This is a genomic window from Paenibacillus sp. J22P165 (genome assembly GCF_059692015.1).
In genome coordinates this window covers 461,372-519,042 of the sequence record NZ_JCAUAP010000003.1, presented here as the reverse complement: position 1 = coordinate 519,042, position 57,671 = coordinate 461,372, and the positions used below count along the sequence as shown (strand labels likewise).

The window sequence follows — 57,671 nt, the reverse complement described above, 5'->3', positions numbered from 1 at the left end:
GAATTCGTGGGTTATCTTCTCTAAAGCGAAGAAGGAACAGAAGGATGCAGCGTGGGAGTTCTTGAAATATTTCTTAGGTGATGAAGCGCAAGGATATTTGGCAGCAAGTGGTGCTTCGCTTCCAGTTAAGACTTCGGCTAACAGCAAGCTGGATCTGAACACGAATCCGAAAAACAAAAAAGCATTCACCGAGGGCGTTGCTCAAGCAGGTATGACCACAGATGAAACACCGTTCTGGAATGAAATGAAGACGACGGTTCAACCGGTCTTTATTGAAATGTTCAAAGGAACCAAAACCGTAGAAGTAGGCTTGAAAGAAGCGAATGATAAGTTAAATACGGTTATTAATAACAACAAGTAGCCAGATTGCCAAGTTTAGGAGGAGGTTAACGCCTCCTTCTATATTTATGAAGTTAAGGAGTGTTGCGTCATACAAAGGTACAATTATTGGGGATATATACTCACGTTGCCATTTGTCATCGGTTTTCTCATTTTCCAAGCGTATCCTTTTATTTTCTCCTTGTATCTAACCTTTACGAAATGGGACATGTTCAATGCTCCACAGTGGGTAGGTCTTCAAAACTGGAAGTCGATTTTTCATGAGAAGCAAATGTACTATTCGTTTCGCAATATTTTCTTTTTTGCAGTGATCTTTGTGCCATTGAAAACGGGGATCGCGTTCGTTGCGGCGTATGTATTAAACCAGTCGATTCGCTTAAAAGGATTCTTTCGGGTCATTTTCTTTTTACCCGTCATTACGCCTTGGATCGCAGCAGGTATGGTCTGGTCATGGATTCTAAATTCTAACTTTGGTGTCGTCAATTTGCTGCTCGGTTACGTGAACCTGGGCCCTTACAAATATCTGGATAACCCGAATTGGTGGGTTGTCATTGGATGTGTAGCCATAGCGAATGTTTGGAAGGGTATGGGGAGCTCCATGGTTCTCCTGCTGGCAGGTATGCAAAATATTTCGAAGGAGTTGTATGAAGCTGCAGATTTAGATGGTGCCTCGAAATGGCAAGTGTTCATACGCATTATCGTTCCACTCGTCTCGCCGATGGCCTATATGGTACTTATCCTTTCAACGATTTCTGCATTTCATGCTTTCGATTCCTTCCTTACATTGGTCGGTGCACCTGGCGGAGTCAGGGACCAATTGCTGACCGTGAACATTATGATTTACCGCGATGCTTTTATTTTATTCAAAATGGGACCTGCTTCCGCAATGGCCTGGCTGCTATTCATTGTGATTTTGATCATTACCATCTTCCAACGCAAGATGGAGAAGAGGTGGGTGCACTATGACTAAAGAATCCAAATTAAGCGCAACTTTGCTTTATTCGTTTTTAATCATAGGTGGTTTATGCATGTTCATTCCCTTCTATTGGATGGTCATAACCTCGATCAAAACAGGAGCGAAAGTACTGCAGTTGCCGCCGCAGTGGTTTCCTGATCCCATGACGTGGCAACATTATGCTGCAGCATGGAACAGCCAAAATGTGCATTTTGCCAGGTATACCATGAACAGTACATTTGTAACAGTTCTCGATGTGGCCGGAACGATGATTTCATGTGCCGTGATCGCATTTGGGCTTGCTATGTTTGAATTTAAATTAAAAAAATGGATCTACTTGGCTATGGTGTCGACGTTGATCTTGCCTGGTCAGGTGACGATGGTTCCGCAGTATTTCATTTGGAAAAACTTGAATGCTCTCGACACGTTCTATCCGTTAATTGTGCCAGCCTTCCTGGGTGGGGCATTTGGAATTTTTCTCATGCATCAATTTTATAAAACATTGCCTAGAGAGCTTTTTGAAGCAGCACTTATCGATGGTTACACCCCTTGGGGAGTGCTCTGGCGCATTTATATCCCGTTGTCCAAACCTGCGCTTTCGGCGCTCGCTGTGTTCACCTTCATCGGTGCATGGAGTAATACGATGGGACCACTTTTGTATTTAACGGACAACAAAATGTTCACACTGCCGCTCGGTCTCTTGTTCCTTAAGGCAGTAAATGATCAACCGAATGAAATGCCAATCGTGATGGCTGCTGCGTTCCTTATCACCATCCCGGTTATCGTCTTGTTCCTGTTTGCCCAGAAGCAATTTATTCAGGGGATGGCATCGTCCGGTTTGAAGGGGTAAGCGGGAAGGGGGCTAGAAGTGCCCCTTATTGTGGAAAGCAGGAGGTAGTTGAATGAATTTACCGCTTCAGGATAAGGTCATTGTAGTGACCGGTGCGCTTGGCAAAATTGGCTTCGCCTCGGTACGGATGTTTCTGGCCAGAGGAGCCAAAGTCATCGCGAATGACTGGGTAGCTGCGGAGACATCTTCTCGGATGACTGAGCTTCAAGCGCAGTATGGCCCAGATCGCCTGGTTTTCGTGCAGGCCGATGCGAGCAATGGCGATCAGGTCGCCGGCATGTTCCACCAAATCCGCGAGCAGTTTGGTCGCTTGGATGGGTCCTTCCATAATAGCTATACACAGAATCGAAAGCTGGTTGCGGAGTATACGTTGGAGGACTGGAATCAAGTGATTCAAGGCACGCTCACTTCGACATTTCTCATAAGCAAGCATGCGATTCTACTAATGAAGGACTCCGGAGGCGGGTCCATCGTGAATACTTCTTCTGTTCTTGGCGTACAACCGAGGGCAGGAGAAGGGGCTTACGGCTCGTCAAAGGCCGGGATTAATTTCTTGACACAGGTGATCGCTGCCGAGAATGCCGTTCACGGTATACGAGCTAACGTGATTATACCGGGGGATGTGAAAGAGCCGAAGCCCGTGTCGCCGGAGAAAGCAGAAGAGCTGCGAAAGAGTACCTGGCTTGGACGCAGCGGAACTCCGGACGAGATTTGCGAGCTTGCTTCGTTCCTGCTGTCCGATGCTGCTTCGTATATAACGGGATCGCTGTATACGATTGACGGAGGGATTCGGATATGAAGAAACGAGTCGCAGCGATCATTACACAGTACAAACTCAACTCGCACGCAGATGTGATTGTGAGCAGACTGCTAGGCGAGCTAGGCTATGAACCGCAAGTCGAGGTAGTCGCTATGTATGTTGAGCAAGTAACGGATAAAGACTTGAGTGGCGAGCTGTCCGCCAAACATGGTGTATCCATCTGCGCTACGATTGAGGAGGCTGTTGCCTATGGTGCTCCTGAACGGGGAATTGATGGTGTTGTCATCATCGGGGAACATGGGGATTACCCATGGAATGAGAAACAACAGCATTTGTATCCAAGGCTGCGTTTTATGAGAGAAACGTTGGCTGCCATGGATCGCCATGGCATTCGTGTACCTATCTTCCTTGATAAGCATTTCTCTTACGATAATGAGGATGCGCGTTGGATGTATGAAGAAGTGAAAACACGGGGCATTCCATGTATGGCGGGATCCTCCATACCCTATACAGATTATGTACCGCACTTCGATCGCTCCTTTCTGCAGGGAGGCCGTACTTTCTTTGTCGTCAGTCATGGGGGACACGAATCCTACGGATTTCATGGCATGGAAGTACTGCAGGTACTGGCGGAGCATCGACATGGTGCCGAGACGGGTGTTGCTTCTGTTCATAGCTTAGCTGGCGATGAGATGTGGCAAGCTATGGACCGGGCTGAATGGCCGGAGGCGCTGATGATGCAAGCGCTCGCACTCGAGCCAGAGCTATCTGGCAGACATCCACGCAACGAATGCCCAGATCCTGCGCTGTTTGTTGTCACCTACAAAGATGGCACGAAGGGATATGTGGCGCAGCTTCATAAATTTGCTACAAGATGGAGCTTTGCTGTTCAAGATCAGGCAGAGACTAGTATCGCTGCATACTGCAATACAGGGCGAGAGCGGCCCTATAGTCATTTCACTAAATTGACTGAACTGATTGAAGAGATGGTCCTTTATGGTACGCCCCCGTGCCCAATTGAAAGAAACCTGCTGACAACGTACCTCATCAATACAGCAATGGAATCCTTGTATCTCAAGAGTCCGTTGTCCTTAGACGCATGGAGCGTTGTCTATGATCCAAAGAATAAAGTTGAATAATAGTAATTAAAAGAATGAACTAGTATGAGAGTGTCAACACTGGGCAGCTAATTCTAATCCAATCATGGAGGTCTATATATGCGATCTGAAGTAATGAGTTCAAGCAGCAGCAAACCGATCTCGGCAGCTATTCAAACGGATTCATTGGTATTCGTATCGGGGCAAGGTGGTCTTGATCCGCTGACAGGTGCTGTTGTTGGCAGGGATTTGGAATCACAAACCGTTCAAACGATGGCGAATATTAGTCAGATTCTCGCCGCTGCTGGACTTACTTTTGACGATGTGGTGAAATGTAATATTTATTTAAGCGATAGAAAGCTGTATGAAGAATTCAATGACATTTACAGACGTTTCTTCACAAGCCCGTTTCCTAGCCGCACTGCTGTTTATTGTGATTTGAATTACGATCTTCTCGTTGAAATTGATGTTATTGCTCAGAGGCGGAACTAAGGGAGAGAAGGAGCATATGGAAGCGTACGTATACACTTGCATCTATCAGAGTGGCCCCGAAGTGTGCTGGGAGGAAATAGGGAGTATACCGCTCGTGGATACCGTTACCGGAGAACAAGCGCGTTTACACACAACCGTGAAAATCTGCCGCACGGATAGCTATCTCCATGTGCGCTTCGAATGTGCCGACGATCATATCGTTGCCACCTATGAGAATCGGGATGATCCTATATATAAGCAAGATGTCGTTGAAATCTTCATCGATGAAAGCGGGGCGGGCAGGTTCTACAAAGAATTTGAGCTTAGTCCCCGCAATGTCGTATTCGATGCGCTCATTGATAAAGAAGATGGGCAGAAACAGAAGGTCGATGCCAGCTGGAACCTGGACGGATTGCTGACGCAGGTAACGTGGCCAGAGGAGGGGAAGGCCCTGTACGACATGGCACTTCCTATCGCTTCCTTCGACCCCCCGCCTGCTCCGGGCATGAAATGGAGAATCAATCTTTACCGTATTGACGAAGATTCCACGGGCCAGCGCCATTATTGGGCCTGGTCGCCAACGGGGGAACGAAGGAATTTCCATGTGCCAGCGAAATTTGGCACGCTTGTTTTTAATTGAAATAATTTCCTTTTATGACAATAGACATAAGCAGTGGGTTACACTACAATGAATATAACGCTTTCATATAGATGAAACGATTTCAAAGGGGGATTTATGAATTGGAAAAAAATCAAGCGCATAAAGTCAAATCAGCAGATCGAGTGTTGGACATATTTGAGTTATTTACGGGAGGGACCGATTCCTATAATTTATCGGAAATTGCTAAAAAATTAGAGATGCCTCCGAGCAGCACCTATCTCATTTTACAAAACATGTTGAACCGCGGGTACCTAGAAGTCGATAAGTCAGGCAAGCAATTCCGGATTGGCTATAAATTATTTACCATTCGTAATCGCTACATCCAGAATACAAGTTTGACTGGCGAGTTCTATCAGATTGCCGATAAGATCACGGAGGATTTGAATGAAACGGTTAGTTTATCCGTGAGAAGCGGCAACCAGCTGCTGTATCTTGGGGAGAAAATAAGCAGTCAGGCATTGCGCTTTACGCCTAATCAAAGCGATGTATTTCCTTTACATGCAACAGCATCTGGTAAAATTTTGCTTGCTGACTATTCAGAAGTAGAATTGCATGCGCTTTATCCAGAAGAAAAGCTGGAACAAGTGACAAGTAAAACGATCTCCTCCTTAAAGGAGCTAAAACTTGAATTAGAAAAAGTAAGATCGCAAGGTGTTGGTTACAACTTGGGTGAAACAGTGCTAGGCGTACATTGTGTCGCAGGGGCTGTACTTGATGCTGCTAACCAAACTGTAGCTTCCATAAGTATATCTGTTCCTGAGGTGCGCATTACGGATGAGATCTGGGATAAAGTCCATGTATGGATTAAGCGGGCTTGTGAAGAACTTGGTCGCAAAGTGTATAGATAAATTCGGATGGAAGGGAAGCTTCGCTAAATGAGTGATTCGAATTTTAGGAGTCGGTCTTTTACAGAACCCTTTGGTTTCACGAAGAGTATTGAAGGACCTGCCTGCGATCGGGAAGGTAATTTGTACGCTGTGAATTTTGCCCGTAGACATACGGTTGGTAAGGTAACGCCTGCAGCCGAATGTGCCATCTTTCTTGAATTGGCAGAAGGAAGCACGGGCTGCGGGATGCGTACGAATCGGCATGGCGAATTATTCATTGCTGATCATACCGGCCATAACATTCTCAAGGTCGATATCGCGACGCGCCAAATCTCGGTCTATGTGCATGAACCGACGATGAATCAACCGAATGATTTGGCGATTACTTCCAGCGGCGTTATTTTTGCAAGCGATCCGAATTGGAAGGACTCCACGGGGCAAATCTGGCGCGTGGACGGATATGGGCAGGCAGTTCTACTGGAAGCCAACATGGGAACGACCAACGGGATCGAAGTCAGTCCAGATGAGAAGACGTTGTATGTCAACGAAACAAGGCAACGCCGAATCTGGGCCTACGACCTATCAGCGAATTTCCAAATCAGCCATAAACGACTCCTTATTGAATTTCCTGATTTCGGATTAGATGGGATGCGGTGTGACATCGCCGGCAACCTCTATGTAACCCGCCATGGCAAAGGCACGATTGCCAAAATTTCACCAAGCGGTGAGATCCTTGTCGAAGTTCCATTGTTAGGTAAAGACTGTACCAACTTGACGTTCGGGGGACCCGATGGTCGCAGTTGTTACGTGACAGTAGCGGATACTGGCAATATCCAACTATTCCAAGCGGACCTTCCCGGTAGGTGCTGGCAGTTACTTCAAGAGACTTGAGCTAACTGCCCCAAATTCATCATGCTCGAGACGGAGGGGAAATTTATGAAGCTAGCGATTGTAGGCATTTTTCATGAAACGAACACGTTTGCTCCAGGGAAGACCGAGTTGGAAGATTTCGCACAGGAATGGATACAAGGCAATGAACTTTTTTATCAAAGATATGAGCATACACGAACATCCATGGGTGGAGTTATCGATGGGGCACGAGTGGAGCTCGCAGAAATAAGATGCGGCTTGTACACCGCGGCGCCTCCAAGCGGAATGGTCAGCCGTAGAACAGTGGAGGCACTATTTGATTCCGTGGTTTCCTCCATTGATTTATCAGCTGATGGCATCGTTGCCATTCTGCATGGTGCCATGGTAGCGGAAGGCTTTCCAGACATTGAGGGTGAACTCGTTCGGCGTATACGAGAGAAGGCGGGTCCTTCCAAACCCGTTGCAGTCACCTTAGATCTGCACGCCAATATTAGTAAGCACATGGTGGAACAGGTCGACCTCATTGTTGGTTATGACACTTATCCGCATATCGATGCCTATGAGAGAGGCGTGGAGGCGGTTCAGTTGTTAGCACAGACAATCCGCGGAGCAATTAAGCCTGTGAGTGCTTTCGTTCAACCGCGACTTCTCCTTGTACCGCAAGTGATGTTAACTGATGTAGCCGGTCCAATGCGGGAATTAATGGATTGCGCTTTCGCCATAGAAAGTGACCCGAAGGTAGTTAATGTTACTGTAGCAGGAGGCTTTCCCTATAGCGATGTCCCTGATGCTGGCGTTGCTTTTGTGGTGACGACGAATAACGATCAACCGCTTGCCGATCACTATGCGCAAGAACTTGGCCGAATGGCATGGGAACTCCGAGATAGGTTAAAAAGCAATGGATACCCGGCCGCCGAAGCTGTTGCGATGGCTTTTGCCGAGGAGCAAGGACCTGTCATCCTTGTAGAAGGTGCGGATAATGTAGGCGGAGGCGCCCCAGCGGATGCAACCCATGTGTTGAAGCATCTCATTAACGCACCCAAAAAGTGCCTCATGGTGATTCGTGATATAGAAGCTGCACAATTTGCCCATCGTCTAGGTGTTGGTGCTGTTTGTGATGCGAAAATTGGCGGCAAGAGCGGCAAAATGAGCGGCGAACCGATCCCAATAACAGGTGTCATTCGTTTGCTATTTGATGGTAAATACACTCATATTGGCCCTTATATGACCGGGCAATGGGCAGATATGGGAAAAACAGCTGTCATCGAAGCGGGAAATCTCACTGTTATTTTAACGGAAAAGCGCACAGCACCTTGGGATCTTGGGCATGTCACCTCTGTAGGCTTACGCGCTGAAGACTTCCATGTGATCGTTGTGAAATCCGCCATTGCGTGGAAGACAGCTTTTGGTACCCTATGCCAAAAAATTATACAGGTCGACACGCCAGGCTGTTGTGGAGAAAACCTCTACGACTTTCAATATGAACAATTAACTCGTCCCATTTATCCGCTTGATCCTATTTCGTACATGGAGGAATCCCAATGAGAACCTATGAAAAATCCATTGCTAAGCATCAAGCAGCCAAACAGTATCTTGCAGGCGGGGTAGCCAGCTCTTTGCGTGCGTCGATGAAACCAACCCCCTTGTATGCAGAGTCAGCGAAAGGGGCACGTATCTGGGATGTGGATGGTAATGCGTATATTGACTTTTTGCTTGCCTACGGTCCATTAATACTGGGGCATTCGCATGACGGTCTGACAGAAAGTATTCATCAAGCCTTGCAGAATGGCGCTACTTACGGTCTCCAGCATGATGGTGAAATTCAGCTAGCTCAATTGCTAACAGAGGTTCTTCCTTGTGCGGAGAAAGTATCGTTAAGCGGCTCCGGGACTGAAGCTGTTATGCTGGCACTGCGATTGTCACGTGCTTTCACAAACAAAACAAAGGTCGTACGCTTCCATGGACATTACCATGGCTGGTCGGATTCAATCTTCACATCTTTTCCCAGCTCGGATATGAGTCAAAAAGCTTCTGACGACAAAGCTGCTGCTATTCCCCCTGGTACATTCGGACAAAGCGAAAATAGTCTGGATGATATCATCTTACTTCCTTGGAATGATCCTGAGGCATTAGAATCTACGCTGCGCACCAGAGGACATGAAATCGCGGCTGTTATAACAGAGCCGGTCATGTGCAATTCAGGCTGCATTCAACCGAAAGCAGGATACCTAGCGTTGATGCGTAAGCTGACGCAAGAGCTCGATATCGTCATGATTATGGATGAGGTGATTACCGGGTTCCGACTCAGTTTGGGAGGAGCTCATGGAAGATTTGGCATTCGTCCTGATCTGGTCGTGATCGGCAAAGCAATGGGCGGAGGCATCGCCATCAGTGCTGTGGCTGGTAAAGCTGAGATTATGAAGCTTGTGGATGAGGGGAAAGTAAGCCATCTTGGAACGTTAAATGGAAATTGTGTTTCTACCGCTGCAGCGATTGCAACGATAAGCCACCTCGCCCAAGATAACGGTGCTGCTTACAAGCAAATGGAAACACTCTTTACAGAGCTTGCTGATGGTATACGTGCATTACTGAGCAAACACAGTATAGCTGGTGTAGTCAATCAAATAGGACCTGTGATGCACATGATGTTTATTGACGCGATAGAGGTTAACGATTTCGATACGTTTAATAAGCGCGATGCTGCCCAATATACCCGCTTTGCAGAATTAATGCTGGAAGAAGGCGTCTTACTCCGTCCGAATGGGTTATGGTACATTTCTACCGCACACCAATCGGCTGAAATCGAAGCAACTTTGCATGTAATGGATCGCGTGTTCGTTCAGTTAGCACCTCAAACAACGGAAAAACAAAGAGTCACAGGTTAGAACTAAGATGGAGGTTCACGATATGGATACTTTCTTATTTCACCACTTGACACGGGAAGAGATTACGAAATGCGCAAGCGCCGGTTATGCCGCAGTTGTGCCGCTGGCAGCCACAGAGCAACACGGCAAACACCTGAGTGTCTATACCGACAGCCTCATTTGCGAGCATATTAGTACAGAAGCTGTCCGTAAAGCGACAGCAGGAGGAAAGGCGAAGCTGCTCCTTACACCACAATTGTCGATCGGTTGTTCCAGTCACCATCTTGCCTTTGGCGGTACGCTTTCTTTTTCACCTGAAACGTACTTACGGATGCTCAAAGAAATTGGTGAAAGCTTAATTAAGGATGGATTTCGCAAAATCATTTTTATTAATGCGCATGGCGGCAATGCCAATATGATGAACCAAGCAGCACAGGACTTAGCTGTCCAGCATCCGGTGTGGGTCGCTTCCGCTTCCTACTGGAACGCAGCAGGGGACACGATTGCAGCTGCAAGGGAAGAAAATCGAGGAATGGTGGCAGGGCATGCCGGTCGGTTTGAAACCTCCCTCATGCTGGCGTTGAATGAACGGCTTGTACGTAAGGAGCTCATTCCGAAGGAGCATCCTGAGCTCGATTGGATATTTGGTGCACGGGCGGGTACGTTTATTGGTTGTCATGGCAAGCTAACAGGGGCTGATGGTTTTACCGATAGCAGCGAGGCTGCTTCCGCCGAGCAAGGACTTAAGTATTTAGCTGCCATCGTAGATGGTGTAGCTCAGTGGTTCGTAGATTGCTATACGACAATGGATAAGGAGTGTAAGGGATGACAACATACACGGTAGTCGTAACGGATTATGGGTTTCCAGATTTGAAGCAAGAAGAGGATGTTTTGTTGCCCATGGGCGTGAAGCTCCTTTCGGGACAATGCAAAACGCAAGAAGAAGTGCTGCAATTAGCTAGACATGCAGATGCAATTATATCCGAAAGAGCGCCAATTACTAAAGCAGTCATCGACAGCTTGGAGCGCTGTAAAATCATCGTCAGATATGGCGTCGGTGTAGATAACGTGGATATAGAAGCGGCCAAAGCGAGAAATATTCCTGTCGTCAACGTTCCGGACTATGGAACGGGCGAAGTCGCCGATCATGCGATGTCCTTGCTGCTTGCGAGCGTCCGTAAAATTCCGCAAGTGGTTGCCCAAGTACGCCGAGGCGTATGGCAAATAACGCCATGCCGCCCGCTTATGGGACTTAACGGGAAAACGTTAGGGATCGCCGGGTTCGGCAATATCGGTAAAGATGTGGCCAAGCGAGCGCAAAGCTTCGGCATCAACACGATCGGTTACGATCCTTATGTGCAGCAGGCGGTTTTTGAACAAAATAACACGCAGAAGGTGGATTGGCATCAATTGCTGGAACAAAGCGATATGATCTCCGTTCATCTTCCATTAACAGCGGATACGAAACATATTTTCAATCGAGATGCTTTTGAGCGAATGAAATCAACGGCTTACCTCATCAATACGTCCAGAGGAGCGGTCATTCACACTGAAAGCTTAATAGAAGCTTTATTAAATAACGAAATTGCCGGTGCCGCATTGGATGTGCTAGAGCAGCAGCCTGTTGCGCTGGACAGTCCTCTGTTGAAAATTGAGCAGTGCTTGATTACAAGTCATTGCGCTTGGTATTCGGAAAGTTCATTAAACCGACTGCAGCGACATGCCGCTTTGGAAATTCAACGCATATTTAACGGAGAGCGTCCGAAGCATATCGTGAATGGCGTGGAGGTATACTCAGCATGAATACGCTGGTATATAACGGGCCGAGGCAATTAAGTCTAGAGGACAAAGACGATCCGCATGCGGGTCCTGGAGAGGCTGTCATTAAGGTTGAAGCCGCTGGGATTTGCGGCAGCGAGTTGGAAGGCTATCTGGGCCACAGCAGCGTCCGAATTCCGCCGTTAATTATGGGGCATGAGTTTTGTGGGACGATTGTTGGCATCGATTACAAGTCAGGTGCAACTGCAGGCTTTGCTTTAGGTGACAAAGTCGTAGCCAATCCGCTAATCTCTTGCGGCTCTTGCGACCGCTGCATGATCGGCAAGCGTAACCTGTGCCGTCACCGTGAATTAATTGGCATTCATCGACCAGGCGCTTTTGCGGGTTACGTGACCGTACCTGTAAGCAGCTTGTACCAGGTGCCTAAAGAAATGGATGCCGCTGTCGCCTCATTGGCGGAGCCGCTAGCCGTATGCATTCATGCGATCAAGTTAGGGCTTCCGTATTTGGATGATCTCATTATTTATGGAGCCGGTACAATTGGCTTGCTGACGTTGCAGGCAGCATTAAACATGGGCGCAAATAAAGTGTTGGTCGTGGATCGGCAGGAAGTGCGGCTGCATCATGTCAAGCTTCTAGGTGCTGAGGTGGCGACACCTGAGCAAGTGGAAGAAAAAGCAGCGGAGCTGTTCGCGCAGCGGGGGATCGATACGATCATCGATTGCGTCGGTGCAACCGCCGTGAGACAGCAAGCGTTGCAGCTGATTAATCCTGGCGGGAACATCGTGCTGGTTGGCTTAGGCAGTGATGAATCGCCTTTGAAAATGAACCATCTTGTTCGTCAAGAGGTGAACATACTTGGTTCTTATTCCTATACGGATGCGGATTTTAAACATGCGGTGCAAATGCTGGTCAGTGGGAAAATCAGAACGGAGGGTTGGCTGGCGAAACGCAATCTGTCAGATGGACCCGACACTTTCCGGGCTTTAGTAGACGGTAAAACAGAATTTAGCAAATTTATCTTACAACCTTAAACCGGAGGGCGACACCATGCGATTTGAGAAAAAGGTTTTCATTGTTACCGGCGGCGCTACAGGTATTGGTCGAGCCACTTCCATACGCTTAGCTCAAGAGGGCGCCAACGTTGTGATCGCCAACCGTTCGGAAGCGAACGCCATGGAGACGCTAGAGCAGATGAAAGATTCGGCGGGAAAAGCCATTTTTGTCAAAACCGATGTGGGTCAGTCTACCGATATACAGAGGGTGATTCAGACCGCGGTTGATACGTTTGGCAGGCTGGATGGCATTGTCCATAGTGCTGCGATTGAATCTTTGCTCGGGGTTGTCGATTTGTCCGAGGAGGAGTGGCACAACACGATCAATGTGAATTTAACCTCCGCGTTCTTGTTGGGGAAATACGGCATTCCTCACATGATCAGCAGTGGTGGAGGCGTTATCATTAACGTCGCTTCGGTTCACGCGCAGGCAACGATTAACAACTATGCAGCCTATGCAGCTTCAAAGGGCGGGCTGATGGCTTTGACTAGAAGCATGGCGATTGATTACGCCAAACAAGGGATTCGCGTCAATGCGGTTCTACCCGGTGCGACCGATACGGGCATGTTAAATCGCTATGCGGAGTTAGGTGGATTGCATGGCGCAGATTTGAATGAGGAATGGAAAGACGCCCAGCCGCTTGGCCGCATTGGCCAACCGGAGGAAGTGGCCAACCTGATCTGCTTCATGGCAAGCGACGAGGCGCGATTTATGATTGGCACGGGTGTAGTCATTGACGGAGGGATGTTGGCTGAGCTATGAAACAGTACATCGCGATTTTACCGATGCTAGATGAGGAAAAGAATCGAATGCATCGACCAGCTCACTTGGCTTATTTGGAGGATCTGGAAAAGAAGGGTTCGATTTATCTCAAAGCTCGTTTTGTAGACGGAGCAGGCGGCATGGTGATTTACAATGCGAACTCGTTGGAAGAAGCTGAAAAGCTGGCTACGCAAGACCCGTTCGTTATCCATGGGGCGCGCTCCTGCGAGTTCCACGAACTGCTCATCGTATGATGGAACACATCCGCTTGGAGAATGAGCACTTGTTGATTGACATCATTCCTGCACTCGGTACTAAAATCTGTTCGCTCGTCAATAAAAAGACCGGAAAACAGTGGATGGATCAACCTGAGGGAAGGGGAGAGTTTCGTGAGCCTCGCTATGGCAGCTTGTGGGAGGAATGGGATCGATGCGGATGGGATGAATTATTTCCCAGCATAGATAGCTGTTCCTATCCGGTTGATCCATGGAAACATATCCAAATTCCCGATCACGGAGAAGTATGGGCATTGCCGTGGGTGTGCAACAAAGTCTCCGACCTAGAGATGCATGCTGTTGTTCAAGGACGCAGCCTGCCTTACCAACTGGAGAAAAAGATGGTTTTGAAAGGTAGTCAGGTCCTTTTCTCTTATCGTTTAACGAATTTGAGCGAGCATGAGATGCCTTATTTATGGGCTCCGCATCCGATTATCGCTGCTACGGAATCTATGCGCATCTGTTTGCCTACATCTGTAAGCCAAATCATAACGACCGTTTCGTTAGATCAGCGATTGGGACAATGGGGAACGGTGAAGGAATGGCCAGCTTTTATCGGCGAGGACGGGGCTAAAGTAGACATAGATAAGATGCCCGCACGTCATTCTGGTGTGGCCGATAAATTTTATGTAATGTCACCTCTTCAAGAGGGCTGGTGTTCCGTAGTTGAGGAAGCGACAGGAGAGCGATTTACACTCATTTTTGATGTGAAAACAGTTCCTTATTTGGCCTTCTGGATGAATGGCGGCGGTTGGAATGATCATTATCACCTTGCGTTGGAGCCAGCAACAGGGTATTTGGATAATGTGAGCATCGCTCATGGTTTGAACAGCTGTTCGGTCGTGCCAGGCAGCGGCGTCAATGAGTGGGCGTTAACTTTGGAAATCAGCTAGATCCATAGGAGAGTGGACGCATTGATAGGTAAAGTATATCCATCGGAAAAGAAGTCGTACATCGATGAAAAAACGGGAAAACAAGTGTGGCAGCTGACCGACGGCGCCTCCAACAATGTTCATCTCTATTTTACGGATAATTCATTTACGCTCGGGGATGAGGAAATTTACTTTCTCTCCGATCGCGGGAGTGAGCGAGGGCTGTACAATTTTTTCAAGATGGATCTGGCAACAGAACTTATGACGCAAATGACAGACGAACCCGAAGGTGTCGGCTACACCGGCTTCAGCACGAAGACACCGGACAGCGAGCTGTTAGTCTACATTACAGGCAACAAGATCAAAAAGGTGAATACCCGAACGGGAGAGATCACCGTTGTATACGAAGAAACCGAGGGTATGACGTTATGGTCTCCTTTTATTAGTCCAGATAAAAAGCTAGTGGGCTTCTGCCGCAACGAAGATGTTTCCATTACATATGGCAACAATTACGCGGGCTTCAAGGAGACGATGTATGCGATCAAGCGGGGCTTCGTCACGATTGCTCATCTGGACGGTTCCAAGGTCTATAATGCTTTTGAAGATACCCACTGGCTGGGGCATTTTCAATTTTCGCCGCATAACAGCGATCAGGCTATGTTCTGTCATGAGGGGCCGTGGAATCAGGTTCATCAACGTATCTGGCTGCTGGACATTCCCACCGGCAAAGTAACTCCCTGTTTTAGACAGGAAGAAGACGATTGCGTTGGGCATGAGTTTTGGACGCGAGACGGCTTAATCTTCTTCGATAATCGCAGAAAAGGGCATGACGGCACGATTACCTCGAAGCGCACGCAAGCTACAATCGTGGCGGAGAAAAGCGGGCAAACGCCTTACATCGGCTTGGCTGATGAGAACGGCAAGGTCCTTAACACGATCTCGATGCCACATTATTGCAATCATTATCATGCTAACAACGATAACAGCCTGTTGGTCGGGGATGAAGTCGATGATATCGTCCTCATCACATTGAAGGATGGTCAAACGGAGCTGCAAACATTATGTACGCACCACACTTCATGGGGCTCCCAGATGTCGCATTGTCATCCGACGTTCAGCTGGAAGGCTGACCACATTTTATTCGCCTCTGACCGAAGCGGGACGATACAGCTCTACTTGACGGAGGTGAATGGGGAATGAAAAAGAAGAATCTATTGTTTATTACAACGGATCAACAAAGACAGGATTCACTGCCCTGTTATGGGCTCAATTTTATGCAAACGCCGAATCTGGATTGGATTGCTAATCAGGGCATGGTGTTTAACAACTGCTATGTGACAGCTCCCGTATGCGGACCCAGCCGGTCATCCATGATGTGCGGGCAGTATCCTTCAGTCATCGGGACGTTATCCAACGATACGAATCTTCCTGAAGGAACGCCGGTATGGCCGGAGATAGTTGGCAGAGAAGGCTACCAAACGGCTGCAATTGGTAAAATGCATTTTACTCCATGGGATCAACTAGGCGGGTTTAAAGAGCGAATTATTTGTGAGGACAAACGGCATTTTTATTTACCGGATGATCATTATACCTTTCTGAAACACAACGGATTGGACCGTTCGAGTCCGGTTGAGTTTCCGGAATATCAGGAATCACTCGGAGCGCCGTATTTTATTCATGAAAAGAAGTTCCACCCCGATGTCTTTGTTGCAGAAAGCGCGGCACAATGGTTGGGAACGAATGGCGACGAGCCTTTTGCCGTTTGGGTAAGTTTTCCGAGCCCGCACGATCCTTACGATCCGCCTGCTGAAATGAAGGATATGTATGAACATTGCGACATTCCTGAGCCGATTCAAGGTTCTGTAGAAGCAAACTATATGTTGGAAGATCAGCTGGCGTTCTGCAGGGATACGGAAAATAATTCGGTTTTCAGAATTGATCCTACGAAGGCAACTCCTGAGCAAATCAGAAGATGGCGGAAGCATTACTATGCGACCATTTCTCTAATCGATGAAGGCATTGGCAAGATGATTGATGTGTTAAGGGAAAAAGGTGTGCTGGAAGATACGTATATTGTGTTTACAAGCGATCATGGCGATGCGCTAGGTGACCATGGTTTATCCTATAAATATTTCTTTTACGAATCAATGGTCAAAGTTCCACTTCTTGTGTATGGACCAGGAGTGGCGAAAGGCAGCACATGCGATTCCCTCGTTAGTACGGTTAATCTGATGCCGATGTTCTTAGATATGTGTGAGGCTCCTAAACCGAAAACGGTTCAAGGGAAAAGCTTGATGGCGTTAATCGAGAACCCTGAGAAGCCCATTAATAACTACGTTTTTAGTGAATTCCTAGGACGTTCCATGGTGTATGACGGTCGCTATAAATATGTGCATTATATTTCGGGTGGCGAAGAACTGTTCGATGTTCAGGAAGACCCACAAGAGATTACGAATAGATCGAAGGATGAGACAATGTTTGGCATAAAGAGCGATCTGAAAAGCAGATTGATTGAGCATATGTTGGAATGCCAGAGCTTACTTAAACAAAGAACGACCGTAGAAACTCATCCAGAACGGAAACGAATCGATGACGAGTATAAGCAGATGAGAATGAGTATCCCGTCTTAGAGAGGAGAACATGATGAACATTTCCTTACATTTTGAAAAGTTGTCCAAGTTTCCACGCGAAGAAGAACCAAGCACGATTGCTGTTCCATTTGCGGAAGGAATGGTGTCCGATAGCTCCAAGGTTTCTGTTCTAGACGGCAACAAAGTGGTACCGACGCAGTCCCGAGTAACAGCAATGTGGCCTGATGGCTCCGTGAAGTGGCTGCTGCTGCACTTTCTAGCGGATCTTCCAGCGAATCTTGGCAAAACATTTATGATCTCAACGGATTGTGAAACGGTTTCGCCATCGGATCCAGTAGGGATTCAGCAAAGCAATGGATCGGTGGTGATCACCACCGGTGAGTTGGTCGCCGAGTTGTCGGCTCCTGGCCAAACAGGCCTATTCCAATCGTTGAAATGCAAAGATGGTGTACCTACCCATAGCGTAGTAGGGCCGACGCTTCGAGATGTATCGGATCAGGAGTTCGTATGCGAAATCTCCGCGGAAGGCTGGCGTGTGCTCGAATCAGGTCCTGTTCGGTGTTCTATTGAAGCGAAAGGGAAGCATCTCAGTGCTGACGAAAATCGCTGGTTCGATTTCGTAGTGCGGGTCTATGCATTTGCCGGAAAACCGTGGTTGATGATCGATTATCAGATTATCAACAAGGAATCAGCCCAAGAGCAGGTGATTCATGCTGCCGAACTGCGTGTTCAATCTGCGCAGGACGTTCTGCAATCCGAACAGCTTCGACTCGGCATCTCCCGCTTTGGAACGGATAAAAGGTTGTCGAAAAGCGGAGTAAAGGGAGATCATTTATCGTATGCTTTTACGGCCGAATCCTTGAAAAAAGAATTTATCGAAGACATACCAGAAACATTTTGCGGGACATTCTGGGCTGATCTGAGTGAACAGCATCGTGGTGGAATTAGCGTTACGTTGTTCCAGGCACCACAAAACTTGCCTAAATCGTTGGAGGTTACATCCGAAGAAATCAACGTGGGTATCATTCCAGCAGGACACCCCATCACCATGATGCAGGGAATGGCCAAAACTCATCGCTTCTTCCTGCATGTGCATGGAGCGGAAGAGACGTTGGAGCAAGTGAACGTGCGCAGTCTGCAAATGCAGATGCCAGATCATCCAGTACTTGAGCGCGGAGCCTATGAACGGGCGGGAATTATTGAGGCTATCCCAGGCGGTCAATTCATCGACTGGGTCGAGCGTGGATTTTATCGCATGGCGGACGGTCGAGCAAAAACCTTCGGCATGTTGCATTGGGGCGATGCGCCTGACAAGAACTATACGTTCCAAGGCAGAGGCAATGGAGATTGGGTGTGGGTGAACAACGAGTATGACCTCCCGCATGCGATGATGCATTTGTTCGCGAGAACCGGAAAGCGAAGATTCTACGACTACATGCTAAGAGGCGCTGAGCACTGGATGGATGTGGATATTTGCCATTTTAGTGAGGATCCGTTGCGTCAAAATGGGCAAATCATGCATTCAGGCAAGCATGTAACAGGACTTGTGAAAATATGCCATGAATGGGTCGAAGGCCTCCTTGATTATTATCACATGACTGGTGAGCAATCTGCGCTAGCGGCAGCTATTGGGATTGGTGACAACATAACAAGGATCTTAAATACGCCCCGTTATCAAGGTGAGGGAGGCATTGCCGCTAGAGAAAGTGGCTGGGCGCTTCGCAGTCTCGCAGCCTTATATAATGAAACCTATGAAGAGAAATGGCTGGAAGCTGCAGATCGCATTGTTGATCATTTTGAAACGTGGAAAAATAAATTCGGCACATTCTTGTCCCCAGCTACGGATCATACGGTTTACCGGTCAGGCTTCATGATTTGCGTGGCGGTCAACAGCTTGATGCGCTACTATCGCATCCGTCCTCAGGAACGAATCAAACAAATGATCGTGGATGTGATGGACGATTATTTGGAGCATTGTTATGTGAAAGAAACCGGCTTATTTTACTATAAAGAGTTACCTAGTACACAGAAACTGCACAGTAATCCAATTTGTCTAGAGGCGTTGTCCTATGCTTATGAATTTACTGGTGAAGTGAAGTTTTTGGAAGCGGGTCGAGCTACGTTCCGCGAAGGTATTGACATCCGTGGGGGCGAGGGAGAAGGCAGAGAAATCTCTGGTGATGCCCTCATTTTCTGGGGAGATAGTCCGAAAAAGTTTGCGCAATACTACTACCCAATCTTCTATTATTATCAAACAATTTTAAAAACCGACTTTAAGATATAAAACAAACCATTTCGAGGAGAAAACCACAGATGAAACTGTTGCAATTTTACGCGAAGCAAGACCCAAATAAGTTGCAAGTCGGAGTTATGAAAGGTGAGAATACCATTCAAGCGCTTGACGTATCAGGCAGTGCACGAGATGTGATTCGGGGGCTTGCTGTTTCTGGTAAGCGTGCCGAGGAATACCTTGCTGATCTCGCGGAAAACGGCGCTGTGCATGCTTTGGAGGATGTCAAACTAGCTTCACCTATAACGGATCCCGAGAAAATTATTTGCATTGGGCTTAACTACCACGACCATGTCATCGAATCCAATATGCAAGTGCCTAAAGTTCCAGTACTTTTTCCAAAGTACAACAACTGTTTGATTGGACATGAGGATTTTGTGACGATTCCGAGGGAAGTCTCGCAATGTGATTACGAAGTCGAACTGGCCGTCGTCATTGGCAGAACAGCCAAAAGGGTCACAAAAGAAGACGCAATGAATTATGTATTTGGTTATACGGTGTTGAATGATGTCAGTGCTCGTGATATTCAGTTGAACGAGCCACAATGGACGCGAGGGAAAGCAATTGACGGGTTCGCGCCGACAGGTCCGTGGATCGTGACGGCAGATGAAATTGCAAACCCAGGACAACTAAACATCTCGCTGACGTTGAACGGGCAAGTGATGCAGAATTCGAACACGAAGGAATTAATTTTTGATATTCCGCATTTGGTTTCGTTTCTTTCCAATACGATTACGCTCCAACCGGGTGATATCATCAGTACGGGAACTCCGCCTGGCGTTGGTATGGGTAGGAAGCCTCAGGTGTGGTTGAAACCGGGCGATGTTGTCGAAGCAACGGTTGAGAACATTGGTACACTGCGGAATACGTTTGTAGCTGAAAGCTAAACATGAGAGCAGCCTTGGTCCTGGATGTCACCGGACTGAGGCTGTTTCATTTCGGTTAAACAAAGATCAAAGTAAACTTACGATGACAATTTGCCAAAAAACGGTTGACAATATAGGGGTTCGGAGCTAAAATTCTAGACAAAGTGATAACCGAGTAATCTTATTGGATTATAATAATTGATGCTGACGCAGTCGACCGTACTAACGGAGACGTATCGCATGAACGTAATTGTTCATGCCGTACGTCTCTTTTTATTTTGCCATTGGGAGGAAGGTGTCATATGCGTACAACTAGCGGGCAAGCCTGCTGCTCCATCAAGCGAACGGAGCAGATGACCGTCGAGGCGCAAAACACAACTAATTTTATACATTTGGAATCATTCGTACAGCGTACCCAGAAGAAATCGGTTCAAGATGAAGGGTTAATTTACTTGCCCGGAGGCGAATTTTTAATGGGCACCGATGACGCCGAAGGCTTTCCGAATGATGGGGAAGGACCGATTCGAACGGTCGAGCTTTCACCATTCTATCTCGATGCCTGCACGGTTACGAATGAGCAGTTCGCGAAGTTCATCCGACAAACCGGCTATGTAACGGAAGCGGAAAGGTTCGGTTGGTCGTTCGTTTTTCATTTGTTCGTCCCGGATAAAGTACGGGAAACGGACGCAAGGCCGGTGCCGAACGTGCCGTGGTGGCTTGCTGTGAACGGAGCCTGCTGGTTCCGGCCGGAAGGCAGCGGATCTTCGATCGAGGAACGGCTGGATCATCCCGTCGTTCATGTTTCTTGGCATGATGCAACGCAGTATGCCAAATGGGCCGGCAAACGGCTTCCGACGGAAGCCGAGTGGGAGTTTGCGGCTCGTGGAGGCTTGATACAGAAGCGCTACCCTTGGGGCGATCTGCTGAAGCCTGGTAACGAGCATCTATGCAATGTGTGGCAGGGGAAATTTCCTGACAAAAACCATGCCTCAGATGGCTACGCCGGTACCGCACCTGCCCGCTCGTTTCCACCAAATGGGTACGGCTTGTACAACATAGTTGGCAACGTGTGGGAATGGTGCTCCGATTGGTTTACGGCAGCGCCAGACAAGAATAAGAGAAATCCGCGTGGGCCATCTTCCGGCGTAAGCCGATCCATGCGTGGCGGTTCGTACTTGTGCCATAAGTCGTACTGCAACCGCTACAGAGTTGCTGCACGCAGCTCGAATACACCGGATAGTTCAACAGGGAATATAGGGTTTCGCTGTGCGGCAGATGCTTAACATAATGATCAAACGAAAGGAGGTGGTAACACCATGCAAGTAGTTACTGGCAATAAAACAGAGGGAAGAGAGAAGCCAACATGGTTTCACTACCGTTTGCGCAAAGAGATGTGGTGCTGGGCTTTTATCGCGCCGCAGTTGATCTTGTTCCTGTTATTTACGGTGTACCCGATCGCAATGAGCTATGTGTATGCCTTTTTCAATTGGAATGGCTACGGCCCTCTGCGAGATTTCGCAGGATTCGATAATTTCAAGGAGACGCTACTTGATCCGATTTTCTGGAATGCTTTTCGCAACAGTATTATGTTTATGGTTTGTTTGGTAGCCATTCAAGTACCGCTTGCACTGCTCATGGCGCTATTGTTGAATGCAAGTTGGCTCAAAGGAAAGGTGTTTTATCGCACCGTGTACTTCTTACCGGTTGTTACGACCACGGCTGTTGTAGGCTTAGTAATGCGGTTTGCATTCGGCGCTTATAAAGGTCTGGTAAACGAGGTACTCCTGCGACTCGGATGGATTGAACGGCCTGTGGATTGGCTCGGATCGATTGATACGGCACTCGCGATTGTCATCGTAGTTGGCATTTGGAAAACCTTCGGGATGAAGCTTGTGTATTGGTTAGCGGGTATTCAATCTCTGCCCAAAGAATTGTTCGAAGCAGCCCGTATCGACGGAGCCTCCGCTTGGCAATTGTTCCGATTTTTGACGATACCTCTGCTGCTGCCGGTTGGAAGTGTCATTGTGCTGATGTCGGCTGTTAATGCGCTCCATGTATTTGATCTGGTTAAGACGATGACAAATGGCGGCCCAGCCTTCAAAACGGACATGGTCGATGTGTACATCTACCGGTATGCGTTCTCTGGCAATGGGGAAGCCCGGGTAGGCTTCGCCTCCGCAGCGGGAGTTTTATATGGGATTGTGGTCATGCTCATTTCAATTATATTAGGGTTGTTTGTCAAATGGACTGGCGGACGTAAAGCGTCCGGGCGGTTATAGGAGGGACTCATCTTGAAAAGGAAGCTTCTACGCGTGCCGTTATTAGCTTTGCACACTTTGTTGATCGGGATTGGCATCGTCTGGATTTATCCGTTCATTTGGATGATTGCCGCTTCCTTTAAGACAAATAACGAATATATCACCTCAGGCATTACACTATTGCCGCAAAAGCTTCAATTTGCCAATTACAAACGGGCATGGGAGACGGCGCATTTCTCCGTGTATTTCTGGAATACACTGATTGTTACCGTTTCGGTGGTGCTGATCGTGCTCGCGGTGTGCTCCCTAACGGGTTACGCGATTGGGCGTTATCGTTTTCGTGGACGACTGTTTTTTGTAACAGCTGTTACTGCGACGATGTTCATGCCCAAGGGATACACGATTATCCCGGTTTATTCTCTTGTTAACTCACTTGGACTCAACAATTCCCTATGGGGCGTGATTTTGGCTGAGGCAGGCAGCGGACATATCTTGTTCATTTTACTATTCGTTGCCTATTTCCGCGGTCTTCCCAAGGAAATGGAGGAATCGGCAGAGATCGATGGGAGTGGTTTTTTTAGGACATTTGCAAGTATTATGCTGCCGATGGCAAAGCCGATCATTGCAACGACTGCGATCATGCAGTTTATGTGGACGTGGAACGCGTTTCTCATGCCACTCATTTTCACACTTAGCAAGCCCAATTTACGGACGTTAGGTGTGGGGATGTTTCAGTTCGTAGGCGAAAATACGATGGATTGGACGGGAATGGCAGCAGCAGCTAGCATATCTTTGCTCCCTATCCTTGCTGTATTTATTTTACTGCAACGTTATTTTATCGAAGGGGTCTCAGGCGCAATCAAGGGATAAGAAAAGTGTAAGAAAACAATTTTTTATTATATGAGGAGGATGGCTATGAATAAGAAATGGATCAATGGATTGGGCGCTTTGGCTCTAGGGAGTGTTGTGGTGCTCTCAGGTTGCACAAGTAATAACGCTGAGAAGCCAGAACAAACGAAAGAAGTTGGGCAGGAATCGGTTGTCACGGTATGGGGCGGGAGCGATTTCTTGAAGGGGGACGAAAGTCCAGGCCAGCGTATGGTGAAGGAGTTTAATGAAAAAAACAAAGGCCGCATTCGGGTTGAGGCCCGTTACATGCCTTGGGCCGAATACAATTCAGCTGTTCAGGCGGCGGCTACATCCAACGAGCTTCCGGATATTTTTCAAACTCCGCAAAATACAGATATACGTTCCATCGTTGCTAATGGGTGGGCGCTTCCGTATGACGGTCTTCTCTCGGAGGAGTGGAAGAAGCAGTTTATCGCGGGATCCTTCGCCGAAGGTGTGAATGTCATTGATGGCAAAACGTACGCTTGGCCACTCACGGGGCCGCAGTTGAGTTCGATCCTGTACTATAACAAGGATGTGCTGCAAAAAGCTGGGCTTGACCCAGAGAAGCCGCCAACAACTTGGGATGAGCTGCGCAGTATGTCAAACACGATTACGGCCAAGGGCAAAGGCGATGTATTCGGCATCGTATTTGGCGGTGGAGAGACCGGCGATGCTTCAGGCATCAGTAAATTCGTAAGTGCGCTAAGCGCAGGCACTGATCCTCAGGCAGCTGATGGATTTAACTATAAGACCGGGAAATATGAATACAGCTCCAAAGCAACGCTGGATGCTTTTGATTTCTTACTAAAGCTCAAAGCAGACGGTAGTATTTTACCCTCCTCTTTTACATTGAAGAGCACAGAAGCAAGCGTGCTATTCGGCCAAGGCAAGGCAGCTTTTCTAATTGATGGTCGCGCCCGTATGTGGATTGCGAAGAGAGATACGCCAGATGTTAAGCTGGGACTCGCAGCCGTGCCGACGCTTACCGGAAGTAAGCCAACTTATTACTATGTGCAAGCAGCCCCTTCCGGCTATCTTATTTCGGCTAAATCCAAAAATGCGAAAGCCGCAGCGGAGTTTATCGAGAAAGCATTTTCCTCACAGCTATTTTATGAAAAGTACTTAAACAGCGGCGTCGCTTTGACACCAATTAATAGTATCAATGAGAATAAGGCGCTGTATCCATATCCTGAATTCAATTCGTTCTTGAAGCTGCATAAAGAAGAATTGAAGCTTCGCCCAGATTACGCGATTCAAAACCCGCAAACCGCCAAGGTCATCGTGGGTCTCGGAACCCTTTCGCAGCCGAAAATCAAGCCATCATTCAGTGACATTTTGCAATCGGTGTTGACGGGGGCTGAAAAAGATGCGGCACCTTTGCTTAAAGCCTATGATGAAAAATTAAACAAAGGCTTGGACGAGGCTGTGAATAAAGTGAAGTCATCTGGTGTACAAGTGAGCAGAGACGATTTCACCTTCCCTAATTGGCAAGCGGATAAAGACTATACATCGGATGATTATAAGCAATTAGTGAAAAAATAATAGTGTCGGAGTGGAGCTGTTTCTGTGAGCCGCAAGCCTAACATTTTGCTTATTACAAGTGACCAACAGCATTGGAATACGATCGGTGCCTTTCAACCTGAGATTAAGACGCCGAATCTGGACCGTCTAGTCAGGGAAGGAACAACGTTTACTAGAGCCTACTGCCCTAATCCAACGTGTACGCCGACTCGCAGCTCCTTAATAACGGGACAATACCCTAGTCAACATGGTGCATGGACATTGGGGACGAAGCTTTCGGAGAAGGTGCATACGGTCGGTGAAGATTTCCAGAAGGCGGGATATGAAACTGCGCTGATTGGCAAAGCGCATTTCCAACCACTGGTTTCGACGGAGGAATATCCGTCTCTGGAGTCGTATCCGCTGCTTCAGGATTTGGCGTTCTGGAGACAGTTCGACGAGTCGTATTACGGCTTCAAGCATGTAGAGCTTGCCCGCAATCATACGAATGAGGCTCATGCCGGACAGCATTACGCACTATGGTTAGAGGAGAAAGGCTGCACAGAATGGCGTAACTATTTCCTATCGCCGACAGGCACAATGGATCGGAAGCAAGTTCACAAGTGGGCGATTCCGGAAGAATATCATTATGACGCCTGGATCGCTGAACGTACAAATACGCTGCTTGAGCAGTATCAGCAATCCGATCAGCCCTTTTTCTTGTGGGCGAGCTTCTTCGATCCGCATCCGCCTTACCTTGTGCCAGAGCCATGGGACACGATGTACGATCCGAATCAATTGACTCTTCCGAAGCTGCAGCAGGGAGAGCATGCTGCCAATCCGCCGCATTTTCGTCTGGCACAAGAGGAGAAGCCTGATTTTTCCTCATATCGAGAGTCCGGTTTCGGCATGCATGGCTTACGTTCTCACTTGCATAATGAGGAACAGCTTCGCAAGGACATTGCCGTGTACTACGGAATGACGAGTTTAATGGATGCTTATATTGGACGTATTCTCGATAAGCTGGATGAACTTGGGCTTGCAGAGGATACGCTGGTTGTCTTCACGTCAGATCACGGTCATCTGTTCGGGCATCATGGTCTCATTGCCAAAGGTCCATTTCATTATGAGGATCTCATTCGTGTACCGATGATTGCCCGTTACCCCGGTCAAATTCCGGCAGGACGTGTGACGGCTTCAATGCAATCACTCGTTGACTATGCACCGACTCTACTAAGTTACGCTGGCTTACCAATCCCTTCCTCCATGACGGGAGTAAACCAACGGGAGGTTTGGAATGGCAATCAAGAGACTGCCCGTAACCATATCCTTTGTGAGAATCACCATGAACTAACGACCATTCATTTGAAAACATATGTAGATGAGCGTTACAAGCTCACGGTTTACTACAATCAAACATATGGCGAGCTCTTCGATCTTCAGGAGGATCCACAGGAAGTGCGAAACCTATGGGATGAACCGGAGTATGAGGCTTTGAAATCCAACCTGCTGCTGCGATATGCCTGGGCGGAGCTGGGAAAAGAACCGATTTGGATGCCCCGCATCGCCAATGCTTAGTGAGAGAAGACTTGCTATTTTGAAGTGAAAAAGAAGGAGATGAATGGATATGGCAAACACACAAAAAGCTTCACAACCGAATGTTATCGTATTCTTTACGGATCAACAGCGCTGGGATACGACTGGGGTGCACGGTAATCCGCTTGGACTTACGCCTAATTTCGATCGAATGGCGGCACGGGGCACTCATTTATACAATTCGTTTACTTGTCAGCCCGTTTGCGGTCCAGCACGATCGGTGTTTCAGACGGGCTTGTATCCGACGACGACGGGCTGTCATCGTAACTCTATTCCGCTGCCGGAAGGGACGCAGACTCTAGCGCATTATTTCCGAGACGCCGGATACAAAACCGGTTATATCGGAAAGTGGCATCTCGCCAGCGAGAATCCCGTTACAGAGAAGGGACGTGGCGGTTACGAGTATTGGCTTGCGGCGAATGCCTTAGAAATGACATCTGACTCTTACGATGCTGTTGTCTTTAATAATGATAATGAGCGAGTGAAGCTGCCTGGTTATAGAGTTGATGCGTTGACAGATGCAGCGATTCGCTACATCGATCAGGAGAAAGAGAATCCCTTCTTCCTATTCCTTTCCTTTTTGGAGCCGCATCATCAAAATCATCGGGATGACTATCCATCGCCGGACATTTATCAAGAAGCTTACACAGGCAGATGGACCCCTCCTGATTTGGCTGCGCTAGGCGGTACAAGCGCGCAGCATTTGGGCGGTTATTATGGCATGGTGAAACGGATCGATGAAGCACTTGGCCGGTTGTTTGACGCTGTCAAAAGTTTAGGACTCGCTGATAATACCATTATCTTGTTCACGTCCGACCACGCCTGCCATTTCAAAACACGCAACAGCGAGTACAAACGCTCGTGCCATGAAAGCTCTATCCGTGTACCGTCGGCAGTCATCGGCCCCGGCTTCGATAGCGGAGGGCAAATCCGCGAGCTAGTCAGTTTGATTGATCTGCCGCCTACGCTGCTGGAAGCGGCAGGTATTGAGGTACCTGAAGCGATGCAAGGACAATCATTTCTCCCGCTCGTACGTAGAGAAACAGCTAGTTGGCCCGATGATGTTTATGTGCAAATTAGCGAAGCGCAGATTGGCAGAGCAATTCGCACTTCGCGATGGAAATATTCCGTATCGGCTAGAGAACCGATTGGCGATGTACCGACTGCGGATTCCTACGTTGAAGAATTTTTATACGATCTTCAGGCCGATCCATATGAACTAACGAACTTAATAGGCTTCGCATCACATGGAGATGTCACCGCTATTTTGAGAGAGCGACTGCTTCGGAGAATGGAAGCGGCAGGTGAGCCCAAAGCCGAGATTATAGTAGCGCAAAGCAAAAAGAGCGGGCAGCGACGTGTAGCCGACCACGAATCACGTGTGTAAAGAGAGGAGATTGCGTATGAGTAATTCCATCATTATCCTATCAGATGAGCATAACCCGTTGTACTCGTCCGTATACGGACATCCATTTCTGCGTACGCCGAATATGGAGCGGTTGGCGAGCAGAGGTACGGTGTATGAAAACGCCTATTGCCCTTCGCCTCTTTGCAGCCCAAGCCGCAGCGCCTTCTTCACGGGCAAGAGAGTACATGAGCTCCAAAACTACAGCAATTGTAATCTGGCATTACCAACGGATGCTGATTCCTATGGCAAAGTACTAAGTGAACAGGGCGTTCATACGGTCTACTTCGGCAAATCGGATGTATTCGACGATATAGAGCGGTTAGGATTTTCAGAGCTGCATCATACGAAGGAGCGTAAACTGCCAGGAGATCTTAATTTCCATCGCAGACCTCTCGCTATCCGTGAGGGAGCAGCCCAAAGGGCAAACGGTTACGGTGTGAAAGAGGACGCTTTCAACTCGGATCTCAAGATTATGGACGCAGCATTGGCGTGGTTGACGAATGTTGCTCCTACCCTTACAGCGCCATGGAATCTGACGATTAATTTAATTAATCCACATTTCCCGCAATGGAATACGCAAGCTTATTGGGACTTGTATCCGGAAGCGGCCGATCTGCCCCGATACGGTGTTCATGAGGCGAGTGCCAATCATCCGTATGCCAAAGATTTGCGAGAGCATTTTGAAGCAGACCTGTTTACGGAGGAGCAAATTCGCGGACTTCGACGCGGTTATGCAGGCAACGTTGCCTTTATTGACGATCAGCTAGGAAGACTGCTGGATACGGTAGATGCACAGGGGATAGCAGAAACCACCCAGTTGATTTACACCTCGGATCATGGCGAAATGCTAGGGAAATTCGGCATGTGGTGGAAATGTTCCTTGTATGAAGACTCGGTACGCATCCCTTGTATTGGAGCAGGACCGGGGTTCGCGCAGGGCGTTCGGGTAAAGACACCCGTCGATTTGCACGACGTGCAAGCTTCGTTGTTTCACGCTGCTGGTGCAACAAGGCCGGCTGAATGGGCAGGGAACCCACTGCAGCACATCGATCAAGATGACACCGAACGTGTCGTGTTTTCGGAATATCACGGTCATGGTACCCGTTCGGGTGCTTATATGATACGCAAAGGCAGCTGGAAGCTTATTTCCTACATGGAAGCTCCACATCAGCTGTTTCGCCTCGATACAGATCCGGATGAGCTTGATGACGTATATGAGCAGTATCCAGAGAAAGCTTCAGAGCTTGATGCGGAGCTGCGGCGAATATGTTCGCCGGAAACGGAGAATGAGAAAGCGCATCAGTTCCAAGATAGGCAGATGGAGCTGCTTGAGCGCTTTATAGCACGATAATAGTTCTTTGCGAAGGAGCGGAGCGGATGAAAGAATATGGCCATGAATTTGCCGAATATCTGTACCACACGCCTTCCGAATTCGAGAAGAACGGAGGCTTATGGATCATTCGAGCCGGGCAGAACAGGGCAAAGCCCAACTACTCGGTTGGTCCTAAAGTCATTGAATGTTATTCTGTGCATGCCGTAATTAGTGGAAGTGTTACGCTCATCCATGGTAACGGAACGGTTCAACTGCGCAAAGGAGATCTGTTCTGTCTGTATCCTGGACAGCGATACAGCTATCAGCTGGCTGAAGCCGAAGACGAGCAGCAGTTGAAGATGTATTGGCTGGCTTTCCAAGGCAATCAAGCCGGCCCTTTTCTAGATCGAATTGGCTTCAGTAAAGAGGAGCCCTATGTTAAGCAGCGGTGGATGCCGGAGCATGCGCAGACGATGAACCGAATTCATAGCATGCTTCGAGACCGCACCGAGTATGACGAAGTGATGCTGCAGCTGAAACTATATCAGCTGCTCGAGTCACTCATTGCCAAGACGGATGAGCAGGCGAAGAGTCAGGTGAATATCGATTGGCTGGAGCGATGTAAACAGTACATGGATACACATTACATGGAAGGCATCGGCGTAACGAATGTTGCCACAATTGCTGGTGTCCATCGCTCCCATCTCTATCAAGAGTGTATCCGCGTTCTCGGCTTTAGTCCGATGCAATATTTAATTAAATTGCGTATGGAGAAAAGCATAGAACTGTTGAAAGACGGTGAGTTCAATGTTACGGACATCGCACTATCGATCGGTTACCCAGATGTGTACTCGTTCTCGCGGGCGTTCAGCAGATACTATGGAATGTCTCCGACACAATACCAATCAGGTGCACGGACAGGGATCCATAAATAAATGATGATCTTTTAGTGTTCATTTTGCTAAGGATGAATGGGTGAAACCTTTGATCTATAGGTCATTTCAGGAGACAAAATGCTAAATCTAGGGAATCAAAATGACATTTACCATTGGTACCTAGATCCGTTAAACTGATAGTAATAATTCCAAGTAGATTACTATGCTTTATCGGTTGCCTTGGTACAGGAGGATTGAGCATGAAAGAGAAACTGAAAGTTGGCGTGATTGGGATCGGCCAAGTAGCTGCCATTCATTTGGAAGCCTATTGCACCCATCCTGAAGTGGAAATTGTCGCTCTGTGTGATATTGTCTACGAAAAAGCAAAGCGATCGGCACTTGAGTTGCATGTACCAAGGGTATATACCGACTATCGTGAGCTTATCAAGCAGGAGGATATCGACTTTATTGATATCTGCACACCGAATGCCTTTCATGCTCGCATTGCAATTGAAGGCTTGCTTGCGGGTAAACACGTGTTTACCGAGAAGCCGGATGCCATCGATGTGGAAGAAGCACGGCAAATGGCGAAGGCTGCCAGCCAGTCAGGCAAACATCTCATGGCCATGCGTAATAATCGATTTGCGCCAGGCGTACAGTTTCTTAAACGATTCATTGATCAAGGCCAGTTAGGTGAAGCGTATACGGGGCGTTGTGGTTGGCTGCGTCGACGTGGAATTCCTGGCAAAGGCGGTTGGTTCACAACAAGGGAGATATCCGGCGGTGGGCCGCTTATCGATTTGGGCGTACACTTCATTGATGTCGCCATATGGCTAATGGGTAATCCGAAGCCGGTCAGCGTAGTTGGCGCAACTTATACCAAATTTGCCGAAACAAGCTTGTCGGATTCCATTCATAGTGGATATGGCGAGAAGAAAGAAGATGGCGTGTATGATGTTGAGGATTTGGCTTCTGGCTATATTCGTTTCCAGAACGGAGCGACGCTGCAGCTTGAATTTAGTTGGGCCTCAAATGTAGAGCAGGAGGAGTCATTCGTTGAGTTGCGTGGAACCAAAGCAGGGTTCTCGCTGCGCAAGGGAGAGGTGAAGTTGTTCTCGGAAATCGCAGACACGATGTGCACGACCATTCCTGATTTATCTAAAGCAAAGACAGGCGGGAATCATGCCAAGCATCTCCATCATTTTATCGATGTCCTGCAAGGGAGAGCGGAGCCGATTATACGTCCAGAGCATGGCGTCGACATGATCCGTATTTTATGCGCGTTGTATGAATCTGCACGTGTGGGTAGAGAAGTCAGGCTGGATGAGGAGAGAGGGGAGAGCCTTGAAACAGAAATTCGCTATTCAACTGCATACGGTACGGAAAGAGTTTGAGCAGGATTATGCAGGCGTACTAAGGGAATTGGCCGCTATGGGCTGGGCTGGTGTTCAGACTGCCCAGTTGTACAATCATGATCCGCGTGAAATCGCAGCCGTATTAGCTGAGACAGGTCTTCGCGTTGCAGGCATGCACGTCGGTTACGAGAGGCTCAGCAAACAGCTGGATAAAGTGATAAGTGAAGCAGAAATGTTCAACACGCGTGACCTCATATGCCCGGCGCTGCCCCCAAGATTACGCAATGAACAAGGATTTCGGGAGGCGAAGTCAGTCTTAAATGAAATTGCTCATAAAGGGAAGGAAAAAGGTCTGCGCATTCATTATCATAACCATACTTATGAGTTTGAAACGCGTATGGATGGGGGATCTGCGCTATCCTATCTGTGTGATACAACCGACGGAAGTCATATTTATGCAGAGCCGGATGTGTATTGGGTAAAGAAGAGCGGGATTGACCCTTTGACTTTCATTCAGCAGTACCCTCATCGCATACCTTATATTCACTTAAAAGATATGACGCCAGGGGACAATCCGGAATTCACGGAGATTGGAACAGGCATCATTGATTTCAAGCCTATCCTTATGTGGGGCGAGAAACACGGCATTGAATGGTACGTAGTCGAGCAGGATCAATGTAAAGGGTCGGCAATGGACAGTGTAGCTGTCAGCTATACACAGTTAATACGCCTTTCGCAGGATTAAATCCGACTATTCGCATAAGCATTTACGTAAAAATGCATAAGTCCATTAGTAAAGGAGGGGGACAGGTGGGCAAACCCAATATTTTGATTTTCATGACCGATCAACAGCAGGCCGGCGTTATTACCCGAGATCATCCTTGTCAGATGCCGAATGTTCAAGCTTTAGCCAATGATGGCCTAATGTTCACGCGTGTCTATACGACCATGACGCACTGCTGTCCTTCCCGTGCCTCCTTCATGACGGGAAAATATCCTTCCCAGCATGGCATCCATAATAATGTGAGCAATGCTGCTGCGCTGCGTCGTGGGCTTTTTCCAGGCGTTACGACATTCTCAGAAGGTCTCAAGTCTGCTGGATACCAGCTTTATTTTTCAGGTAAATGGCATATTTCAGCGGAAGAAAATCCTGCAGATCGGGGCTGGGAAGAGCTTCTTGTAACAGCGGGAATGGACGCGGTGATGGGTCTTACCATAGACGATTGGCGGGAAAAAGACATGGTCCAGTATGGACCGAGGCAGCAGGGGGAAATTGCAAGGCCTGGTTGGGGCAATTACAAGCTCTATGGTACTTCGCAAGTGGAATACGAGGATACAAGAGACTATCGGGTGGTACAACGTGCAGTTGAGCAGTTGGATAAACTTACAAAAGATGAGACACCATGGTGCATGTATGTAGGGGTAACGGGGCCTCATGATCCTTTTCAAATTCCTGAAAGATATGCACGCATGTACGATCCGTCCCTTATTCCGCTTCCGCCGAATTACAACGATTCGCTTCAAAATAAGCCGGCCATTTACCGGCGGATGCGTAAAATTTGGGATCAACTTTCAGAGGATGAAGTCAAAGAATCGATTAGTCATTACTGGGGTTATTGCACCATGGTTGACGATCTGTTCGGAGAAGTCCTTGAGGCGTTGGAGCGAACTGGTCAAGCTGAGGATACGTTAGTGGTCTTCTTATCTGATCATGGTGAAAATGTTGGAGCACACGGCTTGTATTTAAAAGGAATCAGTCCGTTCGAGGAAACATACAGACTGCCTTGCGTGCTACGCTGGCCTAACGGAATCGCACGGCCGGGGAGGGAGATCGATGCGCTGACAAGCATTATGGATTTTGCACCGACCTTCTTGGACATAGCAGACGCAAGTAGGTACATTGCAGCGGATACGAAGGGACTTAGCTTGACGAGATGGTTTGACGGCGAGGAGCCGGAAACATGGAGGGAAGCTTTGTTTACACAATGCAACGGAGTAGAAGTGTACTACATGCAAAGGATCGTCCGAACGAAACGGTATAAGCTGGTATATAATCCAACGGATTGCGATGAGTTGTACGATTTGCAGGAAGATCCTCACGAGCTTAGCAATATCGCGAATGAACCAGAGATGCAGGAACTGAAACGATCTTTGTTTATGGCGATGTGGAGAGAAGCTGCGGATGCGGGGGATTTTATTTTTAACCAATATCCGACGGTAGCTTTAGCGGAATGGGGCCCGGCGTGCGCCATTGGAACAAACCGTACACAAGATTTATGAGAGGAGTAAACGGAATGAGAGCGAGCAAATGGTTACATGTAGGACTCACAGCTGTATTAGGTATCGGAGCCTTGACGGGCTGCTCCAGCGGTAGCAAAGAGAACTCAGCTACGGCAGTTGGCGGAAGCGCACAAGAGCCTGTATCGATTAAAGTGATGACCATCCATTATGAGGATCAGCCTCCAATGGAAGGTAATCAGGCGAAAGCATATATCGAAAAGAAGCACAATGTGAAGCTTTCCATGGAACTGGTGCCGGCCTCAACCTATGACGAGAAGCTGAATGTTACGATGGCAAGCTTGGACCAGTATGACTTAATCCTTTTGAAATCAGGGATCAAGGACCCTAAATTTGAAAAATTAGCAAGACAGGGCGCATTCTACGATCTGACATCCTTGGTCAAAGGGAAAAAGAATTTGGACCAAAACATTCCCGAAACGGCATGGAAAGCTTCCAGTGTTAATCAGAAAATTTATGCGATTCCTCGACCGCAATACGCCTATGGGAATGGTTCAGCCAATATTATTATGCGTAAGGACTGGCTTGACCGTTATGGCCTCACCGTACCAAAAACCATCGATGAATTGACGAATGCCTTGCGGGTATTCCGTGATAAGGACCCGGTAGGTGGCGGGAAAACGATTCCTTTTGTCACGTTTGCTGCACAGGCAGATGATGCAAAGTCTGTTTTCGGCGGAATGGCACCTGTTAAGTTTGCATTTGGCATGCCGAATAACTACCGAATTGAAAATGATAAGGCTGTTTACGCCTTGGAGACGAAGGAATATAAAGATTATTTGGATTGGCTGAAGCAGGCATGGAGCGAGAAGCTAATTAATAAAGACGCGACACTGCTTAAGAATCAACAAAACAAAGATAAATTCCTTGCAGGTGAAGCGGGAGCGCTTGTGTACCATGTAGGTTTGCTAGGCAGCAACAACTATGACAAGCTCAAGACGGTAGACCCGAAGGCTGAAATGGTTGTTTTACCTACGATTGAAGGTCCTGGCGGGAAGAAAGGCGTTAATCAAAGCTTGGGCTTCTTCGGATCCTGGGTGATTCCTTCAACGGTATCGAAGGAAAAAGCGGAGCGCATTGTAGAATTTTTGAATGCCCAAGCGGCTCCGGAATACGAGTATTACCGCAATGGCGGGATCAAAGGCGTTCATTCCACGGATATTAAAGATGGCATTGTTAGTCGTACACCAGAACAGGAGAAGCTTAGCGAGAAAGAGAAGCCCTCGACTTTTCTGCTGTTATGGCCACTCGATCCTTATAACTATGCTAATTCAACGGACCCGCAGGTGAACAAGTTACAACGTAGTATTCTGGACAGCTTCAAAACAATCGGCGTACTAGATACGTTCTCTGGATTGATCTCGCCTACGGACCAGAAAAATCCAGATCATGAGAAGAAGGTCGATGCGTCCGCGATCAAATATGTGACAGGGCAAGCTGGATGGGATGTTGTGCAAAAAGAAATTGCGACTTGGCAACAGAATAGCGGTAATCAGATTGGTAAAGAGCTATTGGAGCTGTATAAGCAGTAGATAGGCTAACTTAGTTAAAGAGAGGTATAAGCTAATGGCAGTAAAGTGGAGAAGTTATGCATGGCTCTATGCGTTGGCCGCTCCGGGTATCATCTATTTCTTAGTCTTTCATTACTTTCCAATGTGGGGCGTATGGATTGCCTTTCAGGATTACAGCCCATTTTTGGGAGTTTTTAAAAGCGAGTGGGTAGGTTTGGAGCACTTTCGTAACTTTCTGACCCATGATGATTTTCCTCTCTTGTTGAAGAATACATTGCTTCTAAGTTTGTATCATTTGTTTTTTTATTTTCCATTCGTACTTTTCATTGCTATCATGCTAAATGAACTTCGGTGGTTGATTTATAAACGGCTGATTCAAACAATCTTGTACCTGCCGCATTTCATTTCCTGGGTAATTATAGCGGGCATGACATTGGTGTTCTTCGGTCCTTCCGGTGTCATCAACCATTATGTAGGTAACGGAGAAGGCATTCCTTTTCTCGTTAGCAATGAATGGTTTCGCTCCATGATGGTGATGCAGCATATATGGAAGGATCTAGGCTGGGGGACGATTATTTTTCTTGCCGCCATAGCCGGGGTAAACCCTGAACTATTCGAAGCGGCTAAAGTGGATGGTGCTGGGCGTTGGCGTCGCATTTGGCATGTTACACTGCCTGGTATTCGCAGCACGATTGTCATCTTGCTCTTGCTGCGTCTAGGACATTCCCTGGAATCCAACTTCATGCAAATTTTTCTAATGTCCAACGCCATGAATTTAGACGTATCCGATGTGTTCGATCTCTATGTCTACCGTGTCGGACTACTTGGTGGGGATTATAGCTTTGCCACAGCAGCGGGACTATTTAAATCGATTGTTGGTTTGATACTCGTATTATTGGCTAATAAAGCTGCCAAATCGATGGGGGAGGAAGGGGTATTTTGAATAGACAAACCTCCCTTTTTGATGTCGGCAATGCCGCTATGTTTCTCCTGCTAGGTTTAGGGGTAGTGATTCCATTTCTATACATGCTGGCGGTTTCGCTCAGCTCCACGCTGGAATCGGCAGGTGGGCATTTATATTTCATTCCTAAAGACATCATGCTGGATGCCTACCGGTACCTTTTTTCTACGAATCGATTTATACGCTCATTAGGTAACTCGGTCTATCTCACTGTCGTAGGTACGCTCATTAATTTGTTCGTTTCCATTACGCTCTCTTACGCTCTGTCCAAGAAGAAGTTGCCGGGTCGCCGCACGATGCTGATGTTTGTATTCATTACCATGCTGTTCGGAGGCGGGTTGATTCCTCACTATTTATTGATCAAGTCGCTTGGTTTAATGAATACGTATTGGGCTTTACTGCTGCCGGGAGCTACCAATGCGTTCACCGTACTTGTCATGAAGACGTTCTTTCAAAATTTACCGGAAAGCTTAGATGAAGCTGCGCGCATCGATGGGGCAGGCGAGATTCGCATTTTATTTTCTATTATTTTGCCGCTATCCAAGCCGATTCTGGCGACCTTCTCACTGTTCTTCATGGTTCATCATTGGAATGAATTCTTTGCAGCCGTGATTTATCTGAGCGATGCCAGCAAATGGCCGATTCAGGTATTATTGCGTCAAATGGTTGTAGGAGGAACCGCTGAAGTTGGATCCCAAAGTTCACTGGAGGTAGAGATGGCCACGTCGATCGGGGAAAATGTGAAAATGGCGGCGATTCTGGTGGCTATGCTGCCTATTGTGGCTGTCTATCCTTTTTTGCAGAAATATTTTGCAAAAGGTGCGCTCATCGGATCCATTAAAGAGTGAACGGTGCTGCTTACCATTTTATAGACAAAATGATAAAGTCAAACCAACCTTTTTGCTATCCCCTCTTTTTCAAAAAGAAGTTATGATGTTTAAAACCAAGTAAACAACTTTGATAAGTTGTATATAAGGTGATAAACTGAAGAGGTGAATAGGATGAATAAGAAAAGAATTTGGTCCACCGCATTGCTTACGCTCGCTGCAGTTACATTGGCTTTCGGAGGGAAACCGCTAGGTAAAACGAACACCGCCCACGCTACAGTCAATCTAACTAACTGGAACCCGGGACATTTTCTATTGGCGAACGATAAGCTTTCCATTAGTAATGGGGAGTATGATACCTGGTTAACCCAGAAAAGCACGGACGGCACACCAATATTCAGGGGCATTCAAAAGAAATATAATTGGAATGAACTTGAAGTTCCTCATTCATCTCAACCTGGCCAATTCGTTTATGATTTCTCCGAAATTCAAGCGGATTTGAACCACCTTACGAGCTTGACGGACTCGAATGGCATTGCTGTTCCTTCCAAATTGGTTATTCAGCTTCAAACCAAAGCATTCGGTGAGGGGGAAACAGCGACTCCTGCTTATATCCAAGGCAGTTACTATGGCGGTGGGGTGTATGAGACAGCCACTGGATCCTATAATCCGATTCGTTGGAATGATCATGTACGCGATCGAATCAAGGCGCTGTATGCCGCACTTGGAACGAGTTTTAACGGAAACAGCACGTTGGAATCGGTGATTTTATCAGAAACGGCTCAGTCCCAACAACCAGCAAATATTAACAGCCAAAGCATTTCGCCAGCCTTTGATTATACCGTATATGCCAATGCAATCAGCGACGAAATTGTCGCGCTCAAAGCTGCATTCCCGAATACGGTAACCATTCAATTCACCAACTTTCCGCAACAAAGTCTTAGCGGAATTTTTGCAGCGGAACGTACGCATGGCGTTGGTTCTGGAGGTCCAGACATTAAAGCCTATTCCGCGATTAACACTAGCTTAATCGGAACCAATAACGCGCCTGGCGCTTATGCCTATTATGCGAATGCCTGGAATTACAGCAGCGTTCAAGGACAGACACTAGCAGGCATCGTCCCACTAGGGACAGCTGTACAGTCTGCGGATTATTTTCAAGATGATGCCAAAACGATCCCTGCCAATATCAGTGATTTGTATAACTTCGGGCACGACAAGTTGAATCTGAATTATATATACTGGTTATATAACGCGAAACGAATCAATGATGTGGTTAACTTTTTGAAAACGAAAGTAACCTCAACAGACAAAGCGGGTGGATTGTATACGACGCTTCCGACAGCTTATCAATAAAGCTAGTGCTCTTCCTCTGTGTGTCAGGGGGAGAGCTTTTTATGATAGAGGGACTCAACTAACCTATACGCACAAAGGAGCTTATTCGTTTGGAAACGATAACTAGGAAACAGCATGCCTTAACACCCACCCCTCCGATGGGCTGGAATAGTTTTGATTGTTATGGTTGCGCGGCATCTGAGGCGGTGCTGCTTGAGAATTTGGAAGTGATGGCTGCGCGATTGAAGGCCGCTGGCTATGACTATTTCGTCGTCGACAATGGTTGGTTTGCTGAATATGACATAGAGCCGGGTCACCAATTTCCAACAGCTAAGCATGCACTTGATGTTCGTATAGACGCATATGGACGGTACTTACCTTCCAATTGTTATTTCCCGAACGGGCTGCAGCCCTTGATTGATCGTACACATGAACTGGGGCTCAAGTTCGGTATTCATATCATGCGTGGTATTTCCCGCAAAGCCGTCGAAAGGAACCTGCCGATTTACGGTACGTCTTATCGGGCTGCAGACATTGCCAATACGGCGGATACCTGTGCATGGTGCCATTATAACTATGGGATTGATATGGATAAGCCTGGGGCTCAACAATTTTATAACGCTTGGATCAGTCAGCTCGCCGATTGGGGTGTAGATTTCATCAAAGCGGATGATATTACTGGTTTTCCACGTGAGATCGAAGCGATTGTTAAAGCGATCGAGCAATGCGGACGCGATATCGTTCTGAGCCTTTCACCAGGGGGCCAAACGGTCATTGAACAAATAGGCACGTATAGCCTCGCCAATATGCTGCGGACAACCAAAGATGTCTGGGACAATCAACGTGATATTGACAAGGCATTCGACAAGTGGCTGGAATTTCATGATGTTCGTCAGGAAGGATTTTGGCTGGATATGGATATGATTCCTTTCGGGCATCTCTGTGTGTGGAGACCGGAAGAGAAACAGCAAGCGGAATCTAACGTATCTTCGCAGGAAGAGTTTTTTATCGGAAAAGGAAGTGAACGGATGAGCGGGCTAAACCGGAGCCAAATGCTGACCTTTATTACGATGAGGGCTCTTGCTGCTTCTCCATTATTCATGGGAGGTGCACTTCCCACAACGGATGAGTTTTCATTTGAATTACTTACGAATTCCGATATGATTGCTTGCAATCAAAACGGTGTCATGGGAACTAGGGTTTATCATAACGAGGGAATCGAGGCATGGTCTACTCGGAAAAAAGACAGTTTCAACGAGGGATGGATAGGTGTTTTTAACCGAACGGGAGAGCAGAAGTCGGTTGCGATTACACTGCAAGAGCTCGCATTGCCGCATGATCCTGGCTTTCTTTTGCGGAATATTTGGGAAGAACCTGCAATGAACTACGACGGGACTTCCATAGAAACGCAGATTGATGCCAATGGCGTATTGTTTATCCATTTTATCGGGGGAAAATGAGGTAGCTTTCAATTTATAGAAGGAAGGAATGGATAGGAATGACCGCTGCGATTACACCAAATAATTGGAATATCCTAGTTATTACGTCGGATGAACATAATGCCAAAATCATGGGCTGTGCGAACCACCCGATTATTCGTACTCCTGGTTTGGATCGACTGGCCAGCGAGGGGACACTTTTTACGAAAGCGTATTGTGCTTATCCGATTTGTGCCCCGACCCGGCAAAGCTTTATCACTGGACAGTACCCAATGGAGCATGGCCAACTCAGCAACGCGCATGTATTTGATAAACGCAGTCTGACATGGGCGCATCATTGGAAGCAGCATGGGTATACGACGGCTTGTATTGGGAAAATGCATACCAATCATGAGTCATACGAATACGGCTATGATTACAGATATAGTACAGAGCATTTTACTGAGGAGACTAAAGCGCGAAGAGCATCCGATCCACCGCAATTTGATCCTGATGACAAGCTAGTATTTGATGCTATGACGGATATTCGTCCTGGAGGGAAACAATCTTCACGGCTGCATGGCAAAGTAGTGAACGATGAGTCATTGGAAACCGATGCGATTATGCTGAAAGAGGCGGTACAGTACCTAAAGGATCATCAATCGGAAAAGTTTTTCCTACACGTTTCGTTTGTTCAACCGCACTGGTATTGGAATACACCGAGAGACTTTTATTACATGTATGATCCTGCGAACATAGATTATCCGAAAAGCGTCCCAGGGGAGTTGGAAAGCAATGCGGTTGTGTATAAAATGGCAGAGCAAGCTGGCTGGTTTCAGAATACCGAGATGATGAACAGACTGGCGCGAGCCCGGTATTATGGCAGCATTAGCTGGATGGACCATAATGTGAATCAATTGCTGGACACGCTTGACGCGCTTGAACTCGCGGAGAACACGCTGGTTGTGTACTTCTCGGATCATGGGGATATGGCTGGTGAAAAAGGACTGTGGCTTAAAAATCAGATGTATGATTCCTCGGCTCGTATACCGCTCATCATGCGGATGCCAGGTGTCATTCCTGCGGGTGAAGTCAACGACAAGCTGATCAACCATGTGGATTTGTATCCTACGCTTGCGGGACTTACGGGGGCGCTAGAGCACCTGCCGACTACGCTATCCGGCGACGATCTGTCCAGTTCGGTAATCAGCAGTGGAAGCGGAGATGAAGATTCCCATGTAGCGAGAAGATTTACATTCAGTGTGCAGGGGCTGCAAAGCGTAGATAGTGTACCTATGCAGGTGATGGCAAGGTCGGAACGGTGGAAGTTTATCCAGTATAACCTTGAGGGGCCCGAGCAGCGTTATGTTTTGTACGATATGGATAATGATCCGGATGAAACGCATAATTTGGCTTATAACGATTCCTTACAATTTGTCGTTCAGGAGCATCGACAAGCCATCGATGACTTTCTTCAGGGATTGCGGAAGCCGGTGTATGAGACTGTGAAAATAAAAAAAGATCTGCCAGTAGCGTAAGATTATAGTTAGTAGTAAGCATCAGTCTAACACATCATTTTTGTGTGTGACTGGTGTTTTTTTATATGCAGAAATGGAGTGAGATGGCATTCTGAACAAATGAATATAGACGGATATTTCCTACGCTCCTTAGAATGAAGCCGTAAGCATCGCTCCTGAAGACGAGGCGCGGCGAACTTGATTTATAGAGAGAAGGAGTGAATGACATAATGGCTGCAATCGATTATTCAGCACATGAACGGGCTGAAGCACGAACCAAAAGAAGAAAAATGAATCGCGTGACAGGGAAGCTACTCAAGGATCGGTGGCTATATCTAATGCTGTTGCCGGGGATTGTCTACTTCTTACTATTCAAATACGGTCCCATGTGGGGAATTGCGATTGGGTTTCAGGATTACTCTCCGTTCCAGGGGATGTCCGGTAGTAAGTGGGTAGGCTTAAAGCATTTTATTCGTTTATTCAGTGAACCTACGTTTTTTAAACTACTGAAGAACACGCTGGTTTTGTCTCTCGTTAATCTGATTATTGTCTTTCCGATGCCGATTATTGTAGCGCTTATGCTCAATGAACTGAGGAAAGAACGGTTTAAGAAAGCGATACAAACGCTGATCTACATCCCTCATTTCATGTCTTGGGTGATCATTATCGGTATGTTCTATGTCCTATTTGAGTCGCATGACGGCTTATTTCAAAAGTGGATCGTTTCACTCGGTTTCGAACCTTTCACGTTTATGATGGACCCCGATAAATTTATCCCGATGTATATCTTGCAAAATATTTGGCGTGATACAGGATGGGGAACAATCATCTTCCTTGCAGCTCTGGCAGGCGTAGATACCCATCTTTATGAAGCGGCACGTATGGACGGCGCAGGTCGGTTGCGTCAAATGTGGCATATCACGTTGCCGTCGATACGAAGCACCATTTTGATTATGTTTATTTTGCAGCTTGGTAATATTCTTGAGCTCGGATTTGAGCATGTCTACTTGCTTCTTAACTCACTCAATAGGGAAGTAGCTGAAATATTTGATACGTATGTCTACACAGCCGGCATCCTGAACGGGATGTACAGTTATTCGACGGCCATAGGTGTGTTCAAATCAGCGGTTGGCCTCATTCTAGTCGTACTTGCCAATCGGTTATCTAAAAAATTCGGTGAAGAAGGCATTTTCTAAGGAAGGGTGAGACATATGATTCACGAGCGAAGTTGGGGTTCCCGTTTGTTTGACGTTATCAATTATACAATTCTGATCCTGTTTGCACTGAGTACACTGCTCCCTTTCGTCCATGTTGTTAGTTCATCATTCGCTAGTCCGACAGAGAAGCTTACAAAAGATTTCGTGCTGTTTCCAACACATTTCACGCTGGATGCGTACCGTTTTATATTCTCCACGGACCGTATTCTGAAAAGCCTTCTGGTCACCGTTCTGATAACAGTGGGCGGAACCATTGTTAATCTGATCATGACTTGCTTAATGGCCTATCCACTTTCGAGAAGAGATCTAATCGGACGTAGACCGATTATGATGATGGTGATTTTCACACTCCTGTTTAGTGGAGGCATGATCCCCACGTTTCTGATCGTGAAAGCTTTGGGACTGCTGGATTCCATGTGGGCGCTGATTATTCCAAGTGCAATTAGTACCTTTAACCTCATTATTCTCAAAAACTTCTTCCAGCAGATGCCGGATGGCATTGAGGAATCAGCCAAAATTGACGGTGCCAATGATCTCAGTATCCTTATACGGATCATCCTTCCGCTCTCACTACCGGCGCTGGCGACATTCGGTCTGTTCTACGCAGTTGGTCATTGGAATACGTTCATGTCGGCCATTCTGTATATCCGAGATACCGATAAATGGCCGATTCAAGTGCTACTCCGCTCCTTTGTTCTGTTATCCGAAGGCCGGTTAGACGATGCAGCGAACCTTGACGGGGATATTCAATTGCCGCCTGAAACGGTGAAAATGGCTGTCATTACGGTCGCAACACTTCCAATCCTATGTGTGTATCCTTTTTTACAAAAGCATTTCGCGAAAGGTGTTATGATGGGTTCTATCAAAGGATAAATAATAGAACCCATTTAACCATAGCATTCTCAACTATTATAAAATGGAGGTCTTGATTACATGGATATGCGTAAAAATGTAGGTGTAAAAGCAGTGGTGGCGGTTAGCATGGTTGGTTTACTGATGACGGCTTGTTCCGCTGAGAAGCAAACATCCGAGCAACCAGCATCTGCACAGCAAACGGAAAAAGCGAAGGACGCAACGCCCACGACAATTGAAATTATGAGTACGATGCAAGGTGTGGCACCGAAAGAAACAAGTGATGTGCAAAAAGAACTGGAGAAACTTACGAATACGAAACTGAATATCACTTGGGTACCGGAAACGGCGTATAAAGAGAAGTTGAACGCTACGATGGCTTCTGGAACGCTTCCACAGGTCATGTTCACAAATGAAACGAAATCCGCTAATATCATCAATGCAGCTCGCTCAGGAGCATTCTGGGAAGTGGGTCCTTATTTGAAGGACTATCCGAATTTAAGCAAACAAATGGACCCAGAGGTATTGAAAGGAATTGCAATTGATGGTAAATATTACATGCTTCCTCGTCATAGGGATGCTGCCCGCCACGTCATTACAATCCGCAAGGATTGGCTGGATAAATTGGGCTTAGCAATGCCGAAGACGTTGGATGATTTATACAAAGTATCGAAAGCATTTACAGAAAATGATCCGGACGGGAACGGTAAGAAAGATACGGTCGGACTGGTGGAAGACGGGTTAAATGCTATGGTTCGCAGCATTGCCGTTTATCATGGCGCCCCAATGAATTATGGTGTGCAGAACGGGCAAGTGGTTCCCAACTTCTTGACGCCAGAGTATTTGGAAGGTCTTAAATATTACAAGAAGCTGTTTTCCGAGAAGTTGATGAATTCCGACTTCCCTATCATCAATACGCAGCAACGCCGGGATATGATGGCACAAGGCAAAGCGGGGATCATGATCGCCGTAGAATCCGACGCTCCAGGTATTCAGAAAGAAGCGGTAAAGGTGAATCCGAAAGCTGAATTCGATTTGATTCAAGGCGTGACGGGACCAAAAGGGCTGATCGTATCAGCTACTTCAGGATACAATGGCGCCATTGTATTTTCTAAGAGCAGCATTAAAACGGAAGCGGATTTAAAGAAAATTCTAACTTTCTATGATAAAATGTCGACCCCCGAAATGTTAACATTGACGGGAAAAGGTATTAAGGATATCGATTATAAGATCTTAGACGGATTCGTTGAGCCTGCGAATCCCCGCGCTGAAGACCGCAAGTCGGATGCCAACTATCTCAATTTTGGCGTCGCAAATCCTAGTAATGAGTTACCGATTAAATCAACTGACCCGCTAGTCATCAAAGGGAAAAAGATGGTGGCTGACAATGCGAAGATTGCTATTTACGATGTAACGACACCACTGGATTCCAAAACCAAGACTGAGAAAGGTCCAGAATTAGATAAAATCAGCCGTGACGCGCAGATTAAATTCATCATGGGCGAAATCGACGAGGCTGGCTACAAAAAAGCCCTTGAACAGTGGAGCAAAGCAGGCGGCGATCAAATCATGAAGGAATTCACAGAGGACTACAAGAAACAAGGCGGTAAATAATCGGCATTAAAAGATGGGAGATCTCTTCCGTCTTTTTCCGCTTACTAACGGGGAATCGACTAGCTATCATTAGTTATATGCTAAAATTAGAACTGAAAGATCAAGCATCCAGCAGCGGAGGTATATTCATGAAAACTCGAGGTCTAACATATTTAAATAAATTAGTGCTATACGGGTTTCTACTTGGTGTCGTACCGCTGCTGGCATTAGGATTTTTTTCTTATTTTCGTACTTCTGGTACAATTCAAAATTATGTGGAGGAAGGCAATTTACAAATATTAAAGCTAAGCCAGTCGCGCATCGAGCAGAACCTGAAGACGGTAGAAGCTTCCGCCACAACGATGCTTCATTCTCCATTTGTGGAGAGTGTTCTCTCCTTGCCGCTGGAGGGTAAATATTATAATGAATTTGAACAACTGACAGGAACGATTCGTCAATTGCAGGTGTTTGAGCTGGGTGTTAGTGATATTGAATTCTTCAACATGCACGGCAAATGGCAGATCGGAAATAAGGGGATTTATCCTTTCAACCAAGATAACAGCCATCCAACTATGGAAATTCCGCAAAAGACAATATGGGAATCGAATAAAAATGGGATTCGCATGATCAGTAAAAAGCCAGCTTATGATCCAGACCCCGATGTGATCATCACGGCAGATATCCCCTTTTCACACCTGCGTAAGCTGCTATTAGACACAAGCCCGCTGGGAAGCGTTTTTATGTTGGATAGTGGGATGAAACTGCTTGGTTATCAAGATGAGAGTTTTACGCGAGCCTTTCTCGGTGAAACGGAGTTAGTCGATCAACTGAAACGGATGGATGCCGATGGGGGCAAAGTCAATGTCCACTATGGCAAGCAGGAGTATTCAGTTACCTTTATTCGTTCCAGTCTCACGGGATGGATGTATGTGTCGGCGGTTTCAATCGATATGATCACGCAAGAATCGAAAGCGATCGGTCAGTTTACCATATGGATTTGCTTAATCATCGTTCTCCTTGTTCTAATTTTCTCTGTCATGGGCTCGAATCGATTCTACAGTCCAATACGCAAGCTTTATGCCACAGTCATCGGTCAGGATATGCTTCAGCCTTCCCATAATCTCAAACGCGAAGATGAGTTGCAGCAGATCGGCACACGGTTTCTTACTTTATTGGATCGACAACAGGAAATGTCCGGCCAAATCCAGGGGCAGGTTGTACAGTTAAATCAATTTTTTGTACAAAAGCTCTTCTTTGGCGAGGTTGGACCAAGGGAAATAAAGGAGAAGTTGTCGGCTTTACAATTCCCGCAGAGTTGGCAACGCATGTATGTGATGGCGATCGAAATCGATACACTCGAAGGAAGCCGATATGAGGAGAAGGATCTGGATCTGCTTTTGTTTGCCGTAAACAATATTGCGGGGGAGCTAGCTCCACGACATACCTTGCTAAATCCAATTGTTCTACACGAATCTCAGCTGACAATTCTGGGTACTGACCGTATTGATCCGGCTTCGGATGAGGACGTATATAAACTGGCAGAGGAGATTCAACGAGCGGTTCGCACCTATTTAAACATATCGGTTAGCGTCGGACTTAGTTATGCATTTGAGGAATGGACGAAGGTACCTAAAGCTTATAAAGAAGCCATTGATGCCCTCAGATACCGAGTTAAGCTTGGTCACGAGACAATTATTTCCATACGTGATATTTTTGCGGATTCCCCTGTGGAGACTTCGTATCCTGTTAAAATTTCGGATGAACTCAAGCAGGCTGTTAACTCCTCCGACTTGGAGCAAGCGACTCTTCTTCTGCACCAAATGGTCCGAGAACTGGTCGTACAACCCTTTCACTTCCACGATTACCAGTTTTCCCTTATCCGGTTTTTATCTGAACTGGGCAGTCTACTTCAGGATCAGGGAATCTCGATTCGCACATTAATGAAAGATGATGAATCGATCGTTGAAAGCCTGTTTAAGCTGAGAACGACGGAAGAGGTAGAGGCCTGGTTTAAGGAGGTTGTTGTAGGGCCGGTATTGATACTGCTGGAGGAAAAACGGAGTCATCAATTCCGCAAAATTTCGGAAGCTGTCATCCAGATGATCCACGAAGGATACGATACGGACTTGACCCTGGAATCATGTGCTGACCGGATCGAATACCATCCCCATTATGTCAGCAAAGTGTTTCGACAGGAAGCAGGCGTTAATTTCGGTGATTATTTATTACAATACCGGCTGACGATAGCCAAGCAGATGCTCATGGAAACGAATATGAAGATCTCCGACATTTCCGAGAAGTTGAAATATACAAGTTCAACGAATTTTATCCGTTCTTTCCGTAAGGTAGAGGGGGAGACACCGGGTCAGTATCGCGAACGGATGCAAGAAACACCTGTTACTGGAAGTGGAGCGAAATAAGCGAGTAACGAAACGTCCTTCGAACTGGGGTAATACCCGGAAGAAGGGCGTTTTTGCGCTATCTGAACAAATGAATATAGACTGAAATCAAGCTTGGAACCTATATTTAAAGGCGAAAGGAGGAGAAAGAATGAAAAGGTATTTTGAAATAGAAGCTGGTATGAAATATAAGCTAGCAGACCAGGACACAGACACCATCCTTGAGACGATAGCAGGCGCCTATTTAGCGAATAATCCCCCACATCCGTTCGTATTTCGCTGCTTTAGCAGGCTTTCAATTCCACAGCTGAAGGATGGCAGATATGATTTTAATATGAACGAGAAACTTCCAGATGCAACCTTTGGCCAATTTGCCTTTGCGCTAGGCATGCTTTGGAGTGACAATGTCAGGTCTGTCGAAACGGCTGTCAATTGTTATGGTCCGACTAAGTTGCTGCTGAATGGCAAGCAGATATATAAATCGGGTGTACCGGAAGAAGTAAACGTGGAGACACGCAAGATTGTTGATGTCCAATTGCAAAAAGGCTGGAATACTTTCCTACTCATTTTCCGCAAGGTAGCTTCCGGCTTTGGCTGCGTATTCGGCTCAAACCGCAGCCATTCGAATCCGCTTGATTTTATGAATCCTTTCCTTGAACGATATGACTGTGGCGGTTGGGTGTACTCGGAGCCACAAAACGATGAAAGGTTTGGGGAAAATAACTTTCCCGAAGTGAGAGGAAAGGAATCGGACTCCTCCGTCCGGTGGTTTCCTTCACTGGCGTGGGCTGCGGAGCAGGCATCGCTGATGAACTGCGCTCGAATATTCGGTATTCAGCCCAATAAGGTGGCTTATGCTTGGTCCAAAGGTGAATCCGTTCTCCCCGGTCAAAATCCATTCGTGTTGAAAGGATGGTCAACCGGCCGGCTGCGCATCTGGGTCAACGGCGAACTAGTTGGTTTGACCGAGAAAGAAGGGCCATTTGAGGTTGAGGCCAATCTCGCTTACGGGACGCACAATTGGTTAGTTGAGTCGGCTTGTGGGGTGAGAGACTGGGGGTTTTCACTGGATGTGTCAGCTGGAGAGGAGACGTATTCATTCTGTCAGCCTCATTCGGTGAAAGGTACAGATGAATGCTGGTTTTACATAGGGCCGATAGAGCGCTCCGAAGACATTGTTCCTGAACAGTTGCAAACAATGTACAGTCTGTTCGAAGCGGATAGTGCCGATGAGAAAGCGGGCAACCAGACCTATTGGCGAATAGACCGGCCAGACGTTTGGATTAGACCTTATCTGCACAATGCCCGTTACGCAAGATGGAATTATCCTATCGGCGTGACCTTATACGGCCTTCTCCAAACAGGCAGAAAGCTCGAGAGATACGATATCATTCGATACGTAATTCAACATCTGAAAGCGTGTACGACCATGTACAGTTACTCGCAGTGGGACCGTGAGCAGTATGGGTATCCAGCGATTAACACGAAGCTGGTGGATATGAAGATGCTGGACGATTGCGGTTCGATTGGCAGTGCCATGCTGGAGGCAAACAAAGAGGCACGGGATGAAGATTTTGTGAGGCTGGCGCATATCATTGCCGATTATATGGCTAACACGCAAGAGCGGCAGGATGACGGTGCGTTCTATCGGGAATCCATAGGTTACTACATGGAGAATACGTTATGGGCGGACGACTTATACATGAGTACCCCATTCCTGACCCGATACTACAAGCTGACAGGAGAACGCAAATGGCTGGATGAAGCTGCCAGACAGTTTCTTCTTTTTAAGAAATACTTGTATCTCCCTGACAAAAAGCTGATGTCTCATGTCTATGATTTCAAATTTCATATGGCTAATGGGATACCTTGGGGACGGGGAAACGGTTGGGTATTCTTTTCTTTGTCGGAGTTGCTGGAGATGATGCCGGAGGACCATTCGGACAGGGGCGCGTTGCTTTCCTTCTTCCGAGATTTCTCCGAAGGGTTACTTGCCCGCCAAGGGAAAAACGGCTTGTGGCATCAAGTATTGACAGATGAAGGATCGTTCGAGGAAACGTCCTGCACATCGATGTTTATTTATGCTTTTGCCAGAGGGGTACGTTTCGGCTGGCTGGATAAGCCCCGATTGTATGCGGATGCCGTACGCAAAGGGTGGAGCGCATTAATCAGCGATGCCTTTGAAGGCAATGGATCTGTCCATGGTGTATGCTGCGGATCGAAATATTCCTATTCCCCTGATTATTACAAGTATGATCTTAAGGCGGTTACGAACGATCCGCATGGCATTGGTATCGTCCTGCTTGCCGGAATCGAAGCCGACAATATGAATCAGATGTTAGCAACTGTATAGATTGCAAAATACATGATGAGGAGTGGAAGAATATGAAAGGCGATGTATATTACTCAACGATCACCAGAAAGCAAGACGAGTTGACGGGTGTCGAGGTGATACAGCTCACTGACAGTTCCGGCGATACGTATCATCCCTATTTTACGAAAACATTGATCGATTCTGAAAATAACTACATCCTTCTGGCTTCTAACCGCACGGGTTCGATGCAATTGTACACCTTACGATTTAAAGATGGACAAATGGTGCAGATTACGGATAAGGACGGGGTTAGTCCTTTCAGTTCCGTACTCGATGCCTGGCATCATATTGTTTATTATTTTGCCGACCGTACATTGATGCGGGTTCGCCTTGATAATCTGGAAACGGAAGAGCTCATGCAAATTCCAATCGGCTTCAAGCCCAGCGATCTATCTATTGATAATTCAGGGAAATTCCTAGCATTTTCGTATGTGGAACACATGGAACTCTGTACGGAAACAGGTGGTACCTATTCCACGCACAGGGAAAAGCACTTCCGCAGACCAACGAGCGTGGTCATCCGTTATGATATCGAAAGAAGAGCTCCCTACGTGGTATGGGGAGAAAGTCAGTATATTTCCCATGTGAATATAAGCCCGGTCGACTCGAATATTATTGTGTTCTGCCATGAAGGTCCATGGCTTCAGGTTCAGAGGATGTGGACGGCGCGCATCGACCTTGACAAAGTGTATCCGCTCGTGGATCAAAAAGTGAATTTGGAACGGATCGGACATGAATTTTTTACCGCCAGCGGCAGGATTGGGGCCCAATATTCATCTAGGGAGCGCATAGGTGACGAATTTTTACTGCATGGTGATATTTTCATCAATGTGGATGGCTCGAACGAGAGAAGATATTATTACCCTTACACACGCCCCTCCCATGTACAGATGAACTATGGGGAAACGATGGGTGTCGGCGATCGTGCGCCTATTCGCGAAGTGATGGAGGATAAGGGGAACTATATGTCCTTGTTGAGGTACGAAGGCGATGCCATAGAAGTCGGTCTTCTTTGTGCACATGGCACTTCCTGGCGGAGCCAGATGTCGCATCCGCATCCTCTTTTTACTCGAGATGACCAGCATATTGTGTTCTCTTCCGACAGGGGAGGCAAATCCAATGTCTATATGGCAAGAGTAGATTGGGAGAAAACAATAAAGAGTGACAAGCGGATAGAAAGATAAGAAAAAGCAGGAGGAGAGTATTTCATGCTTGCTATTAAAAACGAGCTAGTGAAAGCAGAGCGGTTAACACAGGAAGATGCGCATTATTTTTTTGGTTATTACGATACGCCTGCGTGGAGTTTAAGCGACCGATATCATCTATGTCATAAAGTTGATTTCATGGATCGACTTCCACATACTGCTGACAGCGCCACTGTGGGGTACATCGATATGCTGGACCATACTTTTCATCCCGTGGCGGAAACGAATGCGTGGAATTTCCAGCAGGGGAGCATGCTGCAGTGGCACCCTGCTTTTCCAGAAGAGGAGATTATCTACAATTCTTGGGATGGCGAAACTTACAGAGGCACGGTGCAAAATATTCATACCGGATTCTCCAGGCAACTGGAGCTTCCGGTAGCCAATGTCGATCCCACAGGCACGTATGCGGTAAGTATTAATTTCGACCGGATGTTCGATTTTCGGCCTGGTTATGGGTATGCAGGAAGAGAGGATCTGTATAAAGAAGCTCGTCATTCGACGGAGGACGGGATTTTTCTAATCGACTTAGCAACAGGAGAATCCCGACTCGTATTGTCACTTCAACACATATGGGATTTCACGAAATCCCGCTTTCCGAATCAGGATAAGAAGTTACTAATTAACCATATCACGTTCAATACGGACGGTTCCCGACTCGTTTTCCTTGTTCGTTATTTTCCGGAGCCTGGCGAAGTATGGGGAACTGCTATTCTAACGGTCAACCATGATGGTTCTGACCTATTCCTCTTGTCCGATTATTCGTACGCGTCTCATTATCATTGGCGTGACCGAGAGCGAATTGTTTTCCATTCACGCGGAGCGGAAAGAGGGGATTCAGGCGATCAATTATATGTACTCAGAGATCTGACACATGAGGCTGAGATGATCGATACCACATTTTTCTTGAGGGACGGTCACTGCAGTTACTCGCCAGATCGGCAGCACATGCTCTATGACAGTTATCCGGATGCGGATGGCTATCGGCATTTGTATGTCTATTCTTTGAAAAATAAACGTGGTGTGACGCTTGGTTCCTATTACTCCTTGCCGAAAATCGATGGCGACATACGCTGTGACTTGCACCCGCGCTGGAATCGGGCAGGGACTCATATTTCGTTCGATTCTATCCACGAAGGAAAGCGGCATGTGTACGCGATGGATCTGCGAAAAGTCATAGAAAGCGGCTGCTGAACAAATGAATGTTGACTGTCATTTGCTTGCGAACACATACTGAGCACGTGGTAGAGCCCCTTAGTAAGGAAGTGACTAGGTGGATCACCCGTGAGAGGGAAGGAGGGATGAGTAGGAAGGTAACAAGATGACAAGGTTTGATGGATCATATTTAGCTATTTGAAAGCGATTGCAATTGAAGGTTGCATCCAGAATCCACTGACTGATGTTTGAAAATAGGCTTGTAAGGAAGCGAATCAAAGGAGGAAAGTGTTGATGACTCATTCTTTTAAAAATCATTTGTGTAGAGTATTAGTGTTTTGCTTGATGCTGGCTTTTATCCCGCTAGGTATGGCTGCTCCGGCCTCAGCATATGGGAACGGAACGCTGCTCAACGGTGGATTTGAGAGTGCTACAGGTTCAGGTGTAACGATTTTTGACGGGTGGAAGATTGACTCTACGGGGGCTAAAGCTACGAATGGCAGCCCAGCAGGCTCCATCTATGCTCGCACGGGGAATAATGCTCTGAAGATTTCGGCGGGTTCGGGTTCGCAGAAAACACCTGCGCAGCAATATGTTTCGGTTATTCCCGGACAGACCTATGATGCATCCTATTATATTAATGTAGCTACATGTACCGCTGCTTGTGTCAGTGGTGGATCAGCTACAGGCATGACGATCCGGTTCTACGATAGCAAAGTAAACCCGGATAACTTTAGTAACACAGGTGCAACACAAGTTGGAAATGATGTGAATGTCGGTGGTATAACAGGCACAATCACGTCTGGATACACCCAAATTCAGAAAAGCTTTACGGTTCCTGTGAACGCGAAGTATATGCGCGTTTACGTCTTCTCGATTAGCTCAACTAGTGCCAGCATGATTGCTTATGTTGATGATATCAGCATCGTTCAAACCGCAGGTTCGACACCTGTAGCTGTTACCGGTGTAAGTATGAACAAGGCATCAACGGCGATAGAGCAGGGAGGAACAGAAACGCTGATCGCAACGGTTAGTCCTGCTGGAGCGCCTCAAGCCGTTAAGTGGATCAGCAGCAATACCAACGTAGCAACTGTAGATGTCAATTCAGGGTTGGTAACGGCTGTGAATACAGGGACGGCCACGATCACTGCGACTTCGACGACGGTAACCCCGCCTAGTGCCACTAATGTGGTTTACACGGGATCAACACAAGTTACTGTAACAGCCGGGATGCCTAATCCGGTGTATGGTTTAACACTGACGCCATCTTTTAACTCGATCAGTGTCTATATCGCTGGAGGACGGGATGATTTAATCCGCCATCTGTACTATAAAAAGTCTGCGGATACGGTATGGAAGGAAGCTTTGGAGCCGATTACAATTCCGGATAAAGGGATTTTCTCTGGCAGTATAGTAAGGCTAGAAGAAGATACCTCCTATGATGTGAAATCAGATATTTATTATGGAAGTACGTTGCTCAAATCGGAGACAGGTACGGTTCGCACATGGACGTCGACACCGACGATTGCACAGACAATTTCCTTATCCAGTTTATACACTAGCGGTGGTTTGACTATTAATGGGATAACGGGAACCAATAATGGCTGGATCAAGATTGTCAATGACACAGGGCTGACGATTGATGCTGGGTTTGCAACGGATCATGCCGTAACCGTGACGAATTCATCTTATACGATATTAGAAGGCTTTATTGTCAAAGGCGGCAAGAAAAACGGTATATATTTGAACAGTACCGATCATGATGTCAGAATTACCAATGCCGACATCTCCGGCTGGGGACGGGTAGCCGTTGATACTGTGCATACGCCGCAGCAGCTCGCTTTTATTAACAAGAGTGATGTAGGCTATGGAACGCCTATTGATGATCAAGGAAATATGTTGGAAGGGGATGCCGGTTTCCGGATTGAAGATGCCAAGAACATTGTCGTGGAAAGAAGCTACGTTCACGAGCCGAGAGGTTACGCGAATCCTTGGACGGGAATTACCTCCGATGGTCAAGCGTTCAGTAATTCTCATCCGCAAGGTCCTGAGGCGATGTATCTTCGAAGTGCAGGCGGCATCGTAGTTCGGTATAACGACTTCAGTGGAACCGACGAATATCACCGGTTTAATGATGTCATCAGCGGCTATTATAATAGCCAGGAAAGCGGCGGTTTCTATAAAGATGCTGATATTTATGGTAACTTCTTCGGTTATGCCAATGATGACAGTGTTGAGTTAGATGGTGGGCAGTCGAATATCAGGGTGTTCGACAACCGAGTGGAGATGAGCTATGCTGGGCTGAGTTTTGCGCCGAACATGGTGGGTCCTAGCTATGCTTTTAATAATGTCCTATACAATATGAATGATTTTAGACGTGTGGGAACAGGATCAGTTATCAAATTAGGCGGGAATAGCAGCACGGTGTATGATGGCGAGACATGGTTTTTCAATAATACGATTTATGCCGTTCCGAAAGCGATTGTGGGCAGTAGTACGCCAAAGAACTGGCATGGCGGAACAAGAAATAATCTGATCGTCGTCATGAGAAATCTCACCAGCGGATCATCTAATTTTTATAATATCGAAGATAATAGTCCATCTATCAATCCTGGAACGAATTTCGATTACGACGCACTGGGACGTACTACGGCTGCTGATGGAGCAGGTCAAATCGTAGCCAACCCTGGTGCTGAGGCGCACGGGCTGTTCAAGATTGGTAAGATGACCAATCCTGGTGCTGGTGTATTCACACCAACCGCTTCTGGTGTCGATGCTGCAAGAGAAGTAAATGTTATTGATAAAGGAACTGTTGTAAAAAACTTCGCAGAGTCTTACTCGGGCAGTGCTCCGGATATCGGTGCGTTTGAGCAGGGGGGAAGCAGCCTATTTCCTAAACGGCCTATTCCGTTCCAATCGGACAAATATTTGGTTAATATCCCTGCTCAGGATAACTCGGCTACCTTTACGATCTCTACTGGCACTTTGACCGGTTTAGGAAATTATACGATCCGTCGCAATGCGGAAGAGGACTGGTACACGGTTACACCTGCTTCGGGAACTTTTGCGAGCAATAGTAATGTAACCTTTACCATTCAAGTCGACAGAACGAAGGCGTCATTCAATAGATCTGCCGAATATTCCACCTTGTTTATAAGACTAGCGAATGGATTCTCAGTGCCAGTTACGATCAAAGCAGATAATTCGGTTACTTCGGTGCCCGTTGGGCAGACTGTGCAGATCAATTCAACCAAAGCTTTCCCGAACACAGCCAATCTGAGTGCAGATTGGAAATCGAGCAGTGCGGCTGCTCCAATAACTTCTACAACCATCAGTGATGTAACCTCTGTAGCGATTACGGGAGCTTACGCTGGTAGTGCAACGATTACGGCAAACAGCTCGGTGAATGGAGTAAACCAAGCAGAGTATAGAGTGCGGGTGCCAGCGATGCTTGGCGGTCTGCAGGTGAATGGACAGTCTGTTGCAGGGTTCGATCCGAATACGTATAGCTACGTTGTCGCCCTACCGACCGGCTCACCCGTACCAACGGTGACGGCATCATCGCTGGATGCCGGCACGGCTGTGCCTTCTACAGTAGCATATACGTTGCCGACGAGTATACCGGGCACGGCTGTTGTGACTGTGACATCTTCTGACGGAACGACGAGCAATACGTACACGATTCAGTTTACAGTATCGTCTTCAACATCCGTTGTGGGGCACTGGAACCTTGATGAGACATCGGGAACCGTTGCAACGGATTCCTCGGCCAATCATTTAAACGGAACCCTGATCAACGGTCCTGTATGGACAGCGGGCAAGATTGGAAACAGTCTGGAATTCGATGGTGTGAACGATGAAATCGATCTGGGAACTCCAGCTGCACTGCAATTCACTGGTGCCATATCTACTGCCGCCTGGATCTATGTCGACAGCTTCGCGGGCGATGGCAGAATCATATCGAAGGAGTACGGAGCAAATTCTAGGTCATGGAGCCTCTATGTGAAATCCGGAGGCAAAGGCGTCTTCCAGATCGCAACGGGTTCAAATTCTTCCATAACCGTGGAGACAGCAGGTACGCTGCCGGTTGGCCAATGGGTTCATCTGGCGGGCGTTTTCGAGCCGGGCGTCGCGTTAAGGCTCTACGTCAACGGCACATTAAGCAACTCTAACATTAGTTCAATTCCGTCGACACAATACAACAACACCAGCCATGTGTTTATAGGAAGACGGCCGGATTTTGCGAATGCCTTTAACGGCAAGATCGACGAAGTATATGTTTTTAGTAACGCATTGACGGGTACGGATATCGCAACGCTTGCGAGTAACTAAGAGACATCGCCGCTTAAGCGACTAATCTATTAGATCTCATTGCTATTGTCCAATTCATATAAAATTGATTGAAAAGAACGAGTCACTAGATAGAATTAGTGGCACGTTCTTTTTTTTTGTACTAGTTCAAAATAGAATCAGTGAGTAAGGTGAATTATCACTTGTCATGAAACTGGTAGAATTGGTAAAATTAAACATATTATCTGTTCCAATAAAAGGGTTCAAAGGAGCCGGAATGAAATCCCCGATTTATCAGATGTGATACAACGTCAACCATCAGAGACATTACTCCCCGGTGATGTTGGTCAGTGGTTTATCGTGACACTGCCATTTGGCAGCCCGAATACAATGACGGGTACGTACTTGGGGACAGATGCTCGCGGGCATTGGTTCCGAGGATACACGCGCAAAAATTACCGGATCCGCCATATAAACAAATACCTGATCATGTTATGAGTGCGGCGGCTGATGCCAACGCTAGATCGCAGCTGACTGAGGAAGAAAATGTGGCTGCACAACGTTTTCCTACGAGCATTTTCGGTAGTGGTGCTACAGAGAGAAATAATATTTTGAAGCGAACACAGATTTATACACAACAGGCCTATTTCTCAGCTGCTAAAAGCTATTTAGATGCCAATAAGCATGTAGAAACATTGCGGGAGGAATTTCGGAAACTAAAAGAGATCTTCGATATGAGCAAGAATGAGGACGACAGGCAAATCGCTAAACTTAAACAAGCGGACTTAATGAGTAAAAAAGCAGAACTGCCTGCTCTCAAAGAAGCTGCTGAAGAAAAGAAGCAACAATTTGAAGGTACATTGGCAGAGTATAAAAATCTGCCCGAGGAAGCAGATGCTTTTGCCGTGCAGGCGCAGGTCGATCAATGGCTTGGCAAATGAAGAGGCAATAACACAATGCACAAAGTTATTAGGGTAAAGTAGGGGGAGCTTGCAGGGGAGCGAATAACTTGCTGCAACATTTTCGAATAGCCTGCGTTAAGATAGCGAATACATCTTAGAGAGGCTGGTTGAATAACAATGTTGAAAAAAACAATCGCATCCACTGCTATGGCAGCAGTGTTATTGACTCCTGTCGTACTTGGTACTTCCGTACAAGCCATGGAAAATGAACATACTTCGGGTTACACCGTTATCAAAAAATTCCCGCTTAACGCGGGTTCAAACCCATCATCTCCTTATTTAGAGGGGGAGAACATGATGGTACCGGTTCGCGAAATTGCCCAAGGTTTAGGCTGGGATGTTAGTTGGGATGGGGAACAGCAACAAGTTAAGCTTGTCAA

General features: G+C 47.0%; 48 protein-coding genes (2 of these 48 running past the window's edge). All 48 read left to right on the top strand.

Translation table 11 applies throughout. The annotated features are described in order from the left end of the window. On the top strand, window positions 1–361 hold the 3' end of the coding sequence (locus AC58QM_RS09990; RefSeq protein ID WP_497283486.1) for an ABC transporter substrate-binding protein. Its footprint begins 971 nt before the window's first position; the window shows 361 of its 1,332 coding nt (coding positions 972–1,332); its start codon lies off the left edge, out of view; its stop codon occupies window positions 359–361. Window positions 362–466: 105 nt separating this feature from the next. Then, entirely contained in the window at window positions 467–1,309 is an 843-nt protein-coding gene (locus tag AC58QM_RS09985; protein ID WP_497283484.1) for a carbohydrate ABC transporter permease, read from the top strand. Further along, complete coding sequence (locus AC58QM_RS09980; RefSeq protein ID WP_497283482.1) at window positions 1,302–2,144, top strand: carbohydrate ABC transporter permease; 843 nt, start codon at window positions 1,302–1,304, stop codon at window positions 2,142–2,144. Before AC58QM_RS09985 ends, AC58QM_RS09980 begins: the two co-directional genes overlap by 8 nt. A 52-nt stretch (window positions 2,145–2,196) precedes the next feature. Then, complete coding sequence (locus AC58QM_RS09975) at window positions 2,197–2,943, top strand: SDR family NAD(P)-dependent oxidoreductase (RefSeq protein ID WP_497283481.1); 747 nt, start codon at window positions 2,197–2,199, stop codon at window positions 2,941–2,943. After that, window positions 2,940–4,043 (top strand): hypothetical protein, encoded by a 1,104-nt coding sequence (locus tag AC58QM_RS09970; protein ID WP_497283479.1) that lies wholly within the window; start codon window positions 2,940–2,942, stop codon window positions 4,041–4,043. The genes AC58QM_RS09975 and AC58QM_RS09970 overlap by 4 nt, the downstream gene beginning before the upstream one ends. A 78-nt stretch (window positions 4,044–4,121) precedes the next feature. Beyond that, the gene (locus AC58QM_RS09965) at window positions 4,122–4,493 is read left to right on the top strand and encodes a RidA family protein (RefSeq protein ID WP_497283477.1); all 372 of its coding nucleotides are present in this window, start codon (window positions 4,122–4,124) and stop codon (window positions 4,491–4,493) included. 16 nt (window positions 4,494–4,509) lie between these two features. After that, a complete protein-coding gene (locus tag AC58QM_RS09960; RefSeq protein ID WP_497283476.1) occupies window positions 4,510–5,112 on the top strand; it encodes a carbohydrate-binding family 9-like protein in 603 nt (200 codons plus the stop codon). 101 nt (window positions 5,113–5,213) lie between these two features. Continuing rightward, the gene (locus AC58QM_RS09955) at window positions 5,214–5,981 is read left to right on the top strand and encodes an IclR family transcriptional regulator (protein ID WP_497283474.1); all 768 of its coding nucleotides are present in this window, start codon (window positions 5,214–5,216) and stop codon (window positions 5,979–5,981) included. A 27-nt stretch (window positions 5,982–6,008) separates the two neighbouring features. Beyond that, window positions 6,009–6,851, top strand: coding sequence for an SMP-30/gluconolactonase/LRE family protein (locus AC58QM_RS09950; protein WP_497283472.1), 843 nt, complete (start codon window positions 6,009–6,011; stop codon window positions 6,849–6,851). A gap of 45 nt (window positions 6,852–6,896) precedes the next feature. Then, entirely contained in the window at window positions 6,897–8,375 is a 1,479-nt protein-coding gene (locus AC58QM_RS09945; RefSeq protein ID WP_497283471.1) for a M81 family metallopeptidase, read from the top strand. Beyond that, window positions 8,372–9,715: an aspartate aminotransferase family protein gene (locus AC58QM_RS09940; protein WP_497283470.1), complete on the top strand. Its 1,344-nt coding sequence runs from the start codon at window positions 8,372–8,374 to the stop codon at window positions 9,713–9,715. The genes AC58QM_RS09945 and AC58QM_RS09940 overlap by 4 nt, the downstream gene beginning before the upstream one ends. Window positions 9,716–9,737: 22 nt before the next feature. Then, the gene (locus AC58QM_RS09935; protein ID WP_497283468.1) at window positions 9,738–10,523 is read left to right on the top strand and encodes a creatininase family protein; all 786 of its coding nucleotides are present in this window, start codon (window positions 9,738–9,740) and stop codon (window positions 10,521–10,523) included. Next, entirely contained in the window at window positions 10,520–11,497 is a 978-nt protein-coding gene (locus AC58QM_RS09930) for a C-terminal binding protein (protein ID WP_497283466.1), read from the top strand. Before AC58QM_RS09935 ends, AC58QM_RS09930 begins: the two co-directional genes overlap by 4 nt. Beyond that, a complete protein-coding gene (locus tag AC58QM_RS09925) occupies window positions 11,494–12,507 on the top strand; it encodes a zinc-dependent alcohol dehydrogenase (RefSeq protein ID WP_497283464.1) in 1,014 nt (337 codons plus the stop codon). Before AC58QM_RS09930 ends, AC58QM_RS09925 begins: the two co-directional genes overlap by 4 nt. 16 nt (window positions 12,508–12,523) lie before the next feature. Further along, entirely contained in the window at window positions 12,524–13,291 is a 768-nt protein-coding gene (locus AC58QM_RS09920; protein ID WP_497283462.1) for an SDR family NAD(P)-dependent oxidoreductase, read from the top strand. Continuing rightward, the gene (locus AC58QM_RS09915; protein ID WP_497283460.1) at window positions 13,288–13,545 is read left to right on the top strand and encodes a YciI family protein; all 258 of its coding nucleotides are present in this window, start codon (window positions 13,288–13,290) and stop codon (window positions 13,543–13,545) included. Before AC58QM_RS09920 ends, AC58QM_RS09915 begins: the two co-directional genes overlap by 4 nt. Before the next feature lie 29 nt (window positions 13,546–13,574). Next, on the top strand, window positions 13,575–14,459 hold the full coding sequence (locus AC58QM_RS09910; protein ID WP_497283459.1) for an aldose epimerase family protein: 885 nt from the start codon (window positions 13,575–13,577) through the stop codon (window positions 14,457–14,459). A 21-nt stretch (window positions 14,460–14,480) separates the two neighbouring features. Continuing rightward, window positions 14,481–15,638 carry an oligogalacturonate lyase family protein gene (locus tag AC58QM_RS09905; protein WP_497283457.1) on the top strand — a complete coding sequence of 386 codons (1,158 nt, stop codon included), beginning with the start codon at window positions 14,481–14,483 and terminating at the stop codon, window positions 15,636–15,638. Next, complete coding sequence (locus tag AC58QM_RS09900; RefSeq protein ID WP_497283456.1) at window positions 15,635–17,068, top strand: sulfatase family protein; 1,434 nt, start codon at window positions 15,635–15,637, stop codon at window positions 17,066–17,068. The genes AC58QM_RS09905 and AC58QM_RS09900 overlap by 4 nt, the downstream gene beginning before the upstream one ends. Before the next feature lie 10 nt (window positions 17,069–17,078). Further along, the gene (locus AC58QM_RS09895) at window positions 17,079–19,313 is read left to right on the top strand and encodes an RIFT barrel domain-containing protein (protein WP_497283455.1); all 2,235 of its coding nucleotides are present in this window, start codon (window positions 17,079–17,081) and stop codon (window positions 19,311–19,313) included. Window positions 19,314–19,342: 29 nt separating this feature from the next. After that, window positions 19,343–20,206: a fumarylacetoacetate hydrolase family protein gene (locus AC58QM_RS09890; RefSeq protein WP_497283454.1), complete on the top strand. Its 864-nt coding sequence runs from the start codon at window positions 19,343–19,345 to the stop codon at window positions 20,204–20,206. A 281-nt stretch (window positions 20,207–20,487) separates the two neighbouring features. Beyond that, a complete protein-coding gene (locus AC58QM_RS09885; RefSeq protein WP_497283453.1) occupies window positions 20,488–21,468 on the top strand; it encodes a formylglycine-generating enzyme family protein in 981 nt (326 codons plus the stop codon). Window positions 21,469–21,501: 33 nt separating this feature from the next. Further along, window positions 21,502–22,464, top strand: coding sequence for a carbohydrate ABC transporter permease (locus tag AC58QM_RS09880; protein WP_497283451.1), 963 nt, complete (start codon window positions 21,502–21,504; stop codon window positions 22,462–22,464). A gap of 12 nt (window positions 22,465–22,476) precedes the next feature. Further along, a complete protein-coding gene (locus AC58QM_RS09875) occupies window positions 22,477–23,313 on the top strand; it encodes a carbohydrate ABC transporter permease (protein ID WP_497283449.1) in 837 nt (278 codons plus the stop codon). A 45-nt stretch (window positions 23,314–23,358) separates the two neighbouring features. Then, window positions 23,359–24,876 (top strand): ABC transporter substrate-binding protein, encoded by a 1,518-nt coding sequence (locus AC58QM_RS09870; RefSeq protein WP_497283447.1) that lies wholly within the window; start codon window positions 23,359–23,361, stop codon window positions 24,874–24,876. Between the two features lie 24 nt (window positions 24,877–24,900). Next, window positions 24,901–26,412, top strand: coding sequence for a sulfatase family protein (locus AC58QM_RS09865; protein WP_497283445.1), 1,512 nt, complete (start codon window positions 24,901–24,903; stop codon window positions 26,410–26,412). A 49-nt stretch (window positions 26,413–26,461) separates the two neighbouring features. After that, the gene (locus AC58QM_RS09860; RefSeq protein ID WP_497283444.1) at window positions 26,462–27,817 is read left to right on the top strand and encodes a sulfatase family protein; all 1,356 of its coding nucleotides are present in this window, start codon (window positions 26,462–26,464) and stop codon (window positions 27,815–27,817) included. A 16-nt stretch (window positions 27,818–27,833) separates the two neighbouring features. After that, window positions 27,834–29,189, top strand: a complete 1,356-nt coding sequence (locus AC58QM_RS09855) for a sulfatase family protein (RefSeq protein WP_497283442.1) — start codon at window positions 27,834–27,836, stop codon at window positions 29,187–29,189. 26 nt (window positions 29,190–29,215) lie between these two features. Next, window positions 29,216–30,085: an AraC family transcriptional regulator gene (locus tag AC58QM_RS09850; RefSeq protein ID WP_497283440.1), complete on the top strand. Its 870-nt coding sequence runs from the start codon at window positions 29,216–29,218 to the stop codon at window positions 30,083–30,085. 200 nt (window positions 30,086–30,285) lie between these two features. Next, window positions 30,286–31,419, top strand: a complete 1,134-nt coding sequence (locus AC58QM_RS09845) for a Gfo/Idh/MocA family protein (protein ID WP_497283439.1) — start codon at window positions 30,286–30,288, stop codon at window positions 31,417–31,419. Further along, window positions 31,370–32,125, top strand: a complete 756-nt coding sequence (locus AC58QM_RS09840; RefSeq protein ID WP_497283437.1) for a sugar phosphate isomerase/epimerase family protein — start codon at window positions 31,370–31,372, stop codon at window positions 32,123–32,125. Before AC58QM_RS09845 ends, AC58QM_RS09840 begins: the two co-directional genes overlap by 50 nt. Window positions 32,126–32,190: 65 nt before the next feature. Continuing rightward, window positions 32,191–33,660 (top strand): sulfatase family protein, encoded by a 1,470-nt coding sequence (locus tag AC58QM_RS09835; protein WP_497283436.1) that lies wholly within the window; start codon window positions 32,191–32,193, stop codon window positions 33,658–33,660. Between the two features lie 14 nt (window positions 33,661–33,674). After that, window positions 33,675–35,210, top strand: a complete 1,536-nt coding sequence (locus tag AC58QM_RS09830) for a type 2 periplasmic-binding domain-containing protein (RefSeq protein WP_497283435.1) — start codon at window positions 33,675–33,677, stop codon at window positions 35,208–35,210. 34 nt (window positions 35,211–35,244) lie between these two features. After that, complete coding sequence (locus tag AC58QM_RS09825; RefSeq protein WP_497283434.1) at window positions 35,245–36,132, top strand: ABC transporter permease; 888 nt, start codon at window positions 35,245–35,247, stop codon at window positions 36,130–36,132. Beyond that, on the top strand, window positions 36,129–36,998 hold the full coding sequence (locus tag AC58QM_RS09820) for a carbohydrate ABC transporter permease (RefSeq protein ID WP_497283432.1): 870 nt from the start codon (window positions 36,129–36,131) through the stop codon (window positions 36,996–36,998). The genes AC58QM_RS09825 and AC58QM_RS09820 overlap by 4 nt, the downstream gene beginning before the upstream one ends. 153 nt (window positions 36,999–37,151) lie before the next feature. Further along, entirely contained in the window at window positions 37,152–38,333 is a 1,182-nt protein-coding gene (locus AC58QM_RS09815) for a hypothetical protein (protein WP_497283431.1), read from the top strand. An 89-nt stretch (window positions 38,334–38,422) separates the two neighbouring features. Beyond that, entirely contained in the window at window positions 38,423–39,772 is a 1,350-nt protein-coding gene (locus AC58QM_RS09810) for a glycoside hydrolase family 27 protein (RefSeq protein ID WP_497283429.1), read from the top strand. A gap of 38 nt (window positions 39,773–39,810) precedes the next feature. After that, the gene (locus AC58QM_RS09805) at window positions 39,811–41,268 is read left to right on the top strand and encodes a sulfatase-like hydrolase/transferase (protein ID WP_497283427.1); all 1,458 of its coding nucleotides are present in this window, start codon (window positions 39,811–39,813) and stop codon (window positions 41,266–41,268) included. 269 nt (window positions 41,269–41,537) lie between these two features. Next, complete coding sequence (locus tag AC58QM_RS09800; protein WP_497283635.1) at window positions 41,538–42,443, top strand: ABC transporter permease; 906 nt, start codon at window positions 41,538–41,540, stop codon at window positions 42,441–42,443. A gap of 15 nt (window positions 42,444–42,458) precedes the next feature. Beyond that, on the top strand, window positions 42,459–43,337 hold the full coding sequence (locus tag AC58QM_RS09795) for a carbohydrate ABC transporter permease (protein ID WP_497283425.1): 879 nt from the start codon (window positions 42,459–42,461) through the stop codon (window positions 43,335–43,337). A gap of 60 nt (window positions 43,338–43,397) precedes the next feature. Beyond that, window positions 43,398–44,930 (top strand): extracellular solute-binding protein, encoded by a 1,533-nt coding sequence (locus tag AC58QM_RS09790; protein WP_497283423.1) that lies wholly within the window; start codon window positions 43,398–43,400, stop codon window positions 44,928–44,930. A 128-nt stretch (window positions 44,931–45,058) separates the two neighbouring features. After that, on the top strand, window positions 45,059–47,329 hold the full coding sequence (locus AC58QM_RS09785; protein WP_497283421.1) for a helix-turn-helix domain-containing protein: 2,271 nt from the start codon (window positions 45,059–45,061) through the stop codon (window positions 47,327–47,329). A gap of 130 nt (window positions 47,330–47,459) precedes the next feature. Next, window positions 47,460–49,661: a glycoside hydrolase family 88/105 protein gene (locus AC58QM_RS09780; RefSeq protein ID WP_497283419.1), complete on the top strand. Its 2,202-nt coding sequence runs from the start codon at window positions 47,460–47,462 to the stop codon at window positions 49,659–49,661. Window positions 49,662–49,693: 32 nt separating this feature from the next. Further along, window positions 49,694–50,866, top strand: a complete 1,173-nt coding sequence (locus tag AC58QM_RS09775; RefSeq protein WP_497283417.1) for an oligogalacturonate lyase family protein — start codon at window positions 49,694–49,696, stop codon at window positions 50,864–50,866. Window positions 50,867–50,890: 24 nt separating this feature from the next. Next, entirely contained in the window at window positions 50,891–52,078 is a 1,188-nt protein-coding gene (locus AC58QM_RS09770; protein ID WP_497283415.1) for a TolB family protein, read from the top strand. A 255-nt stretch (window positions 52,079–52,333) separates the two neighbouring features. Continuing rightward, window positions 52,334–56,371 (top strand): LamG-like jellyroll fold domain-containing protein, encoded by a 4,038-nt coding sequence (locus AC58QM_RS09765; RefSeq protein WP_497283414.1) that lies wholly within the window; start codon window positions 52,334–52,336, stop codon window positions 56,369–56,371. A 308-nt stretch (window positions 56,372–56,679) separates the two neighbouring features. Continuing rightward, window positions 56,680–57,270 (top strand): hypothetical protein, encoded by a 591-nt coding sequence (locus AC58QM_RS09760; RefSeq protein WP_497283413.1) that lies wholly within the window; start codon window positions 56,680–56,682, stop codon window positions 57,268–57,270. A 138-nt stretch (window positions 57,271–57,408) separates the two neighbouring features. Continuing rightward, a protein-coding gene (locus AC58QM_RS09755) for a stalk domain-containing protein (RefSeq protein ID WP_497283411.1) crosses the window boundary here: on the top strand, window positions 57,409–57,671 show its start. It continues 850 nt past the right edge of the window; only the first 263 of its 1,113 coding nucleotides appear in the window; the start codon lies at window positions 57,409–57,411; its stop codon lies beyond the right edge, outside the window.

What these genes read in the sequence shown, in the direction of transcription:
- AC58QM_RS09980 (WP_497283482.1), top strand. Translation starts at nt 1,302, where the DNA reads ATGACTAAAGAATCCAAATTAAGCGCAACTTTGCTTTATTCGTTTTTA.
- AC58QM_RS09975 (WP_497283481.1), top strand. Translation starts at nt 2,197, where the DNA reads ATGAATTTACCGCTTCAGGATAAGGTCATTGTAGTGACCGGTGCGCTT.
- AC58QM_RS09970 (WP_497283479.1), top strand. Translation starts at nt 2,940, where the DNA reads ATGAAGAAACGAGTCGCAGCGATCATTACACAGTACAAACTCAACTCG.
- AC58QM_RS09965 (WP_497283477.1), top strand. Translation starts at nt 4,122, where the DNA reads ATGCGATCTGAAGTAATGAGTTCAAGCAGCAGCAAACCGATCTCGGCA.
- AC58QM_RS09960 (WP_497283476.1), top strand. Translation starts at nt 4,510, where the DNA reads ATGGAAGCGTACGTATACACTTGCATCTATCAGAGTGGCCCCGAAGTG.
- AC58QM_RS09950 (WP_497283472.1), top strand. Translation starts at nt 6,009, where the DNA reads ATGAGTGATTCGAATTTTAGGAGTCGGTCTTTTACAGAACCCTTTGGT.
- AC58QM_RS09945 (WP_497283471.1), top strand. Translation starts at nt 6,897, where the DNA reads ATGAAGCTAGCGATTGTAGGCATTTTTCATGAAACGAACACGTTTGCT.
- AC58QM_RS09940 (WP_497283470.1), top strand. Translation starts at nt 8,372, where the DNA reads ATGAGAACCTATGAAAAATCCATTGCTAAGCATCAAGCAGCCAAACAG.
- AC58QM_RS09935 (WP_497283468.1), top strand. Translation starts at nt 9,738, where the DNA reads ATGGATACTTTCTTATTTCACCACTTGACACGGGAAGAGATTACGAAA.
- AC58QM_RS09930 (WP_497283466.1), top strand. Translation starts at nt 10,520, where the DNA reads ATGACAACATACACGGTAGTCGTAACGGATTATGGGTTTCCAGATTTG.
- AC58QM_RS09925 (WP_497283464.1), top strand. Translation starts at nt 11,494, where the DNA reads ATGAATACGCTGGTATATAACGGGCCGAGGCAATTAAGTCTAGAGGAC.
- AC58QM_RS09920 (WP_497283462.1), top strand. Translation starts at nt 12,524, where the DNA reads ATGCGATTTGAGAAAAAGGTTTTCATTGTTACCGGCGGCGCTACAGGT.
- AC58QM_RS09915 (WP_497283460.1), top strand. Translation starts at nt 13,288, where the DNA reads ATGAAACAGTACATCGCGATTTTACCGATGCTAGATGAGGAAAAGAAT.
- AC58QM_RS09900 (WP_497283456.1), top strand. Translation starts at nt 15,635, where the DNA reads ATGAAAAAGAAGAATCTATTGTTTATTACAACGGATCAACAAAGACAG.
- AC58QM_RS09895 (WP_497283455.1), top strand. Translation starts at nt 17,079, where the DNA reads ATGATGAACATTTCCTTACATTTTGAAAAGTTGTCCAAGTTTCCACGC.
- AC58QM_RS09890 (WP_497283454.1), top strand. Translation starts at nt 19,343, where the DNA reads ATGAAACTGTTGCAATTTTACGCGAAGCAAGACCCAAATAAGTTGCAA.
- AC58QM_RS09885 (WP_497283453.1), top strand. Translation starts at nt 20,488, where the DNA reads ATGCGTACAACTAGCGGGCAAGCCTGCTGCTCCATCAAGCGAACGGAG.
- AC58QM_RS09880 (WP_497283451.1), top strand. Translation starts at nt 21,502, where the DNA reads ATGCAAGTAGTTACTGGCAATAAAACAGAGGGAAGAGAGAAGCCAACA.
- AC58QM_RS09870 (WP_497283447.1), top strand. Translation starts at nt 23,359, where the DNA reads ATGAATAAGAAATGGATCAATGGATTGGGCGCTTTGGCTCTAGGGAGT.
- AC58QM_RS09860 (WP_497283444.1), top strand. Translation starts at nt 26,462, where the DNA reads ATGGCAAACACACAAAAAGCTTCACAACCGAATGTTATCGTATTCTTT.
- AC58QM_RS09855 (WP_497283442.1), top strand. Translation starts at nt 27,834, where the DNA reads ATGAGTAATTCCATCATTATCCTATCAGATGAGCATAACCCGTTGTAC.
- AC58QM_RS09850 (WP_497283440.1), top strand. Translation starts at nt 29,216, where the DNA reads ATGAAAGAATATGGCCATGAATTTGCCGAATATCTGTACCACACGCCT.
- AC58QM_RS09845 (WP_497283439.1), top strand. Translation starts at nt 30,286, where the DNA reads ATGAAAGAGAAACTGAAAGTTGGCGTGATTGGGATCGGCCAAGTAGCT.
- AC58QM_RS09830 (WP_497283435.1), top strand. Translation starts at nt 33,675, where the DNA reads ATGAGAGCGAGCAAATGGTTACATGTAGGACTCACAGCTGTATTAGGT.
- AC58QM_RS09825 (WP_497283434.1), top strand. Translation starts at nt 35,245, where the DNA reads ATGGCAGTAAAGTGGAGAAGTTATGCATGGCTCTATGCGTTGGCCGCT.
- AC58QM_RS09815 (WP_497283431.1), top strand. Translation starts at nt 37,152, where the DNA reads ATGAATAAGAAAAGAATTTGGTCCACCGCATTGCTTACGCTCGCTGCA.
- AC58QM_RS09805 (WP_497283427.1), top strand. Translation starts at nt 39,811, where the DNA reads ATGACCGCTGCGATTACACCAAATAATTGGAATATCCTAGTTATTACG.
- AC58QM_RS09800 (WP_497283635.1), top strand. Translation starts at nt 41,538, where the DNA reads ATGAATCGCGTGACAGGGAAGCTACTCAAGGATCGGTGGCTATATCTA.
- AC58QM_RS09795 (WP_497283425.1), top strand. Translation starts at nt 42,459, where the DNA reads ATGATTCACGAGCGAAGTTGGGGTTCCCGTTTGTTTGACGTTATCAAT.
- AC58QM_RS09790 (WP_497283423.1), top strand. Translation starts at nt 43,398, where the DNA reads ATGGATATGCGTAAAAATGTAGGTGTAAAAGCAGTGGTGGCGGTTAGC.
- AC58QM_RS09785 (WP_497283421.1), top strand. Translation starts at nt 45,059, where the DNA reads ATGAAAACTCGAGGTCTAACATATTTAAATAAATTAGTGCTATACGGG.
- AC58QM_RS09780 (WP_497283419.1), top strand. Translation starts at nt 47,460, where the DNA reads ATGAAAAGGTATTTTGAAATAGAAGCTGGTATGAAATATAAGCTAGCA.
- AC58QM_RS09775 (WP_497283417.1), top strand. Translation starts at nt 49,694, where the DNA reads ATGAAAGGCGATGTATATTACTCAACGATCACCAGAAAGCAAGACGAG.
- AC58QM_RS09770 (WP_497283415.1), top strand. Translation starts at nt 50,891, where the DNA reads ATGCTTGCTATTAAAAACGAGCTAGTGAAAGCAGAGCGGTTAACACAG.
- AC58QM_RS09765 (WP_497283414.1), top strand. Translation starts at nt 52,334, where the DNA reads ATGACTCATTCTTTTAAAAATCATTTGTGTAGAGTATTAGTGTTTTGC.